Annotated in this window: 32 protein-coding genes and 1 tRNA gene (1 of these 33 cut by a window edge); 11 read left to right on the top strand and 22 right to left on the bottom strand. The window is 54.4% G+C overall.

Translation table 11 applies throughout. The features are described 5' to 3' along the window. Nucleotides 1-541: 541 nt before the first annotated feature. From LQZ21_RS05595 to uvrA, 7 genes are all read right to left on the bottom strand, one after another. The gene (locus tag LQZ21_RS05595) at nt 542-925 is read right to left on the bottom strand and encodes a hypothetical protein (protein WP_411043253.1); all 384 of its coding nucleotides are present in this window, start codon (nt 923-925) and stop codon (nt 542-544) included. A gap of 43 nt (nt 926-968) precedes the next feature. After that, a complete protein-coding gene (locus LQZ21_RS05590; RefSeq protein WP_411043252.1) occupies nt 969-5,600 on the bottom strand; it encodes a SpoIIE family protein phosphatase in 4,632 nt (1,543 codons plus the stop codon). A gap of 17 nt (nt 5,601-5,617) precedes the next feature. Then, a complete protein-coding gene (locus LQZ21_RS05585) occupies nt 5,618-6,928 on the bottom strand; it encodes a tetratricopeptide repeat protein (protein WP_411043251.1) in 1,311 nt (436 codons plus the stop codon). 160 nt (nt 6,929-7,088) lie between these two features. Then, the gene (locus LQZ21_RS05580; RefSeq protein WP_411043250.1) at nt 7,089-8,672 is read right to left on the bottom strand and encodes a glycoside hydrolase family 57 protein; all 1,584 of its coding nucleotides are present in this window, start codon (nt 8,670-8,672) and stop codon (nt 7,089-7,091) included. Nucleotides 8,673-8,707: 35 nt separating this feature from the next. After that, nucleotides 8,708-9,382 (bottom strand): DUF4912 domain-containing protein, encoded by a 675-nt coding sequence (locus LQZ21_RS05575; RefSeq protein WP_411043249.1) that lies wholly within the window; start codon nt 9,380-9,382, stop codon nt 8,708-8,710. 45 nt (nt 9,383-9,427) lie between these two features. Further along, on the bottom strand, nt 9,428-12,802 hold the full coding sequence (locus LQZ21_RS05570; RefSeq protein ID WP_411043248.1) for an LPS-assembly protein LptD: 3,375 nt from the start codon (nt 12,800-12,802) through the stop codon (nt 9,428-9,430). A gap of 20 nt (nt 12,803-12,822) precedes the next feature. Beyond that, nucleotides 12,823-15,744 (bottom strand): excinuclease ABC subunit UvrA, encoded by a 2,922-nt coding sequence (gene uvrA / locus LQZ21_RS05565; protein WP_411043247.1) that lies wholly within the window; start codon nt 15,742-15,744, stop codon nt 12,823-12,825. Nucleotides 15,745-16,008: 264 nt separating this feature from the next. Here uvrA and LQZ21_RS05560 point away from each other — a divergent pair, with 264 nt between their 5' ends. Both LQZ21_RS05560 and LQZ21_RS05555 read left to right on the top strand, forming a co-directional pair. Continuing rightward, a complete protein-coding gene (locus tag LQZ21_RS05560) occupies nt 16,009-16,830 on the top strand; it encodes a sugar phosphate isomerase/epimerase family protein (protein WP_411043246.1) in 822 nt (273 codons plus the stop codon). A gap of 56 nt (nt 16,831-16,886) precedes the next feature. Next, nucleotides 16,887-16,960 (top strand) — tRNA-Val (locus LQZ21_RS05555). Between the two features lie 81 nt (nt 16,961-17,041). Here the strand turns inward: LQZ21_RS05555 and LQZ21_RS05550 are convergent. From LQZ21_RS05550 to mfd, 4 genes are all read right to left on the bottom strand, one after another. After that, complete coding sequence (locus LQZ21_RS05550; RefSeq protein ID WP_411043245.1) at nt 17,042-17,419, bottom strand: FMN-binding protein; 378 nt, start codon at nt 17,417-17,419, stop codon at nt 17,042-17,044. Between the two features lie 70 nt (nt 17,420-17,489). After that, entirely contained in the window at nt 17,490-18,233 is a 744-nt protein-coding gene (locus tag LQZ21_RS05545) for a lysophospholipid acyltransferase family protein (protein WP_411043244.1), read from the bottom strand. 39 nt (nt 18,234-18,272) lie between these two features. Continuing rightward, nucleotides 18,273-18,887: an HAD family hydrolase gene (locus tag LQZ21_RS05540; protein ID WP_411043243.1), complete on the bottom strand. Its 615-nt coding sequence runs from the start codon at nt 18,885-18,887 to the stop codon at nt 18,273-18,275. 35 nt (nt 18,888-18,922) lie between these two features. Then, on the bottom strand, nt 18,923-22,363 hold the full coding sequence (gene mfd, locus LQZ21_RS05535; RefSeq protein WP_411043242.1) for a transcription-repair coupling factor: 3,441 nt from the start codon (nt 22,361-22,363) through the stop codon (nt 18,923-18,925). Between the two features lie 63 nt (nt 22,364-22,426). Here mfd and LQZ21_RS05530 point away from each other — a divergent pair, with 63 nt between their 5' ends. Beyond that, nucleotides 22,427-23,398 (top strand): hypothetical protein, encoded by a 972-nt coding sequence (locus LQZ21_RS05530; RefSeq protein WP_411043241.1) that lies wholly within the window; start codon nt 22,427-22,429, stop codon nt 23,396-23,398. Continuing rightward, nucleotides 23,395-24,135, top strand: a complete 741-nt coding sequence (locus tag LQZ21_RS05525; protein WP_411043240.1) for a PilZ domain-containing protein — start codon at nt 23,395-23,397, stop codon at nt 24,133-24,135. Before LQZ21_RS05530 ends, LQZ21_RS05525 begins: the two co-directional genes overlap by 4 nt. A gap of 227 nt (nt 24,136-24,362) precedes the next feature. On the opposite strand, the gene LQZ21_RS05520 is transcribed toward LQZ21_RS05525, so the two are convergent. Together LQZ21_RS05520 and LQZ21_RS05515 are read right to left on the bottom strand one after the other, a co-directional pair. Continuing rightward, nucleotides 24,363-26,453 carry a [Fe-Fe] hydrogenase large subunit C-terminal domain-containing protein gene (locus LQZ21_RS05520; RefSeq protein ID WP_411043239.1) on the bottom strand — a complete coding sequence of 697 codons (2,091 nt, stop codon included), beginning with the start codon at nt 26,451-26,453 and terminating at the stop codon, nt 24,363-24,365. Nucleotides 26,454-26,656: 203 nt separating this feature from the next. After that, nucleotides 26,657-27,592, bottom strand: a complete 936-nt coding sequence (locus tag LQZ21_RS05515; RefSeq protein ID WP_411043238.1) for a TatD family hydrolase — start codon at nt 27,590-27,592, stop codon at nt 26,657-26,659. 181 nt (nt 27,593-27,773) lie between these two features. Between LQZ21_RS05515 and LQZ21_RS05510 the strand changes: the two genes are divergently transcribed. The 6 genes from LQZ21_RS05510 (at nt 27,774) to xylB (ending at nt 33,111) form a co-directional block, all read left to right on the top strand. Further along, nucleotides 27,774-28,325 carry a tetratricopeptide repeat protein gene (locus tag LQZ21_RS05510; protein ID WP_411043237.1) on the top strand — a complete coding sequence of 184 codons (552 nt, stop codon included), beginning with the start codon at nt 27,774-27,776 and terminating at the stop codon, nt 28,323-28,325. A gap of 12 nt (nt 28,326-28,337) precedes the next feature. Beyond that, entirely contained in the window at nt 28,338-29,195 is an 858-nt protein-coding gene (locus LQZ21_RS05505; RefSeq protein WP_411043236.1) for a TIGR00282 family metallophosphoesterase, read from the top strand. Then, on the top strand, nt 29,188-29,655 hold the full coding sequence (locus tag LQZ21_RS05500; protein ID WP_411043235.1) for a SoxR reducing system RseC family protein: 468 nt from the start codon (nt 29,188-29,190) through the stop codon (nt 29,653-29,655). Before LQZ21_RS05505 ends, LQZ21_RS05500 begins: the two co-directional genes overlap by 8 nt. A 113-nt stretch (nt 29,656-29,768) precedes the next feature. Beyond that, nucleotides 29,769-30,320 carry an Hsp20/alpha crystallin family protein gene (locus LQZ21_RS05495; RefSeq protein ID WP_411043234.1) on the top strand — a complete coding sequence of 184 codons (552 nt, stop codon included), beginning with the start codon at nt 29,769-29,771 and terminating at the stop codon, nt 30,318-30,320. A gap of 145 nt (nt 30,321-30,465) precedes the next feature. After that, nucleotides 30,466-31,503, top strand: coding sequence for an NAD(P)-dependent alcohol dehydrogenase (locus LQZ21_RS05490; RefSeq protein ID WP_411043233.1), 1,038 nt, complete (start codon nt 30,466-30,468; stop codon nt 31,501-31,503). A 129-nt stretch (nt 31,504-31,632) separates the two neighbouring features. Then, nucleotides 31,633-33,111, top strand: a complete 1,479-nt coding sequence (gene xylB / locus LQZ21_RS05485; RefSeq protein WP_411043232.1) for a xylulokinase — start codon at nt 31,633-31,635, stop codon at nt 33,109-33,111. A gap of 54 nt (nt 33,112-33,165) precedes the next feature. Here xylB and LQZ21_RS05480 read toward each other — a convergent pair whose 3' ends face one another. Beyond that, complete coding sequence (locus LQZ21_RS05480) at nt 33,166-34,257, bottom strand: Gfo/Idh/MocA family protein (RefSeq protein ID WP_411043231.1); 1,092 nt, start codon at nt 34,255-34,257, stop codon at nt 33,166-33,168. Continuing rightward, nucleotides 34,258-34,986 carry a ThuA domain-containing protein gene (locus tag LQZ21_RS05475; RefSeq protein ID WP_411043230.1) on the bottom strand — a complete coding sequence of 243 codons (729 nt, stop codon included), beginning with the start codon at nt 34,984-34,986 and terminating at the stop codon, nt 34,258-34,260. A gap of 235 nt (nt 34,987-35,221) precedes the next feature. Here LQZ21_RS05475 and LQZ21_RS05470 point away from each other — a divergent pair, with 235 nt between their 5' ends. After that, nucleotides 35,222-36,571, top strand: a complete 1,350-nt coding sequence (locus LQZ21_RS05470; protein ID WP_411043229.1) for an MATE family efflux transporter — start codon at nt 35,222-35,224, stop codon at nt 36,569-36,571. A gap of 344 nt (nt 36,572-36,915) precedes the next feature. Here the strand turns inward: LQZ21_RS05470 and LQZ21_RS05465 are convergent, their stop codons facing one another. The 7 genes from LQZ21_RS05465 to LQZ21_RS05435 all read right to left on the bottom strand — a co-directional run. Further along, nucleotides 36,916-37,629 (bottom strand): hypothetical protein, encoded by a 714-nt coding sequence (locus LQZ21_RS05465; protein WP_411043228.1) that lies wholly within the window; start codon nt 37,627-37,629, stop codon nt 36,916-36,918. Between the two features lie 150 nt (nt 37,630-37,779). After that, nucleotides 37,780-39,906 (bottom strand): methyl-accepting chemotaxis protein, encoded by a 2,127-nt coding sequence (locus LQZ21_RS05460; protein ID WP_411043227.1) that lies wholly within the window; start codon nt 39,904-39,906, stop codon nt 37,780-37,782. Nucleotides 39,907-40,535: 629 nt separating this feature from the next. Next, nucleotides 40,536-41,453 carry a CsgG/HfaB family protein gene (locus LQZ21_RS05455; protein WP_411043226.1) on the bottom strand — a complete coding sequence of 306 codons (918 nt, stop codon included), beginning with the start codon at nt 41,451-41,453 and terminating at the stop codon, nt 40,536-40,538. A gap of 52 nt (nt 41,454-41,505) precedes the next feature. Further along, complete coding sequence (locus tag LQZ21_RS05450; RefSeq protein WP_411043225.1) at nt 41,506-42,030, bottom strand: hypothetical protein; 525 nt, start codon at nt 42,028-42,030, stop codon at nt 41,506-41,508. Continuing rightward, entirely contained in the window at nt 42,027-42,974 is a 948-nt protein-coding gene (locus LQZ21_RS05445) for a hypothetical protein (RefSeq protein WP_411043224.1), read from the bottom strand. Before LQZ21_RS05445 ends, LQZ21_RS05450 begins: the two co-directional genes overlap by 4 nt. Nucleotides 42,975-43,124: 150 nt before the next feature. After that, nucleotides 43,125-44,663, bottom strand: coding sequence for a hypothetical protein (locus LQZ21_RS05440; protein ID WP_411043223.1), 1,539 nt, complete (start codon nt 44,661-44,663; stop codon nt 43,125-43,127). A 33-nt stretch (nt 44,664-44,696) separates the two neighbouring features. Further along, a protein-coding gene (locus LQZ21_RS05435; protein WP_411043222.1) for a hypothetical protein crosses the window boundary here: on the bottom strand, nt 44,697-45,165 show its 3' portion. The gene runs 197 nt beyond the window's last position; only the last 469 of its 666 coding nucleotides appear in the window; its start codon lies beyond the right edge, outside the window — the gene reads right to left on this strand; its stop codon occupies nt 44,697-44,699.

The following is a 45,165-nucleotide window of genomic DNA, read 5'->3' as shown; positions in this document are numbered from 1 at the left end:
CTTACAACGCCCCTTTCAGGTCCGCTGCTCCTCGCCGGCCGGGCTCTTCCCTCCCCTTCCCTATATTGCCAAATATCACCGCAGCCCCCTTCCGGAACGCCGCTTTCCTACCCCGTTTTTGACGGGTTTGCAGAGTATACTATACCTTCCTCAAAATTGTCAAGAACCTGAACTGCTTTTTTGACCATTATTTTGAGCCTTTTTCAAAATTTAATTGATTTTGAAAAAGCGGTTATGTCTGAAATTACGCCCCTCCGCCTTTCTTTTACATCCAAGGCCCTTTGACCGGCAAATTTTGCCGTTCAAAATCATAGCCCTTCCGGACCAGGGGATTTTGGAAAAGCCCCAATTCAAAAAACCCGCGATTTTTTCGGCGGTAAGAAAGACCATACTACACTTTAAAAATAATTACAAGCCCTTTTTCGGTTTTTTTTTTATTTTTTCCCCGGCTTCGATCTCCGACCGGATCCCGAAACCGGCTTATGGACCTCCCGCCGGAAGGTAGGTTCTTGAGTATGGAACCGCCAAAAAAGTAGGGTTTTTACCCTTTCCTGCCCTGCAGTTCCTGTTCCCGCTTTTCAATGCCCTCCTTTACCGAGGCAATTTCGGCAAGGATCACCTTTATGGCGGGAGTATCGGGAGTAATACCGGGACTTTCATGTTCCACCAGGGCGCTGTAGACCTCGGTCCCCAAACGGCCGATGAGTTTTTGAGCCTGGCCCTCAAGCTGTTTTATTTCCAGCTTTAAAATCGTGGTTTCCCCCAGATCTTGGGCCTTGGTCCCGGCCTTTTGCAGGATATCCTTGGATGCCTTGTATCCCTTTTCACCCAAATCCTGGGCTTTAGCCCCTGCTTTGGCCACAAATTCCTTTGAAACCTGGGCGCCGGTCTCGAAAAATTCCTTCATTCTGTCACTAAATGGCATAGTTCCTCCTTAAGCCGTCTTAAAAGTCCAGGTAAGGGCGGCTTTATTTACGCATGATTCCAAGGATGGCTAGATCGTCGAACTGATCGTCTTCCTTAAGATGAGTATAGCACATATAGGTATCATTGCCAGGGCCCTCCCGGGTATTAAAACAATATTCCCGGTATTGCAGGAAATGATCCTGTAAAAAACGGTCTACTGTTTTGTCTACCAATACCCGGGAATCCTCCCGGGCCTGGGGATCCCGGTAACAGCGGAACATTTTTTCCACCGAAACCAGGGCCAGGATGGCTTCTTCCACGGTACCTTTACAGGTGGTAAAATCAAAAAGCAGTTTCTTCTCCCCCTCGGGATCATGATATTTATACAGGGAATAGATCTTTTTATTCATCACCCCGTTGATGATATCCGTGACCCGGTCATAACCCAGGGTTTCATCCCCCTGGCCTGCCCGGTGGTTCCCGTGGGGGGTATCCGGGGGGCCATCGGTACAGAGGATCTCCTTAAAGTTTTGGTTCCGGAATTTTCGCTTGGAATCCTCAATGCCGTCGGTATAGAGGAACAGAATATCCCCCTGGTTAAAGGTAAGGGTTTCTACCGTATATCCTCCCATGGATTCCACCTCGGCGTTAGACAATACCCCGATAGCCGGGGTCGCCCGCAGGGTGGTGGCGTTCATTTTATGGTTCGATGCGTCATACCAATGCACGATATTGTCCCCGGCATTACAGAACCGGGCCAGCCCGGTTTGGGAATCAAAGAGGCAGAGGGTAAAGGCGGCGAACCGATCCCTAAAGGCTTGGCTTTCGATAAAGTCGTTGATCTGATACGCCAGCTCCTCTATATGCAGCCCCTTTTCGGTGGGCTCCCAGTTTTTAAAATAGGTGAGAAATATAGTAGCCACCTGGATCATGATCAGGGCCGCAGGGATCCCCTTGCCGGCCACATCACATATTATAACGGCAAAGTACCGGCCGTCCAGATCCAAATAATCAAAATAATCCCCCGAAACCCCCTTGGCCCCCTCATAATACCCAAAAAAACTGAGGTCCTTCGTATCCTTGCGGCCAAAGGTCAGCTTGTCCCCTGCATGGTTGGTCTCCAGGGGGATGAACTTTTTCTGTACCTCCTTACCGATGGAAAGATCATGGGATGCCAGGGCGGCCTGTACCAGGCCCTGGGTCATATCGTTGATGGTCTTTCCCAAAAGGGCGATCTCATCCCCGGAGCTAATCTGAATGTCCACCCCCGCGAGCCGGGTCTTATCCTCCGTATCCCGGATAAGGGCCACGTGATCCATCAGCTTCCTGAGGGGGCGGATAAGCAGGGCCGAGAGGATCGACGCCCCCAGGATACCTATGAGGAGGGCGGTGAGCGCCACCGCCAGGATGATCTCCAGCAGGGTCCGCTGCTCCCGGGATAGCAGTTCTATGATGGAATCAATGGAAATTTCCAATCGTATGAGGCCCCGGAAATAGGTATCCTCCACGCCTTGGCGGTACATGACGGGCTTAAAGAGGATAAACCTACGGTTCCCCGCTTCCGTAAAATATTCGGCGGGATACTCCGGCTCAGAACCGATCTCCCGGCTTATTTCGGCCAGCTTTTCGGTTAACCGGTCGTCCAGGGAACGGGTGGTGACCTGGATGTCCTCCATCCGCTGCCGGCTGGCCGTATCGGTGTTGAGGGTTAGGGAGATCCCTTCCTGGGTAAGGGCGGCGATACTGGCGGTAAGATCCCCCACTTCCTCCCGGGCCCGCTGGTCCAGTTCCCGGACGATCCCCTCCAAGCGGGGGGAAAGGGTATCCTGGAGCCGGGAGATACCGGGTTTAAATTCCAGGGTGTCTATCTTGGAAAGGATAGCCGGATCATTGGTGGCCCAGACATAGTCGTCAAATATGGTGGAGTCAGCACCAAACCCGGTGATGGTTACATACCCCGCCTCCGGGATGGACGAGGATTGGTCCGGGAGGAAGCCCAGTTCCAGCAGGTCCTCCGCGGGGAGGAAGAGCCGGGCGCCGGAGGCAAGGCCCTCTAAAAGTACGACCGATCGGTTCCAAAGTCCCTGGAGTAGGGTGGTCTCCTGGATCCTGATCATCATATAGTAAAGGGGGGCTGAAACGATCAGTACCACCAGGAGTACCAGGGTTATGGTATATGAAGCGAGTTTTAAACGCAGCCCCATCCCCCGGCGTCTGATTATTTTTATCTGTTTTTTCTTTTCCATAGGCATAAGATCTCCTGTCATGAGGGCGGCCGCCTCCACCTGTATGGCGGCGTTATCCGCCATAACCGTTCCAATACCCCGGACCGAAGTGACGGATCCTATACCGCAGAATGCCGTGATCACCATGATGAGGGGCAGGATCATATTGAACACCCACCGGCGTTCCCTCGAAATCCTCCAGGAGGGCTGCCAAATCCGGGAATAATCCCCATATTTGACGGTCCCGATCTCATCCACCGAGACCAGGGGATCGGTCAGATAAAGCCCCCGGAGGGGATGTTCCACGCCGATGCGATAACGGCCTTCCAAAATATCATCAATCCCTTCCAGGGTAATTTCCCGGTCCGACCGAATTTGAAAATCCCCCCGGGCCAACTGGAATTCCCGGTCATAGGGAGAAAACCCGTCCAGGTCCAGAAATATCCGCCTTACGGCGCCGTTTTCGGTAAATCCCCGTCCGAGGATCCTGAGGGAAAGCACCCCCTGATCATCCTGGTGGGCATCCACGTAACTGATATACGTATGGGGGACGTATTTATTGGTTCTCAAGAAGACCCGGGAGGGCTCGCCGATATTCCCCGCCGCGTCCACGGCGGCCAGGGTAAAGCTCCATATCCCGTTATCCTGATTGGTATAGGAAACCGAGAGGGCCCTTCCCATGATCCGCGGAGAGGGCCGGGAGACCGGGGGAAACTGTTTTTCGGCGGCGGATAAAAAATCTTCCCGTCCCAGGGCACTCAAGGGGCCCACCGGACCGAGGTACTCCAGTTTCCAGGTATACCCCGCGATATCCGGTACCGCGGACCATCCCAGGGAAAAGGTATTGGAGAGGAGGTACCCCTGGTCATCCGTGGGGGGGTCGATAAGGTTCACCGCCGGGGGCGGGGTAATATCCCGGAGGTATTCCAGCCGGACCGGGGGAGACCAGTTTCCCGCGTAATCCTGGGCAATCAGGGTAAAATACCAGGCTCCCTCCCCATCGGCGTTTTCCTCCACCGACCGCTCCGCATCGGCGGAGACCCGGATCTGTTTTGGGGGCTCGGCTTCGGGAGAGCGGCTCCAGACATAGGAAAAACCCCGAATCCCCGAAGGATCATAGGGAATATTCCAGGAGATCCGCACCCGGTTTCCCCGGCTGGGCCTGCCGGGGGTAAAATTCTCAGCCCTAAGCCGGGGCGGGGTAACGGACCGGTCGGGAAACCGGGCATATATCCGGTCCATCCCCCGGGATGTCCCCTGCCAAAACAGGGAGAGACCGTCCCTATCCACCACCGGACGGACAAAAATCGCGGCCCGGCCGGCGGCACCGGAAAGCTCGTAATTTTGCCAGGCGGCTCCCGATTTTTGGGCCAGGAACACCTGATTGTTCCCCCGACGATTATCAAACCAGACGAGGGTGATTTCCCCTTCGTACCAGAAGGCTATGGGATTATTCCCATAGCCTTCGTCGGTGTTGATCCGCTCGACTATTCCTTCGACATTTCCGTTTTCCCGGATAAAGGCGCCGTAGATCTGGGGGGGGCCGGCGGCATACCGGCGTTCCCAGACCAGGTAGAGCCGGTTGTTCTGGGCCAGCAGAAAGGGCCGCTGGTTGTCAAACCGATCCGCCGAGGCGGCGGTATTGGGGGAAGGGGTTTGGAATTGGGTGATCCGCCGGGGAGGAGTCCAGGTTAGCCCGCCGTTGGAGCTGGCGGTGATAAACAACTGAAAGGCGGGGTTCTCTTCCCCCTTCACCAGGGACTGAAAAACCACATAATCGGTGCCGTTTACGGAACTCAGGGTGGGAAGAAAATTGAGGGTTAGGGAACCATCCCGGACCAGGGGCGTAAAGGAGGACCAGGAAAATCCGTCGAGGGACCGGGCATAATACAGGTCCAGGGACTGCCCTACCCCGCGGCTGATAAAGAGGTAGTACCCCCCCCCTGAGCGGGAAAAGATCCGGGGGGCTAGGGAAGTTTCGGAGCCAAAGTTAAGGCGGACCTTACGAAAGGTTTCGCCCCGGTCATCGGAAATAAGCAGTTCCGTTTCGGTGGAAGAAACCGCCGCCGCGATAAGGATCCGGCCGCCTGGGTCCATGGCGGCGCTTAAAATAGCCGGTTCGGCCCCCCCATAGACATAGGGCCCCCCCACGGCAGGGTGAAAGCGCCAGGTCCCGTCGGCGGCCTTAAGCGCCAGGGAGACGGTGATAAGCCCGTCCCCGGCTGTATTGGAACCGGCGGCGGGAATGTCCCGGCTCTCCTGCCAGGCCACCATGGACATATCACCGTTGGAAGCCGCCACGGGAAAGCTGCCCGCTCCGGGGGAAAAGACCTCCGGATTCTCCCAATAAAAGTCCGAGAGGGCATAGAGCGTCCGGGACAAAAAAAGGAGGAACGCCAGGGAGAAAAGCCGCCTTCCCAAACCATGCTTCCGATGCCTGCCGGTATCTTCGTTTGAGGGGAGATCCATTATACCGGCCCTTTCCATCATAATACCGACTCGATCCGGCGCTGTAACGCGATGATCTTGGTTGAATTACGGTATCGGGGGTTTCGTAAAAGCTGCCGGATGATGGACAGGGCGGTAATGGGATTACCCTCCTGTAATTCCTGGACCGCCCGTTGGTAATCCGCTTCGGCATCATCGTCCAGAACAATGGCTTCCGTTTCCCCCATGCCGGTTTGAACATAGTCCCTGAGGGCCAGGGCCTGGCGGTTATGGGGGTTTAAGCGCAGGGCCTGGTTCAACAGTTCCAGGGCAAAGGGGTACTGACTGCGGTCCTGGGGATCGATCATGTTTTCCGCCGCAACGGTAAGCTCATTGGATTGGGCCAGGTCCTGGGGATTCGGCGGAGGCAAACGATAACCCATATCCAGTTCCGCCTGGTCCAGGATATCCCCCAGGCCCGGATACTGGGGGTTGATCAGGGCCAGGGTTTGGAGGTCATCAAAGGCATCGCGGGATCGACGCTTGATACCGGCCACCGCTTCGTCCAGGCGGCGGCGGAAGGAACGGTTAAAGGCGGAAGGGTTCGTAATCTGATCGATCCGTAGTTCCAAAAAATCCGCTTCATCGTTAACCGGAAATAACAGCCGTATCTGCTGGGTTTTTTGCCGGGCTTCGGTTAATTTGGTAAGCCCCGCGCTCCGCCGGTCCGTATTGATAAAGAGGAGCCCCTCGGCGTAGGATTTTTTCGCGTCGCTCAAAAGCTGGCTCATCTCCGCATAAAGGGGGGCCGTGACGGGAATAACCCTGCCGGATCTGAGGGAACGGGCTCCCCGGATCAGGGTTAACCAATAGGTAATTTCGGAATTTTCCACGCCGGCGCTGATCCGGTACCGGATCAGCATTTCTTCGGCCTCGTCAAAATTACCGGCAAAATAGATTTCCCGGACTTTATTTATCAGGTCCCGGACTTCCCGGAGGAGGTCTTCATCCTCCGGCCCGATTTGGGCGATTTCCTGATGCGGGGTAAAGGCAGGCGTCAATTCCCCGGTATCAGGAACCGGGGTTTCGGCGGCACGGGGCTGCTCAAACGCAGGGTCCGGGGGCGGTTTTACTTTATCAGGCTCCGAAGGGGCATACTGAGCGATACGGGGAAGGGCGGGCCCCGGATCGCCACCGGCGGTAAAACCCGCCGAATGGCCGGATCGGTTTCCTGGGTCCCAAACTTCGGTTTGGGACGGATCTGTATCCCCCTGTCCCTGGGCATGGACATCAAGAATGGCCGCTTTTAGGGATAAAACAACCATTAAAAGCAAAAAAAAAGGCTTTTTCCGCCGATGGAGGCCGATCATTTTTTAGTATACCCTTGAGGCGTTTCCAAAACCCGGTGGGATTTGAAAATGCCTCCTTTTAGTATCGGCACAAAGGGGTAATATCTAAATTACGAACCCGGGTTTGCGGGCGGGAATGGGAAGATTTGTTCAAAAACCAACCGGGAGTTCCGGGGTTTCCCTAATGTTTGCGCCGAAAAACCCGGTAATTAATGGTGGGAAAAATATTATGCTGCCGTTCCAGGTTAGTCAGCCATTCGGTACTGATATAGTTGCTTCCCAGGGATTCATAGATGGTGGTAAAATTCCGCAGGGCCCCTTCAATTTGGCTCCGGGCATATTCGGGGGACTCCCCCTTATAGAGCATCTTCGCCCAGTCGGAAGCCTGGGCCAGGAGGATCTCCCGGGCGGCCTGATTCAGGGCCCGCTCCTTGAGCCCCGTATCATCGACAAAACGTTCGGCCAGTTCTATCATCCGTTCCAGGGAACGGATCACGTGACGGTATATCCAATCGTTGGTGGCATCCAGCCACATTTCGGCGTATCCGTTAACCCCCCAGGAAGAAAATTCCGGAACCACCGTGACATAGGAACCGGGGGGCTGTTTATACAGGTACTCCGCGGGATTCATAAATTGAATCTCCTCTCTTTGGGCCCCCTCCCGAAACAGGGCCTCAATAAACCGCGACCCCTCATACCAGCAGCGCCCAAAGGTATCCGCGTCATAGGCGCAAAGACTTATGGCGGTCTCATCCATATATTCCTCGGCCTTTTTAAACCGGGCGATACGGTTTTCCAGGAATATCCGGGCATGCTCCCGGGCCTTTTCCACGGCCGATTCGGGATCGTAGAGGGGCTTGGGGGCCACCGCCGGAGAGCGGCCGTCCCCCTGACTCCGGTACTTAAACCCTGTCCGGGCACGAACACCGCCGGGACCCAGAAAGGGCTTGATCAGCTCCGCGGGAAGCTCATAGCCCACGTCATCCCGGCAATCCTGATACCGTGGATCAAAGGAAAAACCCGTCTCCGGTTCCGCCAGATCCCGGGCGGCGTAATGATCCCGGGACAAGAGCAAAATTCCCGCGGGGGTTTTTGCCGGATAAAAAGTTCCCCGGACCGGCGGAGGGGTCCCCAAAAAAAACGCATGGGAATCAACGACGGTATAGCTGAATCCATAGGATCGGATCTGTTTATCCAGTTCATCGTTCCAGCCGAGTTCCGGAAGCCAGAACCCCTGGGGATTGATATCAAAAAAACGGCGATGGGAGGCAATCGCCACCTCAAACTGGGCCTGAACCGCTTCGGTGTAATTGGCATAAAAGGGCAGGAACGCATAGGTGGCGGCGGTGGCTAACAGCTCCACCTTTCCTTTTTTTTGATAATAGTCAAATATTTTAAGAATATTCCCCTCATACCGCTCGGTAAAAAGAATCCGTCTATCCACCGCCTGGTCGTAAAAAAACCGGCAGAGTCTCTGCATCGCCGGATCTCCCTCGGTCCGCTTGATTTCCTGAAAGCCGAATTCTATTTGCCGGTCGGTAAATTCCAAATATCTTCGGATCAGCGACTCATCGCTTAACATGTGGCACAGTGGAGGAGAGAGGGAAAGGGCCAGCCGGAAGGGAACATGATCCGCGTCCAGGCGATCCAGGGTTTCCAGCAAGGGAAGATAGGTTTCGGAGAGGGCTTCAAAAAACAGGCGTTCTTCTATTAACCAGGGAGGGTCGGCAGGGTGGACAAAGGGCACATGCATATTCAATACCATAGAAATAATATGGCGTTTATTCATAATCCGTACCTTCAGAAATTACCACCGCGATGCATACGGGGCAAACGATCGGTGTTACGGAGGATCCGAAGCTCATCAATTCCGGATAACCGCGTCAGCGGTTCCGGAGCGCTTTGCCATTCCGGAAGATTGAGCAGTCCCGGCAGCTTAAAGGGCCGGGACACGGCTAAAACTATTTCCTCCCCCCCCCGGCCGGCATCAATCTCCACCCGAAACCGCCCCCCCGAAGGGGGAAACCCAATATACCAGGCGGTATCCCCGATTCCCACGGGGATAATAAAAGAATCATCCGGGTTGAAGGCCGCTTGTTTTTTATCGGCCTGGGAAACTATTTTCAAATGATACCCCTCAAAATCATCGGCCCGTTCGTGGAGGTCCTTATCATACTTTTTGATTTCCCAAAAAGTATAAACCCACAGGGGATCCCGAAGCAGCACGTCAATATAGGTAATATTGTACTGTTTGGGGACCGGCGCCGGCTCCAACAGATCCATCTCCCGGAGGGGAATTTCGCTTTCCCGCCCGGAACCATCCGGCTCCCCGCCCTCCGGATCCAATAATTCTTCTATTATAAAAACCCGTTCCGTACCCGGGGGAATATCCACCCCGTAACTATCCGCCAGCTTTGCCAGCTCAGCGGTAGTCAAACTTTCCAAATAAGACCGTGTAAGCCGATAATCATCCATATTTTGTTGATAATGAGAAAAAGAGAGACCATTGTCAAGGAGGTCTTACCGGAAGACAAATTTATCCTTGTCACGAAAAATTTCGGTTTTTATTTCCGTTACCGGCACCCACTGGACCAGGAAAGAGATTTCCGGGTTTAGTTTGTATACTGGACGGCTCGGGTCGGTACTATCCAGATAGGGGGTCATGGTTAGTCCCAGTTTGGCGTTCCAGTCCCCCAAATGGTGAAGGGCGGTGAGTTTTATCGATCTTAATTTAAATCCCGAAGATTTCCTGAGGTCTTCCCGGTCAAACCTGAAGGAATTCAACAGATCCTTAAACAAATTTCTCTCTCCCGGCAGGTCGGCGGTAAATTTGAGAAAGGGAAGGTCCTGAAAATACCGGAAGATAACGGCGTTTTCCGAGGTCGCCTCAAAGGCCAGATCAAGAAAATTGGTGACCCCCAGGGTAAATCCCATGGAAAAGGTAAAATTAGAATTGGTATACCGCTGTAAATCAAAGGCAAGGGCGGAATTTATCCGTAAGCCCAGGGAGAGCCGATCTTGCCAAAGGGAAGCCCGTTTAAATTCTCCCACAAACCCAAGTTTAAACTCCTTCATGTTTAGTTTTTCCGGCTCATTGGTCAGCCGCCAGCCTTCTTCGCCTTTTTTGGTTATTAATTCATAGGTCTTGGAACGGATGGCGACAAAGGATGCCGAAAGTCCCTTCCACACCAAGGAGGTGGTGAGATTGGTAAATTCCTCCACCTCGGGGCTGTACACCATGCTCTGCTGCAAATAGGTGTTCGGAGTGAAACGCAGGGTTTCGGTAACATACAGGGGATCCCAGGTCCGGTCACTCTCAAAGGGATCATTGATTTTGTTGCGGATATTGGTTTCGGTCAACCAAATCCTCAGGTAGGCGTCTTCGGATATGGCCGAATCCTTGGGGGGCAAGTCCGTGGTAAGGGAGAGGGTTTGGTTTTTTTCCCGTACCGACGCGGCAATATTGGCGGCGAACCGGTGGATCTCTATATTCGTATTATCCCATTTACCGTATAATATGTCCCAGTCCGGGTCCTGACCGGTTCCGACAAAAGAAGATTTAGCGATAAGCCCCCTTAGGGTATACTGTATATTGGAATTCCCCCATACGGCATTTTGGTACAAGGGTTTTATCGTGGTAATAAATTCCGAAGAGGTACTAAAGGACGTAGCGCCATACGTCCGTGCCCGGGCGCTGTTCACCGCGCTAGGCGTAGAAAATTCCCTGGCATCTTCATTTAAAAAAACATAATCCTGCCATGAAGCGGAACCGAAAAAACGTAAGGACGTGGTGTATAAGGAGCTTACCGGTTCCTTGAAGGTAAAGGTGAAGCTTCCGTCGGTCCTGAAACTGCTCAATATCGAAGACACATCGCTCCAGTCAACCTGATCCACGGCAGGCCACTGGGAATGATCAAATTGAAGCTCGGTGACACCCGCGGGATTAAAAAAGTAGTCAAAGGTAAATTGGCCCCCGCCGCTGGTGGTGACCAGATCGAATTGCTGGCTCAAAACCGGCGGCTGTAGGGGATCCGAAGCATCCCCGCTGCCGATTTCATCGGTGCCCTCTCCCCAGGGGGATCGGGGGGTACCGAGGGTGGCCAGGGGATCATCCTGGACAGTCGCCTCCTCGGAAGCCGGGGGCGGGGTTACGGTGGCAGGCGCGTTATATCCCAGGGTCAGGGGGGTCCCTGAAATGGAAGTACTAATGGAAAAGATGGTAAATTTATTCGGATAGAAAAAAGTCCGGGTCGGAGAAATGTCGTTAGAGACATTGGAGGACTTGGTTTCAAAAGAAATGGCGCTGGTCAGGCTGGAAATAGACAGATTCGAAAGATAGGGGGCCAATCCGGGTAAGGAGGGGGTAGCGGACCCGGAGAGCCTCCATTCATAGGAACCGAGGGGGGTTTTTTCCGTAGTAGTGGTAGTAGTGGTAGTATCGGTATCATCCTCCCCCCGGATCATTTTCATCCAATCCAATTTTTCGGAACGGTTTAAAAAATCCAGATCCACAAAGGGATCGGAATAAAAGGGAAAAGTCCAATTCATGGTTCCCAATTTTCCCGATAAAGCGCCCTTGGTATTCAACCGGTACCGCATATACGGCAGGGTAGACGAAAACAACTGGGAGGAATTCCACTCGCTTTTCCCTTCCGCATTTTGAAAAGGAGAATAGCCCCCACTGTGTTGATATATATTCCGGGTGAACCCTAATCCAAAGGAAAGTTCCGACGGACCCAAAATACCCTTGGAGGGTAACTCCAGTTCTGTCCCAATATAAAACCCCAGGTTTGCGTAAGCATCCAGGATAAGGGATAACCTGGTGTCATTGGGATCCGTTGCTTTGCGGCCCGTACTCCGCAGAAAAATCCCCTCCCGGATCCGCTCCATATCGGACCCTCCTCCCATAATACTGGTCAGGGAACTTTCCGCTGAGGAAGCCGCTTTGGGACGGCCTAAAATATAGGTGGTAGTCTGGAAAAAAGTTCCTTCCCGGGTACGGTACCCTACAACGGGGTGGAAAACCAACTCATCCGAGGGATACAAAAAAAAAGGAAAATAAAAAACAGGGATTTCCCCTACCTTGAGGACGGCATTAAGAACCGCCCAATCGGAGCCGGGTAGGAGCCACAACCGGGAAGCATGGAGCGACCAAAAAGCTTCGGCATTGGAGGCGTTGGATATATCGGCGTTGGTTAGAATGGTCACTTCCTGATCATTGCGGGAAATAACTTCCCCGGCAAAACGAAAGACCGTATCATCCTCCGCCATGGAGCGTTCCGTCATACCGTTTAAAAAAACACTGTCCCAATCATCAAGATTGACGGTGATGGATTCGCCCCGGAAGGTCTCCCGGGTATCCCCCTCTTCTTTTACATACTCCACCCCCCCGGTGGCGGTGATGATATTCCGGGTGCGGTTAAAGAGGATCTCCCAGGCTTTGATCCGGTGGACCGCGTCCCCCTCGTGGAGCCGCAGGACCACATCCCCCCGGAGGCGGGCATAATCTTCATCCACACTTTCCAGGGTAAAATATTCACTACTTCGGGCGGATTCAACAATAATGGTCCGTTTACCGGCCTCTTCCGGATCGGAAACCGGCGGAGACAGCTGGTAATAATCCCGCAGCCGGTTGGCCAGTTCCTCCCGGCTTCCCCCATCGCTTAATCCAAGGCTCCGGCACCAAGCCGCCAGTTCCGTAAGGGAAGAGGTTTTTATATCCAACTCCAGGATCTTTTCTTCCTGGGGCACTTCTTCAACTTCAGCTTCAGCCGCTTCTTCCCCCCCGGCCGCTTCCGCTTCCGTAAGGCCGGTTTCAGGGTCATCAGTGGGCTGATCCTGGGCCTCGGCCGGCATCCATAGACCTAAGCCGATGATAAGGAAAAATAACTTCAAAAACCAAGGGAAGTTTTTTTTCATATCCGCCGTTCCAACCCTTTATGACCGGATTTACCGCCTGCCCTTGGGGCAGTACCGGTTTCTTTCCGCTTCAGTAATTCTTTAAGATAGATCCCCGTATAGGAATGGGGACAGGCGGCCACCGCTTCCGGGGTTCCGGTCACCACGACCTCCCCGCCCCGATCCCCCCCCTCGGGACCCAAATCGACGAGATAATCCGCCTGGAGGAGTACGTCCAGGTTATGTTCTATCATAACCACCGTATTCCCCTGTTCCACCAAGCGCTGGATCACCTCCATGAGCTGCTTTACATCGGCAAAATGGAGCCCGGTGGTAGGCTCGTCCAGGATGTAGAGGGTCTTACCGGTGGAACGTTTGGACAGTTCCAGGGCAAGTTTGACCCGCTGGGCCTCCCCGCCGGAAAGGGTCAGGGCGGACTGGCCGAGCTTAACATAACCCAGCCCCACCGAGAGGAGGGTATCCATTTTCCGGGCAATGTGGGGAATATAGGAAAAAAATTCCGCCGCTTCCTCAATGGTCATATCCAACACATCGGCGATATTTTTCCCCTTATAGCGGATCTCCAGGGTTTCCCTGTTGAACCGCTGACCATGGCACACATCACAGGTGATATACACATCGGGGAGAAAATTCATCTCGATCTTGATGGTCCCGTCCCCCTGGCAATTTTCACAACGCCCCCCCCGGACATTAAAGGAGAACCGTCCCGGCTTGTATCCCCGCATCTTAGCATCGGGAAGGCTGGCAAAAAGATCCCGGATACCGGAAAAAACCCCCACATAGGTGGCGGGATTGGATCGGGGGGTCCTGCCTATAGGGCTTTGGTCGATATCGATCACCTTGTCGATAAACTCCACCCCTTCTATGGACTTATAGGCCCCCTCGCTGTGGCTGGTCCGGTATATCCGGTTGAGTAAGGCCGGATAGAGGACATCCGAGAGCAGGGTTGATTTACCGGACCCGGAGACCCCGGTAATGCAGGTGAAAACCCCGAGGGGGATATCCACATCAATACCCTTGAGGTTGTGTTCCGACACTCCCCGAAGGCGAATCACCTGGCCGTTACCCTTCCGCCGTTCCCGGGGAATCTCCATAAAAAGGGTTCCCGCCAAATACCGGCCGGTAAGGCTTTCGGAAATCCCCATCACCTCCTGAGGATCGCCCTGGGCCACCACTTTCCCCCCGTGGACCCCCGCGCCGGGGCCTAAGTCTACGATATGATCCGCGGTACGGAGGGTTTGTTCGTCGTGTTCCACCACGATCAGGGTGTTTCCCAGGTTGCGGAGGTAGAGCAGGGTATCAATGAGCCGCTGGTTATCCCGCTGGTGGAGACCGATGGAGGGCTCGTCCAGGATATAGAGTACCCCCACCAGACTTGAACCTATCTGGGTGGCCAGGCGTATCCGCTGGGCCTCCCCGCCGGAAAGGGTCGCGGCCTTCCGTTCCAGGGTAAGGTAATCCAAGCCCACGTTTTTCATAAACCCCAGCCGGGCATTGATCTCCTTTAATATCTGATGGGCTATTTTTTTTTCACTTTTAGTCAATTTGATATGTTCAAAAAATTTAAGGGAGTCCGTTACCGAAAGGCTGGTGAGTTCCCAGATATTTTTCCCCCCCACGGTGACCCCCAGGACTTCCGGTTTAAGCCGCTTGCCTCCGCAGTCCTCGCAGGGCTTCTGGCTCATAAACTTTTCCAGCCATTCCTTGATCCCCGAAGACTGGGTTTCCAGGTAACGCCGCTTGAGGTCCTCCAGTACCCCGGGGAAACGGGTGTTGTAATCGAAATAACCGGTTTTATCCTTGCTTTCATAATGTACATCGATGCTCTCCCCGCTGCCGTAGAGGATCGCGTTCATGGCCCGCTTGGGAAGGTCCTTAAAGGGGGTATCTAAGCTGAATTTGAAGTGCCGAGCGAGGCTTTCAAACCGGCTCCGGTGCCAGGCGCTGTCCGGGTTATAGGGGACGCAGCCCCCTTCGTTAAAAGAGAGGGACGGATTGGGGATCACCAGATTGGGATCAAACTCAAGTTTTGCCCCCAGGCCGGAACAGCTGGGACAGGCCCCAAAGGGATTGTTAAACGAAAAAAGCCGGGGCTGTAATTCGGGGATCGAGATTCCGCAGTCGGGGCAGGCGTTTTTCTGGGAGAAAAAGTATTCGGTGGTCCCGCCCTTGGCGGAATCCCCCCCCTCAGTCGAGCCGCCGCCTTTCTGAACCACCGCCAGCATGATCCCATCGGCGGTTTGAAGGCAGGTTTCTACCGATTCGGCAAGACGGGAACGGATATCCGGCCCAATCACCAGCCGGTCCACGATGATCTCTATGGTATGTTTTTTTTGCTTGTCCAGTTTTATATCTTCGTCCAGGCTCACCGGAACTCCGTCTATCCGGGCCCGGACAAACCCCGCTTTTCGGGCATCCTCCAGGATCTTTTGATGTTCCCCCTTCTTTCCCCGGATCACCGGGGCGAGGAGTTGTACCCGGTCCCCGGTTCCCTTTTCCAATATGGTATCGATAATCGAATCCACCGGCTGTTCCCGGATCTCCCTGCCGCAAACCGGACAGTGGGGGATGCCGATCCGGGCGTAGAGGAGGCGGTAATAATCGTAAATTTCCGTGACCGTCCCCACGATGGACCGGGGGTTCCGGTGGGTGGTTTTTTGTTCTATGGATATAGCCGGGGAAAGTCCTTCAATATAATCCAGATCCGGCTTATCCATCCTTCCCAGAAACTGCCGGGCATAGGCGGAAAGACTCTCCACATAGCGCCGCTGTCCCTCGGCAAAAATCGTGTCAAAGGCCAGGGAACTTTTTCCCGACCCTGAAATGCCGGATATGACGATTAATTTATCCCGGGGAAGTTCCAGATCGATATTTTTTAAATTATGCTCCCGAGCACCCTTGATGATTAACTTATCCATAGGGGTTAAGTGTAACCCGGAGGGCGGGTGATAGGCAAGCACGTCTTAAATAACCGCAGCAAGTTACGGCCCCGCCGCGGCTTATTCGGCAAAAACCGCTTTGAGGTCTATCTCGCAGCCCGGCAGGATGCTTACCGGGGCGGTCTGGGATTCGTAATAGACACCCCTATGAACACAAATAAAAAATCGGTTATAATAGAGACTGTTTCAAAATCCTGTTATCCGGCGGGACCATCGTTTCCGGATAAGTTCGAGGAGGAAAAAATGTTGCCGATTATGTTACAGTTGTATAACCTGCGGGATGAGTTGGCCGTTGACTTTGAGGGAACCCTGCAGAAAATAGCCGCTCTGGGGTATCGGTATGTGGAATTGGCCGGTTTGTACGGTAAATCCCCCAAGGAGTTCAAGGCCGGGCTTCTTACGGCCGGTTTAACCGCCGTATCCGCCCATGTGCCCTACCGGGATATGCTGGCGGACCCGGAAAATGTAATGGACCGCTATATCGAAATCGGCTGCAAGTATATAGTCATCCCTTATCTGATCGAAGCGGATCGTTGTACCAGCCCAAATTACGAAGGGGTTAAAAAGGAAATAGCCAAACTCGGGGAGCTTGCAAAAAAACAGGGGGCGATTTTGTTGTACCACAACCACGAATTTGAATTTCAGTCCTACCATGGAAAATACGCCCTGGACGATCTTTACGATTCCATCCCCGCCGATCTTTTACAGACCGAAATCGACACCTGCTGGGCCAATATCGGGGGGGTAGACCCCGGCGAATATATCCTCAAGTACCGGGGCCGTTCCCCGGTGGTTCACCTCAAGGACTTTTATCTGCCCGAGGGGCTCTCCCCGGAAAACATGTACGAACTTATCGGCCAGGCCAAACAGGCGGGACCCAACGCCAAAGGGGGCTTTGAATTCCGTGCCGTTGGGTACGGCAGACAGGATATTCCCGCCATCCTCAAGGCTGCCGAGGAAGCGGGCGCTTCCTGGGTGGTGGTTGAACAGGACCTCCCCACCCCGGGTAAGACCCCGTTGGAGTGCGCCAAGGACAGTATCGATTATCTTAAGGGTCTGCAATAAGCCCCGGAATGCGCCCCGTTGACAGGGATCGCCGATTTCTGGTAGTTTAGGGGAAAGGGTGCATAACTCAGTTGGTTAGAGTGCCTGCTTTACACGCAGGATGTCCCTGGTTCGAATCCGGGTGCGCCCATTACCCCGGCCTTTCCCCGCTTACTGCGGGGAGGATGACCGCGAAACCTACCGGCCCGAAACAGGGGGGAAGCCATCCCTCCTACTTCAGTGCGGCCTCCACCGCCTTTAATATCGCCTTACTGCTTCCGGTTGCCCCGGAAATCGCGTCGACTTGCAGACTCTGTTTTTCAATGATCCGATCCGTTATCTTTTCCGCTTTTTTCCCTATGGGCGAACAAAAGTGTCTGACAATTTCTATACCGGTAATTTGGGCGTTTTCCAGACGCACCTCCAGGGTAACCTTTACCGGCGCTTTGGGCAGATCGTATTCACCCCGGTAGGTTCCGTCGGCCTTGCTGCGCAAGTCGGGCATTTCCGCCTGGATTGCGGCAAAATTGATGGCACAGGAGATAACCAGGAACAAGGAAAGTACCCCTATTACCAAAAAACGCGTTAATTGCGGCCGTAATTTCAACACACCGGAAACGTTACCATTTTCCCCCATGAATTTCAGGAAACCCGTCCGGGGGTTTCGGAAATTCCCATACTTAGTTTTCTTGCGCAAGGGCAGCCTCCATAATCTCCCGGATCTGATCGGCAAGGTTTTTCCGGAGATCCTCCGGGGGAAGATCCGCGGTGATGATGGGCTTTTCAAAGGCCACCCGGACCGGAGCCTTCCGGACCACGCCGTCTCTTTCAAAAACATCGTAACTGCCGGTAATGGTCATGGGTATGATCGGCGCCTTTGCCTGGGTGGCCAATTTAAGCGATCCCGGTCGAAAGGGAAGCAGTCCCTGCCCCCTGCTTCTGGTTCCTTCGGGAAAGATGATCATGGCTCCCCCGGACTGGATCCGCCGGATCCCCGCGTTAATGGTGCTGATGGCCCGTTTGATGCTTTTCCGGTCGGTCTTCCGGTCAATAAAGAACCCCCCGATAAGCAAAATCCAGACATTTAAAAGGGGAATCCACGCCAATTCTTTTTTGGCGATAAAGCCGACAGGTCGGCCTGTCAGCGCCAGGACCAGAACGATATCGAAGATACTTCCGTGGTTACTGACAAAACAGACCCCCCCTTTTTTTATGATATGTTCCCGGCCCGTCACGGTGAGTTTACACCCCACCAATTTAATGAGCAGCCACCCCCATCCATGGGCGATTTGGTATATCCCCCAGGAGGTGAATTGCCGAAAACCCGCCAGGTTCAGGATAAGGGCGAGGATTCCAAAGGGGATCAACACGATGGTGGAAAGCCCCACCAGGGCAAAGAGGAGGATCGTTTTTATCATCACCATAGGAATAGCTCCTTGTTCTGTTTGGGGAAACCGCCCTGTTTATACCAACACCTGTAAACGGTTCAGCTCCACCCGGGCGGTCTCCGGGTCCTTCCATAAAAACGCCCGGATCCCCAGGGAACGGGCCTTATCAATATTGATCTGCATATCATCAAAAAAAACAAGCTCCGCCGGCTCACAGTCCAGGGCGGAGAGGAGGCGCCGGTAGATTACCTCCTCGGGCTTAATAGCGCCCACCTCGCAGGAAAAGATCCCCACATCGGGAAGGTCGAATACCGGGATAGTCCCCCGGGCCAGGGCCAAAAATTCGTGGGGCATATTGGAGAGGATCCCCAGCTTGAGGGTGGGGGCCGCCTTGACGGCTTCCATTAACGCTACCGTACCGGGGTTTATACGGGTCCAACTCTTTAAATCAATATCCACCATTTTTTCCAGGGCCCCTTCCTCCAGGTAAATTCCCCCGTGGGCCAACAGTATCCGGTAGTATTCCTTTCCCGTAAGGGTTCCCCGGTCATACTCGTCCCGGTGGGGCCACAACAGGGCGTCCAGGGCCGGGGGATCTATCCCCGCGACCGAGGCTAATTCATCCAGCACCGCATTTTCCGGCGGAAAGGATATCACCTTCCCATAATCAAAAGCCACCGCCTTAACCATGCCCTACGCCTCCTTATGTTTTCCGATATATGCCTTTAAACCAGGGCCGCCAGCTTTTCCCGGATAAATTCACTCTTTTCCCGGAGGCCGATACTGCCCACGGTTAAGATCAGAATATTGGGCGCCTTGGGATCGAGCTTTGCCTTTCCACTGGACTCCTTTATGAGCCGGACCAAACGCTCCACCTTTATTTTGGAAACCTTTCCAAATTCAACCCTAACAATTCCGCCCCGTTCTTTCAAGGAAGAAACCGAAATTTCCCGGCAAATAATACGGATTTCCGCCAGGGAAAGCAGGGAGGCGGCTTCGTCGGGGAGGGGACCGAAGCGGTCCAGCAGTTCTCCGTGGATGCTTTCCAATTCGTCCTTGCTTCTGATGGAGGCGATCTTTTTGTATACCTCCATTTTTTCCTGGGCCGAATCAATATACCCGTCGGGAATAAAGGCGGAATATTCCAGTTCCATAAAGGTCTCGGTCTCCGCCTCGTACTGGGAATCTTGAAGCCGCCGTACCGCCTCATCCAGCAGGTGCAGGTAGAGATCGAAGCCCACGGAGTAGATATCCCCGGATTGTTCCCTGCCCAGCAGGTTCCCCGCCCCCCGGATCTCCATATCCTTCATGGCGATCTTAAACCCCGATCCCAGTTCGGTAAAGTCCGAGATAACCTGGAGCCGTTTCATGGCCACCTCCGAAAGGGCCCGGTCCTGGGGATAAAAAAGGTAGGCGTAGGCTACCCGGTCGGATCGCCCCACCCTGCCCCGGAGCTGGTAGAGCTGGGACACCCCATAGATATCCGCCCGGTCAATGATGATGGTATTGACATTGGGAATATCTATGCCGTTTTCGATGATGGTGGTAGAAACCAGGACCTGAAATCCCCCGTGGATAAACCGGTGCATCACATCCTCCAGTTCCTGGGGATCCATCCGTCCGTGGGCAGTCTCCACCAGCATCTCCGGGACCAGGCGTTCGATCCTGATCCGGGTGTCATCCAAGGTGTCCACCCGGTTATGGAGGAAGAAGATCTGCCCCCCCCGCTCAACCTCCCGACGGATAGCCGCCGCCAGCCGATCCTCGTTGTACTCCTCAATCACCGTTTCTATGGGATGCCGGTTTTGGGGCGGAGTCGCGAGGAGGCTCATGTCCCGAATTTTCGTGAGGCTCATGTGGAGGGTCCGGGGTATGGGGGTGGCGCTGAGGGTAAGGCAGTCCACGTTGGTTTTCAGCTCCTTAAGCCGGTCCTTGTCCTTGACCCCAAACCGCTGTTCCTCATCGATCACCAGAAGCCCTAGGTCCTTAAAACCCACGTCATTCTGGATGATCCGGTGGGTCCCCACCAGTAAATCGATCTCCCCCTTTTTTATCTCTTCCAGGATCTTTTTTACCCTGCTCCGTTCCACAAAACGGGATAACATGGCGATCCGTACCGGAAACTGGGAAAACCGTTCCTGGAAATTCTCAAAATGCTGTTCCACGAGGATCGTGGTGGGGGCTAGGAAGGCCACCTGCTTTCCCCCCATGATGGCCTTAAAACAGGCCCGTACCGCGACTTCGGTCTTACCGTAGCCCACATCCCCGCAGATCAGGCGGTCCATGGGGTGGGGGCTTTCCATATCCGTCTTGATCTCCTCCACGCACCGGAGTTGATCCTCGGTTTCCTCAAAGGGAAAGGCCGCCTCAAAAACGGTCTGCCATTCGGTATCCTGCGGAAAGGCATAACCCGGGGCGGCCTTACGTTTGGAATAGAGGGCAATAAGATGCTCCGCGATATCCTCCACGGATTTTTTAACCCGGCCCTTACGGTTTTCCCAGCTCTTTGACCCCAGTTTGTCCAACCGGGGGGGGGCTCCCTCACTCCCGATATACCGCTGGACCAGGTTAACCTGTTCAATGGGGACAAAAACCACCTCATCCCCCAGGTATTCCAGCTTAATATAATCCCGTTCATGTCCCAGGGTTTTGATCCGTTCGATTCCCTTAAAAAGGCCGATACCGTAATTCACATGGACCACATAATCCCCGGGGTTGAGTTCCACAAAGGTGTCGATGACGGCGCTCCGTACCTGTTTGAGAGACCGGAGGGGCCGCTTTCTCCGGCCGAAGATCTCATTTTCCTGGATCACCATAAATTTGATGTCCGGAAGGGCGAAGCCCGCCGAAAGGGATACGTTAGAAATAACCAGGGGGCCGGGAACATTTTTGGGGCCCCCACTCCCCGCCAACTCCTCGGTATTTTTAAGCAGTTCCCCGATCCGTCCCGCCTGACCTTCCGACTCGGCAGCCACCAAAAAGGTCCACCCCTGTTTGGCAAGGATCGTTAATTCCTCTTTTAAATAATTGATATTGCCGAAAAAACTCCGGGGGGGATCGCAGGAAATTTGCAGCCGGGTTGCGTCCGCTTCCCCGCCGCCTTTGATGGTCATAAAGGAGACCCGCCGGGGGTTCCGGGCAAGGAGATCCTTAAAATCAAGGAGGATCCGTTCCGGGGCCGGAACCTCCCGATCCCGGCGGGCCTTGGCGTAAAGGCTCCCGTACTCCTTGTTCAGGGCCCCCTGGGCGTTTTCAAGCCGTTCCCGGTCAACATAAAACACCGTCCCCCGAGGGCCCAGGTAATCGGTTAAAACCGCGGGCTGCTCAAAGGCCAGGGGAAAAAGCAGTTCCTCCCCGGGGGTCTCCCGCCGGGCGATGAGATCCTCCACCAGGGACCGGCCGGACCGGGTGAATTCCTCACAAGCTTCCAATCGGGCCGCGAGGCCGTCGATCCGCTCGTCGGACCATATCACCTCTTTCAGGGGCCGGATTATCAGTTCATCAACCTTATCTAAGCCGGTTTGATCCAGGGGGGAAAACCGTTTTATCGATTCCACCACATCAAAATCAAAGAGAATCCGGTAGGCTTCCTCGTCCCCCCCCATGAGAATATCCAGAACCTCCCCCCGAAGGGCGAATTCCCCGTGGATCTGTACCCGGGAAACCCGGGTATAACCGTAACCCGCCAGGGTTTTCGCCAGGCCAATGGTATCTATGGTCCCGCCGGGCTTAAGGGAAATAAGGAGTTTTTTGAAGTATTCCGGCGGCGGCAGGGGGGTTAAAAAGGCCCGTTCCGGGACCACCACCATAACCGGCCCCCCCCCGGCCAGGGCCCCCAAAACCTTGGCCCGTTCCCCAAAAACCGCCGAAAGGGGGGCCATGTCCCGGTAAGGCATGGTTCCCCACCAGGGGAGGGAGAGGACCGGCGCCCCCAGGCTCTCCAGGTCCAGGATCAGATCCGCGGCTTCCCGTTCCGTAGGGACCACCGCCAAAAAAACACCGGGCTGGGCCTGAAACAGAGCACTGAGCATCAGCGCCGTCAGGGCCCCTTCGGAACCGTCTATTTCCAGGGGGAATTTTCCCTTCCCATAGGCATCCAGAAAGGTCCTTATTTCCGGGGAAGCGGCTATCTTGTTGAGGATTAAAGGAAAAGATAAGGTATTCATACAGGTCTACCGATTACTATATATAGTATTGGGTCTTTTTTAAACCCTTTTCCAGGGAGTTTTATGGTGAAACCATACAAGAAAATTATCATAGCCTTAGGTTTTATCTTAGGGGTCCTGGCCCTTCCGGGGGCTTCGGAAGTAGACCTCTCCATCCGGTTTTATGACAAGCGGATCTACTATATTTCCAACGCTTCCGCGGAGCCCATCCTCGTACAGGTGACCATAGCCAATAACGGGCCCGCCCCTTACCATTTTAAGCTGGCGGATGACCGGATCTTTTCCGTTGATTTGGAAGTAAAAACCCTGACAAACCGGCCGGTGGAAGCCGCGGACCTTTTGGTCAGAAAAAGAACCCAAAACGCCCAGGTTTTTTTCCGGGATGTCTCGGTGGAAAGCGGGGAATCCTTTTCTTTTGTCGAGGATATCCGGAATTATGCGGTCCTGGGGGAGGCGGGTTCCTTTGTGGTACAGGTCAAACTGTACCCCGATCTTATCCGTAATATCGCGGGTGGGGCCCTTCCCCTGGAATCCAACCGTTTAAGCCTGCACCTGCGGCCCCCCTCCCTGCCCGGTCCCGGCGGAGTCCCCCTGGCGCTGGATGTGGAAACTAACGCCATTTTAGTCCGGGAAAAGCTCCCCCCGGATCAGGTGGTGGAGTATACCCTCCGGGCCCGGCAAAAAAACCAGTGGGAAAAATTTTTCCTCTACCTCGATCTGGAGGCCATGTTACGGCGGGACCCCCGGCGGCAGCGACAATGGCTGGGGGCCTCGGAAGAAGTCCGCCTGCGTATGATCGACCAGTACCGGACCGAGCTTGAAAACGCGGTGGTGGACGGGGATATCGCCACCATACCCCTGGAATTCAGGATCGAACGGACCACCTATAACGCCGAAGAAGGTACCGTTATTGTATTGGAAACATTCCGTTTTAGAGATATAATTGAAAAAAAGCGGTACACCTACGATCTTCGCCTGAGGGATGATGTCTGGACCATTGTGGGGTATACGGTACAAAACTTGGGGACGGAATGAAGCTATTGTTGATCCTGGGCTCGGATGAAACCTTTAACCTGGTTTCCCATTATATTAAACCCCTGGGATTTGACCTGATCCGGTACAACCATGTTCAAAAGGCCATGGATAATATTGACGAGGTCGATCCCGCCGGTCTTATTATCAGCGCCAATGATTTTCCCCGGCACTGGAAGATCCTGGTCCATTTTGTACGGGTTGACCGGGACAAGGACCGGTGTCCCATTGTCCTCTTAACCGGCGAAAAATTTCCCCTGGAGGAGGCATCCAAGGCCTTTTTTATCGGCGTAAGCGGCATAGTTCCCGAAACCCTGGGGGAACCATCCCTGGTCGTCAAACTCCAAAATATCCTGAGCCGTTATATGCCGGTGGAAGAAAAACGGCGGGCCCCGCGTTTTTTGGTTGAGCCCTGGCAGCGCTGCGCTTTGATCTTCGCCAACCCCCTCAATAAGGTCATCGTTACCGGGGAGGTAAAAACCATTGCCCGCATCGGGCTTTCTTTTCACCCCGACTACCCTTCCCTATTGGAGAATCTATACCCGGGAACCCTGATCCCCGAATGTTCCTTCCGGCTGGATAATACCATCCTTTCCCCGGAATGCCGCCTGACCCGGGTCGGCCGGATCATCGCCCTGGAATTTATCAACATCCTCCCCGGTGAACAGGCCGTCCTGGACGCCTATCTGGAAAATCTGCCCCTCCAGGAATTACGGTACCATACCCCCGGCTTGCCATAAACATATACCCATACGAAATCTAAGAAATTCACCACGAAGGCGCAGAAGGCGAGGAAGTAACTCATGTTATGCAGGAAGAATGGAAGTCAGCCTGTCAATAGTTTTGCGTAAATAAAAATCAGCACAGACTTTTTTCAGGTCCCGGTACGATGCAAACCGGCACCCGGGTTTCCGGAAATACCCGCTCGGACCGTCTCGGGGAACCGCGGCAGGGCGGGGTAACGCCCCTACTGGCGTTCCATTTGGGTGATCATCTGCATGGACTCTTCAAGGGTCCGGGTCTTATCCATCATCGTATGATACCCGTCTTTGATTGCCTCCGCATGCTCCCGCAGGAGGACCAGGGCGGTGGTGATCTCCTTGCTGCCTATGGACAATTCACCCAAGCTGTTGATAAGTTCCGTCATGGTATTGGCAAACCCGTTGACCTCTTCCGCCATGGTGGTGATCAGGGTATCGGTGGTGGAGGAACGGGCGGTGGTTACCTTGATGCCGTCGATGATGCCGGTTAAAGTATTGGCGATATTCCGGGAATTTTCCCGGGTGGTTTCGGAAAGGCGGCGGATTTCACCGGATACCACCGCAAAGCCCCGGCCCGCATCCCCGGCATGGGCCGCCTCAATGGCGGCATTCATGGACAGAAGATTGGTATTGGCGGCAATGGCGCTGATCACCTTAATGGTGGAACCGACCCCTTCCACCCCTTTGGTAATGGTGCCTACGGCTTCAATAGTTTCGCGCATGGAAGCCCTGCCCTGTTCCACATTGCTCACCAGCATCTGAATGGCCGACTGCTTTTTTTGGGCCATGGAGGCGGTGTTGTTGATGGTGGCCATCATCTGCTCAATGGCTGCGGAGGATTCTTCTATGGCGGAAGCCTGCCGCACGATCTGGTCGTTGAGGTTATTAATGAGGTCATTGATGCCCTTCATAAAACTCAGGGATTTTTCAACCTGGATGCCGAGGTTCTCGTTCAAGCGTTCTATGGTTCCCCTATCCTCATCAATGAGGCTAAGATTGTAGTGGTGGCAATTTTCCGGCCGGTTAAGACCGTTAAAAATCGCGATGGCCATACCGCGGCAGCTTCCATACCCGCAGGTATTACAGTCATAGATATCCTGTTCACCGAATTTCCGCAGGCTTTTATACACCCCGGCGAGTTCCTGGTTGTTCGGTATTTTGATGGTATAGTTTTTAGAGAGGTCCCGGTAGGAACGGTGATAAAGGCCTTTTTTCCAATAGTTGGAAAGAATCTTAAACATCTTTTTTTGATTTTTTTCCACTGATTTTGAGCCGCCGTATTTTGCCTCCACTTCGGCCCGGCGCTTCCAGATAGGGGCTTCCAGTTGGTCCATGGGGGTTTCGCCGTTGCGGGTACCGGTCCCGCCGTTGCAGCCCTTTTCGCAGTTAAGGCAATCCACCAGGACGGGCAGTTCCCCGTTTTTACCACCCCCGGAGTTTATGGTTTTCGCCACATTCTCCAGATAGGGATAAATCGTATGGACCCCTTCGATCTTCCGGGTTACCCTGCCGATACCGGGGCGATGCCGTTCCGCGGTGATGAGGAGCCCCCCGGGCATGGAAAAGGTTACCGCCCGTTCCGCCGGCGGATTTTCATAGTCCTCCGCCGCAAAGGACGCTAAATTTACCCGGTTCTGTTCCAGGTATTCATACAGGGCAAGGAAGGTAACATTATAATCCCCAAGCCCGGTTTCATCAAATTCCCGCCGCTTGGCAATACAGGGGGAGAGGACGGCAATCCGATGGTTTTTGTATTGGGGATAATATTCCCGGATCATTTTGATGATATGCAGCATAGGGCTATCCGCCGGGGCGAGATAGGGGAGTAACTCGGGATGGTAAATTTCAATATAGGTTACGATGGCGGGACAGGGCTGGGCGATACAAAAGGGGGGAGCGGCTGCTTGTATATGTTTTATATAGGAAAAAACGGTGAGTTCCGCACCGAAGCTTACGTCAAAAATCGCCTCCACCCCCCGCGACTTGAGATAACCGTTTAGATTGAGATAGCGGCCAGGAAAATTGGAAGCCACCGCCGGGGCTACAATGGCGATTATCTTTTCTTTTTTGTCCAGGGCGCTGAAAAATTCCGCCGAATCATCCACAATGACCCGTGCCTGGTGGGTACAGGCATGGATACAGTTTCCGCAGCCGATACAGATCGCGTGATTTACGGTTACCTTTTCCCCCGCGCCGTTATTACAATATTTAACCGGACAGGCCGCAATACAGGCATGGCAGTTTACACATTTTTCTTCATCAACCCTAATGACCGCCGCTAACTCATCTTTCTTCATAAGCCGCTCCTAAAAAATATGTCTGCTGATTGAGCCGCTTTCAAATCCGGCCGGATTTAAAATTTCCAAAATCGGAGGCGTTGAAAAAGCGTTAATGGTCGTTCTTATTTACCTCGGGACTTGATCCAAAATACTATAATCGAGTCTTCGGGGGGGTGTCAAGCGCTGTTTTGCCTCAAGGCGGCTTTTGAAACCGGAGGAAGTTATCCGGCGCCATAAACCCGGAAAAAATTGTCCCCGGTCAGGGCCTCCACCTCTTCGGGGGTCCCGCAGGGACTCCCCGCCTCCTGCCGCAGGGCCGCCGCGCCCCGGAGTATGCGGGGGAGGTCCCCCCATTGGGAAAAGGCCCTGCCCCTGAGGGGCTGATAGGGGGCGTCCGTCTCCAGGAGGAGCCGTTCCGGGGGAAGGAGGGCGCAGGCCTCCATGGCGGTCTTGTGGTTGAGCAGTATGGGGGCGCCAAAAGAAAAATAGGCTTCCACCCCCCGTTTTAAAAGGGCCAACCCTTCCCGAAGGGTCCCCGAATAGGAGTGTAAAACCACGGCGGGGAGCTTTTTCAGGGTCCGGGCATGGAAAAAAACCTTATCCATGGCCCGGCGTATATGAAGCACCAGGGGCAGCCGCTTTTTCACCGCCAATTCCAGATGCAGGGCAAATAACTCCTCCTGCCGGGCCGCGGTTGCCCGGTATGTTTGGTTGTACCGGTCAAAACCGGTCTCCCCAATCGCCTCCAGACGGCCTTCCTCCGCCAGGGTTTCCAGCAGGGCCAGGGATTCCCCGACGGAAAAGCGGGGAGGCCCCCCCTCGGACCGAAGCCTTTCCTCGACCTCCGCCGCGGGCAGTTGGGGATGTACCCCAAAACAGCAAACGACCCGGGGAGAGGCCCCCTGCCGGGCCAATGCTTCGTGGCAGATAAAGTCCTCCCGGTTCCAGGCGCTGGCGGCGCAGGCAATGCCGAGCCGCCGCCGTTCCTCCCCCGCTTCAGGGAAACGGAGGAGGAGATCCCAGGGGTGGCAATGGGCATCGGTAAGCATATCGCTTAGTACCCGGCTGCGGATTCGTGGTAATGGCCTGTTTTTTTCATACGGTCGACCCCAAAACCGTTCCAAAACCCGGTTGATTTTGGAATGGTACCTCATCATATTATATAGAAAAAAACAAGTACAGGTCTTTTTTTTGGTATCCGGGTATATTATACTTTGAATAAAGAAGGTAATTTCAAAAAAGGGTAAATTTTCGAGCCGCCGGCACAGGGTCAATTATTTTTTTTGAGCTGGTTCATATAGTAAAAATGGGTTATAGTTATGGTCAGGGAGGGTAAAAATGGAAACTGCATCTTTTCTAAATGATTCTGGAATAGCGTTAACCGAGGCAAACCGTCCTAATGAGGCGATTTCCCTATTTCGAAAGGCGCTGATCATGGAGCCGGAAAATCCTCTCCTTTGGCTGAATATGGGTATAGCCCAGCAGCGGACCGGTGATTATGAGGAAGCTTTGACCAGTTTTCAACGGGCCCTCTGTATTGATGACAATCTTGCCGAAGCATGGGTTTCCATGGGCCTGATCCATTACGAGCTTGAACAGTTTGATTCGGCGGAAGAATGTTACCAGGCCGCCCTGCAGCGGGATGAGTATGTCCCCAAAACCTGGAATAATCTGGGGGTGCTCTATTTTGTCGAGGGCAGTTACGAAGAAGCCCGGCATTGCTTTGAAAAAGCCGTAAGCATGGCGCCCCTCTATCAGGAGGCCCTGTACAACCTGCGGGATACCTGCCGGGAACTGCAGGATTTCCGGGCGGCGGCGGAATTTGAACGGATCCTTTCGGGATTATCCGACCGCTTGGGACCCAACTTCTGTCAAGACCGTACTGAATAAAGAACCCAACCTATGACGATCCTTTATGTTGCGGAAATAGTCGGTAAAGTTGGGGTTTATGCCTTTAAAACAGGACTGGCGGAGCTTAAAAAGCGCCATACCATTGATTTTGTCATCGCCTGCGGTGACGGGGCCACCGGGGGGAACGGTCTTGGCAGAAATCACGCCGCTTATTTACACAAACTGGGGGCGGATGTACTTACCACGGGGGAATGTTGTTTTTACAAAAAGGATCTGGTAGAAAATATCGCCCATATCCCCTATGTGCTGCGGCCTTTCAACCTGTCCCCCGGAGCCCCCGGTATCGGTTCCCGGATTTTTAAGTCCCCCCTGGGGAAAATAGGGGTAGCGGTACTTTTAGGTCAAAGCGGATACGGAAAACTCCATGGGGATAATCCCTTTTATGCGCTTCCGGCACTGCTGGAACGGCTCCGTCAGGAAACCCCCCTGGTGGTTATTGATTTTCACGCCGGGGCAACCGCGGAAAAACATACCCTGTTCACCATGGCCGCGGGGAACTGTTCCGCGGTGATCGGGTCCCACTGCCGGGTCCAGACCGCCGATGAGGGGATCCTCCCCGGGGGGACGGCGGTGATTACCGATGCGGGCCGGACCGGCAGCATCGATTCCGTGGGGGGAACCGATAAAACCGAACGGATCACCGAGTATCTGACGGGCATCCCCGACCGGACCCGGGACGCCTGGGATCGGCCCGAGCTGCAGGGGGTGCTTTTTGAACTGGACCCGGCGGGAAAGGCCCTTTCCATACAACGGATCCGCCATCCCCTGCCGGCGCTCAAAAACCCGGATCTCAATTCCCCGGAAAAACCGCCGGAGGAAGAATTGCCCCCCGGGGAAAACCATGACTGAAACCGGCCTGGTTCGGGAGATATCCGGGGATCTGGTCGTTTTAAGCCTGGATCAGCCCGGGTCCTGTGCGGGTTGTGGCCATGGGAGGTCCCGGGATATGACCTGTGGTTTTTCCGGCGCCGGCTCAAAGCAAGGATGCCCGCCGAATCAGCGCCTGGTAATCGCCCTGAACCGGAAAAAACTCCCCCTGGTTCCGGGCCAGCGGGTGGCGGTGGAGTTCCCCTCGGGTTCCACCCTGGTACAAGCCCTAACCGCCCTGCTCCCCCCTTTTTTGGGCTTTGTCGCGGGGTATGCCCTGGGGGGTCTGGTCCTTTCCCCGGAAAATCAGGCCCTGCGGGCGGCTACAGGGGGCGGGGGACTCTTTTTTTTTGCCGGAATAGTCTATTTTATCCGTAAATATCTTCCCCCGGGGAAGCCAACCGTGGTATATTATAAAGAAGGGAGCCGGTTCCAAAACTGAAGTTTTGAAACCCAGGATACTATATCCTACCTAAGGGATCGCTCTGCGGAGGGTCCATCTAATCCGGCCGGGCCGTAAGGCCGGCAGCATCTGCGGATGCAAAGGAGCCTGTTATGAAAGGCAATAAAGGGTACATGGATTTGGGCGCCATATTTGACGAGATCTTCGAGGCCGCTCAAAATTTCAGCGATGAATTTCACCGGAATTTCGAATTCAGCGGCGGGGCGAACGGATTCGGCCGACGGGGGCCCTTCGATGAAAACATCGACTATTACCCCAACTATTCCTATCCCCCCATGAACGTGTACATGACCGGGAACCGGAGCATGATCTTTGAGTTTGCCCTGGCGGGATTTGATGAAAAGGACATCAGCTTGTCCTTTCAGGGGGATTATATGGTATTCTCCGCCAAAATAAACGACGGCGCCTCCCCGGGGGATGCCGAGGCAAACCGTTCCGTGGATGAAAACATCCGCTATTTTAAGCGCCGGCTCAAACTCAAAGACATTGAAAAACAGAAATACTATGTCCCCCTGGATAAATACGCCCAGGAGCAGGTCAAGGCGGTGTTCAAAAACGGTATCCTCAAGGTCACCGTCCCCCCAAAAGACGAGCCGGATCAGAACGACGGCATTAAAATAGAAATAATTAAAGAAGAAAACTAAGGCGCGGGACTCTTTTACCTGAGCCGGTTTCATGGAACCCTAGATCCCCGCGGATCCCGGTTTTGAAACCGGCTCGGCTCTCATTAATTTTTTCGTTGACAAAAGCCGAATTTCCCGTTTATAAATATGGTAAGGGAGAACCGCTATGAAAGCATTGGTACTGGAATCGAAGAGAAACTTGAGCCTGAGGGATTTTCCAATCACCGAGACCGTCGGTCCCTATGATGTCAAAATACAGATACGGGCCTGCGGTATCTGCGGCAGCGACATCCACTACTATGTGGAGGGGGCCATCGGCGATTTTATCGTCAAAGAACCCATGATCCTGGGGCATGAGGCTGCGGGGATCATCATCGAGAAGGGCGAAAAGGTTACCAATCTGAGTATCGGCGATCTGGTCTGCATGGAGCCGGGAATCCCCAACCGGCGCTCCCGGGAGGTGATGGAGGGGATATACAATATCGATCCCGACGTGGTTTTCTGGGCAACTCCCCCGGTACACGGCTGCCTGCGGGAAACCGTGGTCCATCCCGCGCAGTTTTGCTTCAAACTTCCCCCGGGGCTGAGCGCGGCGGAGGGAGCCATGATGGAACCCCTGGCCATCGGCATTGAGGCGGCAAAAAAGGCCGCCATCAAACCCGGGGATACGGCCCTGGTGGTGGGCTGCGGGACCATCGGCGTTATGTGCGCCATATCCGCCCTGGCCGGCGGGTGCGGCAAGGTATTTATCTCCGATGTAAAACAGGAAAAATTGGACCTGGCCGGGGCCTACGATAAAAATATCACCCCGGTCAATACCGCCAAAAGGGATCTGCGGGAATTTATCATGAAGGAAACCAACGGCAAGGGGTGTAACGTGGTGTTTGAAGCCTCCGGGAGCCCGAAGGTGTATCCTGATTTTTTCAGATGCGCCAGAAGGGGGGGAAAGGTGGTGTTGGTGGGAATGATGAACGGCACGGTCCCCCTCGACGTGTCCTTCCTGCAGGGCCAGGGCCTCAGTATCGAAACCATATTCCGGTACATCAACTGCTTTGACCGGGCCATCGCCCTGGTAAATGCGGGAAAGATCGATATCAAACGGTTCATCAGTAAAACCTTCAGGTTTGAGGATGCCATTGCCGCCTATGAATACGCCGCCGCCGGTCATCCGGATGTGGTAAAGGTCATGATAGAGCTTTCCTGACCCCGGCTTTCTCCATGTTCCCGGTTTTATCCGCGGTATTACGCGTTGATCCGGGCAGCATCCCATATTGACGGGGGCGCTTTGAACGGGATAACCTGAAACCAGCCTTTGCGAGGCGGGGAGGATTTTATGGCGTATTATATCGGTATCGACTGCGGAACCCAGGGAACCAAGGTCGTGGTGTACGATCCCGCGACAAAACGTTTTCTGGGGGACGGTTATGGGGGACATGAAATTTTTTCCAACGAAAAGGGCGGCCGGGAGCAGGAACCGGTGTGGTGGATAAACGCCCTGGACCTCGCCCTGAAGGAGGCCCTGAAAAACCTCTCCCCGGAAGAACGCAAGAAAATTGCCGGTATTGGCGTTTCCGGGCAGCAGCATGGCTTGGTGGTCCTGGATAAGGATAAAAAGGTACTGCGCCGGGCAAAGCTCTGGAACGATACCGAAACCGCCGGGGCGAACCAGAAGTATATCGATCTGGCCGGGGGGCCCGCGGGGGTTATCGCCGCCATCGGAACCTCCCTTCCCGTAGGGTATACGGTTTCAAAACTGATATGGCTTAAAGAGACGGAGCCGGAAATCTTTGAAAAAATCGCCTTTGTGATCAATCCTAAGGATTATATCAATTTTTATCTCTCCGGCATCATCGCCACCGATGCGGGAAGCGCCTCCGGGACCGGCTATTACGATGTGATCCACAAGGTCTGGAGTGATAAAATGGTTTCCCTGATCGCGCCGGACTTTAAAAAGACCCTGCCCCCGGTCATTGACGATCTGGATGCGGTGGGAACGGTAAAGCCGGAGATCGCCGAAAAATACGGCCTCGCCGATTCCTGTATTGTCGCCCCGGGAAGCGGGGACAATATGATGGCCGCGGTGGGGACCGGCAATGTGGAACCGGGCATCGCCACCATGAACCTGGGGACTTCCGGGGTGTTCAGTATCTTTACCGACCAGCGGCCCGAAGGTTATCCGGAAATAATTCAGATTCAAAACTCCATCCCCAACGGCTGGATTCCCACGATATGTATCATGAACGCCACCTCCACCACCACCGCGGTACAGGAACTTTTCGGCCTTGAACTTGCCGCCTTTGATGCGGACATGGCCGCTTCCCCTATCGGCGCCGAGGGGGTGATCATGCTGCCCTTCTTTAACGGCGAGCGTATGCCCGGACTGCCTGCGGCCCGGGGATGTATAGGGGGGTTAACCATAAAAAATTTCACCCGGCCTAACTGTATCCGCTCCGGCGCAGAGGCGGTGGCCTTTGGCATCCGCTGGGGCTGTGATCTGCTGCGGGAAAAGGGACTTTCCTTTCATCAACTGCGCCTGGTGGGAGGGGGCAGTAACAGCGCCCCCTGGCGGCAGATCATCGCCGACGTGTTTGACGCGGAAATTATCGGGATCCAGGGCAAGGAAGCGGGGGCCTTCGGCGGGATTATCCAGGCCATGAGTGTCTGCAAGGAAGGTTCGGTACCGGAAATATGCAAAAAGCATATTATCTTAAACGAGCAAAAGCGCGCCCTGCCGAACCGGGAACAGGTTAAGCAATACGACGGGGTCTATCAGGCGTATTTAAATTTACGGAAAGAGATATATCACCAATAGGGAGGGGCCTTCCGTAAAAAACGATCCGGGGGTCAACCCGGCCCGGATCGTCCCTTACCATTCCTCTTTTCCCAAAACTTCCGGCCGGGAGCAGCGGGTCTTAACCTCGTAGTACACCCCGGAACGGGAGGCGTCGTGGATACCGTGCATCAGATCCAGGACATGATTTGCCAGTTCCCCACAAGCGCGGTGGGGCCGCCCTTCGGCAATGGCGCAGGCCATATCGGTAATTCCCAAGCCCCGGCTGTTTTCGGCATAGGCCCCCAAAAGGGGTATCTCCGACCAGGTCTCCTCCCGGAAGCGGCTTACCCATAGGGGGCCGCCGAAGGTATTGGGATCGGGAACCCGGAGGGTGCCTTCGCTGCCGTAGATCTCGATGAAAGGCAAGGTGTGGGAATAGACATCAAAACTCGTGATCAGGGTTCCCACCGCGCCGGAGGCAAAGTCCAGGGTCGCGGCGATATGGGTGGGAACGTCCACGGTGATGGTCTTGCCCTGTTGGGGCTCGCTGGTAATGGTCCGGGTCTTGAAGCCCTGTTGGGCGGAACCGGAAACCCGGGCAACGGGGCCCAGGAGGTTTACCAGGGCGGTAAGGTAATAGGGTCCCATGTCAAACAGGGGGCCGCCCCCGGTTTTATAATAGAATTCCGGATCCGGGTGCCAATGCTCGTGGCCGTGGTTCATCATAAAGGCCGTGGCGGCGATGGGAGTTCCGATCCAGCCGTCGTCGATGAGCTTGCGGCAGGTCTGGATCCCCGCGCCCAGGAAGGTATCCGGGGCGCATCCCACCCGTACCTTATGGGCCCGGGCGATATCCAGGAGTTCCGTTGCCTCTTCCCGGGTAACGCAGAGGGGTTTTTCGTTATACACATGCTTCCCCGCCTCCACCGTCTTTTTGGCAACGTCATAATGATTTTGCGGCTGGGTGATATTCAGCACCATATCCACGTCGGAACGGTGGATAAGGGTTTCAATATCCGGCACAAAGGGGATATGATATTCCGCCTGAACCGCCTCTCCCCGCTCCCGGATAAGATCCGTCACCGCGGTAACCCGGACCCGGCGGCGAAAGACGCCGGTCAAATTCTGCAAATAGATACCGCTGATCTTTCCCAATCCGACGATACCGATCCGTTGTGGGTCCATCTAATACATCCCCCTATCACTTTTGAATTCCTCCGCGGACAGCCCCTTTTCCACGGCGATCCGTTTGCCTTCCGCGGCCCAAAGGAGCCCCCGCTTCATCAACTCCCAGGCCTCGGGAATATCAAACACATCGTTGTGATGTCCCAAGGCGTTATAATAGACCCTGCCGTGACCCCAATGTTTGGTCCATATCTGGGGCACGTCAACTTCCCCATTGGTGGAGTGGTACCACTTAACTGTGGGAAACCGGGTGGTAGCCAGCACCTCAATAGCCGGATCCACCTGGAGGTAATATTGCTCGGACACCACGTCAAAGTCCTCAATACCTTCGGTCAAGGGATGAGACCGGGAACGGATATTGATCCGGTAGGGGACGCCGTCTGAACCGGGATGACTCACCCAGTTGGCGCCGGTCATAAATTGATAGGCCACCGCGGTTCTGAAAGCGTCGCACATCCCCCCGTGGCATCCGGCAAGCCCCACCCCGGAACCGACCGCTTCCAGCAGGGGTTCAAAGGTTTCCCGGGGCAAGTCCGCCCCCATGGTCCATATCGGAATAAAAAGATCCAGGCCCATAAGCCGGTCCTTATCGGTTAATACCTCCAAAGACCCGGCAACGGACACCCCGAAACCCTCCGATTCAAGAAAGGCCTTGAATCGTTCGGCGATAAGTTTTGGCTCGTGGCCGTCCCAACCGCCGCATAAAATTAATACTTCCTTTTTCATCATGCTCCCTCAGGTTAGTACCCGCGCAAGAATAAAATGCAGAGCATTTTATTCTAATTGCTTACGCAATAAAGAAACAATATGACCATTCGGTCATGTTGTTTCTGCGCGGGTCCTGAGGATCTGCGCAAGAAGTATACACACATAACCTGCCTCGCCCTTCAGGGCGAGGTAGGTTGATGTGCAGGTCCTTAGCAGTACCGGTTTTCAGTTTCAAATAAAATTTACAGGGGCCTCCATGGTAACGGACAAAAAGTTTTATACAACTCTGGTGCAAATTGCCCTTCCCCTGGCAATGCAAAACCTCATCACCTACGGAATAGGGCTGGCGGACAATTTTATGGTGGGCTCCCTGGGAGATCTTTCCCTTTCCGGGGTGTTCCTTTCCAATCAGGTACAATGGCTGCTTTTTATGTTCTGCACCGGTTTGGGGGCGGCCATGGTGGTTTTAGCGGCCCAGTATCTGGGGAAAAAGGACGTTAAAAACGCCAAGGTCGTTATCGCCATTACCCTTAAATTTGCCCTGGGCCTTGGAGCCGCCGCCACCCTCCTGGTATTTTTGTTTCCCGCCAGGATTTTAAATTTATTCACCCAGGATGAAAAGGTCATTGCCGAGGGGATGCGGTATATCAGGATCGTATGCTTTTCCTATATTTTTTTTAGTGTCAACAGCGTGCTCCTCGCCTCCATGCGTTGTGTGCAAAACACCAAAATCGGGTTTTTGAGTTCCCTTACCGGTTTTTTTGTCAATGTCTTTCTCAACTGGGTACTGATTTTCGGCAATCTGGGAATGCCCGCCCTGGGCGTTTCCGGGGCGGCCATAGCCACCCTGATCGCCCGGATCGCCGAATTGGGCGTTACCTTCCGCTATGTCCGGTTTATCGATAAAAACCTCTGTCTGCGGATAAAGGACCTGGCCCTGCGGAACCGGGAAATATTAAGTGACTTTTTTAGATACGGTCTACCGGTTCTTTTGGGGGACATCATCTGGGGTATCGCGGGAAGCACCCAGGTGGCCATCCTGGGCCGTTTGGGGACCGAAGTCCTGGCGGCCAACACCATTGCCGCCAATTTGTTCCAGTTTTTCAGCGTGCTGGTCTACGGCATTGCCAACGCCTCGGGGGTCATCATCGGCAGAACCGTCGGTTCCGGGGATTATCAACGGGTCAAAATGTATTCCAAGACCTTACAGCTTATCTTTCTGGGCTTCGGCCTCCTGACCGGGCTGCTGATCTTTTTCACCAAAGGCCTTATTCTGGCAGTCGGGTTCCCGAGCATCTCCGACGAAGCCCATGTCTATGCCCAGCAATTCCTCACCGTATTTTCAATTACCATCGTAGGCACCTCCTATCAGATGTCGGTCCTTACCGGCATAGTCCGGGCCGGTGGCGCCACCAGCTTTGTCCTGATAAACGACCTCATCCATGTCTGGCTCATCGTCATCCCCTCGGCCCTGTTATCGGCCTTTGTCTTCCACTTTCCCCCGGTGGTGGTTTTCGCCTGCCTCAAATGCGATCAGGTCCTCAAGTGCATCGTGGCAATAATAAAACTCAACCGCTGGAACTGGATGCGGAAGCTGACGCGGTAAGCCGTATTTGGTTTTAATCCCCGCACCTAAGAAATTCAACCACGAAGACGAAATTTAACCACGAACCACACGAAAAACACGAACAGGAAAAAGAGAATTCACCACAAAGACGCCATCCAGCACCTGGTACTATAGACATTAAAGAGAATTCACCACAAAGGCGCAGAAGGCGAATAAGGAAGAAGAATTAAGAAGGAAAAATAAATAATGAAAAGTGAGCCGTTATTCCTTACTCTTTCACTCTTCACTCTCCTAACTCCTCTCTCCTAACTCTTCTCCCTCCTTCTTCGCCTTCTGCGCCTTCGTGGTAAATTTCTTAAAATTCTCTTAAATTCTGTAGCATATCACCGCTTAACCGGCCGCAGGACCCCCTGTATGGTCAGAATCGGGGCCTCAAATTTCACCTCCAGGGTGCCGTCCCAGTTGAACATGGCCATCATGTCGCCGTAGTCGTTCTGAATGGGGCCGGTCTTGGCGTCGTTACCGGCGGCCACGATCTGCCCCGAGGGGACGCCGGGGTCCCACACCTTCTTCCAGTCTATGGTGGCGGCGGTCATGTCCCGGGCAAAGTCCCGGGAGATCACCTGAGGCCCCTCGCCCTGGATATAACCGACGGTACGCATCACATAGCTTCCCCGGGGAAAGCCGATGTTGCCGCTGCGGTCGGTTTGAATACGGTAGGCCACGCCCCGGTGGACGTATTCCATGGTGATGACCGGCCCCTCCCGGTATATGTGCAGGTTATCGTCGGTACGTATCGTGTCCGGCGCCAGGGGAAAAAGCAGCAGCCCCCGAAAACCCGAGGAGATGGTCGCCCGTCCCATGATGTCCGTCTGAATCGGGGCAAAAAGGGAGGTGGACTTCTGTTTGGACGCCCCGGACACCGCGTCAAAGGCGTCTTTATCCGCCGCGATATACCGTATGGCCGAGCGGTAGGACAAATAATTCCCGTCTTTAACGCCGGAAACATTGTACCGGTAATCAATAGTCAGATCCTGGGCAAAGACCAGCCCGCCCCAAAACGCGGTCAAAAGGGCAGCCAACCCCAACTTACGCATAACCAACCCCCTTTGCACTAGCAAATGAGGGGGGAAGCCTCCCCCCTACGCCGCATTTCATTGCGGCGTACCCCCCTCTGCGGGGGCACGGCCGTCTGCTTTCCGCCCCCGCAACGCCCCCGAAAACCCATCGGAGTTTCCGGGGATTCCCTATACCTTAAAGGCGCCGATGGTTCCTTCCATAATTTGAATGTTCCGGTGGGTATCCTTGGCAAGATCCAGCACCGCTTCGGCGGCCTTGTTGACCTCCTGGGCGCTGTCCCCCATACCGATGATCCCCTGCTGAATGGCCTGGACAATGGCGGTAAGTTCATCCATCTCCTTTTTGACATCCCCCATGTGGCCGGTCATATCCGTCGAGGTGGCCCCGACCCGGGAAGAGGCGGCGTTGATCCGCTCCAGGGCCTTCTGTATTTCCCCGGAAGCCCCCAGCTGGGCTTCCATGGCCGTATCAATATGCTGGATAAAGGAATCGGTGGCGCTGATCTGCTCCGAGACCAGCCGGAATGCCTCCTGGGAAGCGGCGGAGATGTGTACCGTATCCTCAACCGCCTTGGCAATACCGGTCAGTTCCTGTTTTATGGCCTGGGACTGGGACTGGGAGTTTTCGGCCAGGCCCCGGATCTCCTCGGCCACCACGGCAAAGCCTACCCCGGCAGAGCCCGCATGGGCCGCCTCAATCGCGGCGTTCATGGACAGCAGGTTGGTCCTGCTGGCTATCTGGGCGATAACCCGGTTAGCCCCCACCAGGGACTGGGACTGGGCGAGGATGGCCTGGATCTGCTTGTCCACCGCCTCAAGCTGCCCCTTCCCCGAGTCGGCCACCGTAACCAGGGACTGGAACTGGTTCTTCAGCTCCTGTATCGCGATCTGTACCGCGTTGATCGTGTTCGCCATTTCTTCCACCGACGTGGAAGAGGCGGCCACCGCCTGGTTCTGATCCGCTATCAGGGCATTGAGCCCTTCCAGGGCTCCGACGGTGTCCCGCAGCACCTCGTTGGTCCGTTCCAGGGAGCGGGTCTGGCCTTCGGTCTGTCCCTTGATGGCCAGGGCTGCGTCCATGATCCGGGCATTCGCCTGGACCGATTCCTCGGACCGGTCACTTAAGTTTTCCCCAATTTCCTGCAGGGAATTCTGGGCATGCTTGAGCTGGCTCATCAGGCTCCGCAGGGAAGCGATAAAACCGTTGATGCTTCGGGTAATGACCCCGATCTCGTCCCGGCGTTTCACCGGTATCTGATAGGTAAAATCCGCTTCTTTGGAACTTAAATTTTCAGACACCGATGCGGTAACGGAAGCGGTGGATCTGAGGGGGGTAATGACGATAAAGCGGAGCAGCAGGAAGAAAACCACCAGGAGGATCGCGATGCCCCCGAACATCAGGGGACCCACCACCCGGTTGATAAGGCCCACCGTCTCCTCGACGCTGGTCATGGGGAGGCTCATGGAAACGATCCCCACCCGGGAATCGGAAAAATCCTTTAGGGGGAAGTGAATCCCATAGTATTCGACCCCTGCCGCGGTATAATTTCCCCGGTAGGTCTCCCCCAGGCCCAGGACCGTATCGATCATCATGTCGTGATCCGATGAGAGGCTGCCGGTAAAGGGGGTGATCCATTCCTGTCTGCCCACTGAAACCGAAGACATCCCCGTGGAACTGCTGCGGTGCAGGGGCCCCTGGTAGATGTCTACCTCGCACTGGGTCAGCTGCTGCAGCTCGTCCGCAAATTTTTGGGACTGGATGCTGTGTTCGATAAAGCCGTAGCCGCTCAGGCTGCCGTTTTCCATTACCGGGATCGCGGAGATAAGCTCCAGGCTGTTGTCCAGGGAGTACATCCGGGTAACGCACTCCTGGTCATCGGTATAGGAAACAATGGTCCTGACATAGCGGGCGCCTTCGGAACCGCCGCTGTTGATGAGGAGATACCCGTCCCGGTCCGCCAGGGCAATGCCGTCCACATCCAGGGCCCCGGTGAGCGCGTCAAACCGGGCCTGAAACCGTGCGGGGTCCGCGCCGGCGTCAAGCGCCGTGATGATCCCCTCGTCCCCGGCAAAGACGGCAAACCACCGGGCTTTCTTTTCCAGCAGCGCCGTTTCTTCTTCGATAAGGCGGTAGACCAGATCATCCTTCTGGTCAATACCCTCCTTAAAGGAATCGGCGGACGTAGAGGTGGTAAGGATATTGATCGTAAACATGAGAACGATTCCGAAAAGAACCAAACAGATAAAAATCGGCGCCAGCAGTTTGATGCCGATGGAATACATCCTCGCTTTCATCCCACGCCCCAGATAATAATTTACCATAAAACAAACAAAGTTAACAAGTACGAACAGGCTCCGGCAATGCTCGGTTTCAACAAAGCACAGAAAAAATAACCACGGACCACACAAACCTCACGAACACGGAAAAAGAGAATTTGACCACAAAGGACAAAAAAGATAACCACGAACCACACAAACCTCACGAACAAGGAAAAAGAGATTTTGACCACAAAGGCGCCATCCAGTACCTGGTCCCATGGACCTTAAAAAGAATTTGACCACAAAGGCGCCATCCAGTACCTGGTCCCATGGACCTTAAAAAGAATTTGACCACAAAGGCGCCATCCAGCACCTGGTACCATGGACCTTAAAGAGAATTTGACCACAAAGGCGAAGAAGGCGAATAAGGAAAGAATTAAGAAGGAAGAATAAATAATGAAAGTGAGCCGTTATTCCTCATTCTCCTCACTCCTCACTCCTCTCCTTCTGCGCCTTCTGCGCCTTTGTGGTGAATTTCTTAATTCTGTATATGCATGGCCGTTTAATGTTTACAAGGTACTACTTTGCGGTTAATTTTTCCCCCGTTCGTGGTGTTCGAGTGGTTCGTGGTTAAAAATTCCTATGCGTTTATCCTGATGCTCCGGTTACAGCTGCTCCCGGGCGTTGGCGATGATTTCACCGGTTTTGACGTCCAGGGCTTTCATGGTCAGGCGGCGGGTATCGCCGGAACCGCTCACTTCACCGGTGATGACGATATTCGCCCCCAGGAAATTGCCGATGGAAACCGCTGATTCGTCGCTCACCGCGCCGGACATTTGGAAATTCTGTTCGGCCCGGATCAGTTCCAGGGAGCTCCGGTCAACGACCCTGAATTTACCTGACTCAACCAGCTGGAATTGCAGCTCATCCGTGATGAGCAGGGCGCTGTCTTTCTCTTGGGCATAAACGTTCAGCACCGCGATGATCCCATTTTCAGGGAGGACCCCGATAAATTTTTCGCTGATCCGGCGGATCGCCTCTTCCATGCGTGAAGCGGCCTGGACCTGGCGGCCCTGCATCTGACGCCGCAAATCGCCCTGGGTTCGGTTAATCACGACGTTTAAGTGGGGTTTCGGCCCGGTATAACTCGCTTTATACCGGACCCCTTCATACGCCACAAATTCAAGCTCCTGTTGGTCCACCGTAGTCATCAGGCTGAACTGGCCCTGCTGGTCCCGGGCAAAGGGGAGGACCGCGCTGCCCTCCTCAAACGCCACGAAGAGGAACTGGTCCCGCCGGTTATAGTTGAGGATCCGCCCCTCCAGAGAGGCCGGCAAGACTATCGTCAGCCGGGTATCCCGGACCAGGGCCATCCCGTCCCGGCTGAAACTGACGGACGCCGCTCCGGCATCATCGGACAGTTTCGTCAGGGTAAGCTGGGTCGAAAGGTAACACTGAAACAGATCCGTCCGGTCCCATCCGATTTCATCCAGATCGGCAATCAACAGCGGCTTGCCGGTGGCGCAGCCCATAAGACTCACGACAATAACCACAAAAAAAACGTTCCGGAAAATACCCTTCAAACTGCTTCCTCCTTAGCAACAATGAGAAACAATCGAGTTTCTCCGATTGGGATTAACTGCTTGGCGCCCCTTCTGGGAGGGAGAGAGAGGGAGAGACAGGCTCAGGAGCACGTATAGAAACAAATCCACTAAAACTAGCCGCTGCCCTTCCCTTGTCAAAGGTGAGCGCCGCCCAGTAACCTACTATAGGGGGGGGCTCAGTACTCGGAATATTCGGATTATTCAGGACGTACGAAATCGCAAGAAAGACACCATAAGATCCCGTACCATCCCATACGGAGTTCCCCGTATATGTAGACAAAGTAACCGTAGGCTTTGAGTTAGAAATGCCATATGCGATCGCTATCGGGGACTGGTATCTATTCAGAGCATCCAAATCTGCCGGACGTCCTGTTTCTTTGTACACCTTAACACTCGTAATAATAACCCCGGAATTTATATTGCTAATCGTCAGTTCTCCCCGTGGTTTACTGAACGCACTGTCCCCCTCATCAGAGGGATCCAGCTCAGCATCACAGCCCGAAAAGCCCAGGGCTAGAACCACACCTAATAACCCGGCAATAATCATTTTTTTCATGTTTTCCTCCATACAAAAAACTGATATCCAAGGTTTAACACAAAAGCCGAGCGGCGCCATGCGGTCATGGGGTCGTTTCCCACCGCCGTTTTACCCAGGTCCGTCGCATAACGGAGGTCCAGGAAGATGAGGTTCCTTCCAAAACGTATGCCTACATCCCCCCCAACCATCAAGCCCATGAGGGGATTCGCATAGGGTTCCTTTCCACCATAGGTGCCGCTCAATTCCAGATCCCCCAGGGCAAAATTGAAGTAGAGCCCTGCCAAAGGCTGCAGGACCACCGGCCCCAGATGAAAATCCCCTTTAACAATAAGCGGAAGCAGGAAGGAAAGACCCGTGCCCTCATCAAAACCCGGTACATTTTCTATAGTGCCCTTATCAGCCCTGAATAGGGCTTCGGCCTGGGCAACCACCATGCCAAAGTCCATGCCGAAGAACAGGCCCCCGCCAAAGGTTGGGTTTCCCTCTATATCCAGACCTTCCCAGTCGGTGTCGTCGGTATCATAGGAAAGGGAGTTCATGCCGACCAGGGCCCCAAAAAACAGGCCCCGATCCGGTGGACTCCGGGGAGGAGGGGTCTCCGAAACAGCGGAAGCTCTGTTCGAGGCAGCAGGGGCCGCCGCCGGTGCTTCCCGGGGGGATCTGCTGGTGGTCCCGGCCGGGGCTTCTTCTTGCCGCCGGCCGGGCTCGGCCGCCCGCCGGGATGACCGGGAAGGCTCTGAGGATGTCCCCTGCTCCGGGCCGGGGATGATCAAAGTTTCCCGATCCGGTACAGAGAGGGTCGAAGCGTCCCGATCCGGTGCGGGGAGGGCCGAAGTTTCCTGGTCGATAATCGAGCTTTCCCGGTCAGGCGCCGGTAAGGTTTCTGCCGGTACCGGGAAGCTTTGTCCGGCAAAAAACAACAGGACCCCCAGGGCTCCGGCACCAAACGATTTTGATTTCATTTTTTTCTCCTCAGCATAAAACCGCTCACATCTCCGAATACGGCTGCGCGGAGTCAAAGGCGCATACAAACCCATGGGTGATTACAAATCACCCATGGGACAATGGGCTGGTTTCAAAACCCGGTTGGTTTTGAAACCAGCCGCTCATGACTATCTTTTTGAATTCGCCTGGGACTCCGCCTGGAGCTTTGCAAGCTCCGGATCCGGATATGCGGGGACGTATATCTCGCCGCTCGGCGGATAGGCAGGCGCATACTGAATAGCCAGGGCCGTACCAGTCCAGGTTCGGTTGGTCACCGAAATCTTCTCAACATAGATCTTTCCCCCATTGGGATCATCTTCCTCGGTGATAAGGCCTTTTTCAAGCTTGCTCCTTTCCAGGGGCGAGGGTTCATGACCATCGGCAATATGGCGCCGTTCAATGATCTCATTAACCTGGTCATTGTAATCCAGGACCACATCGATAATCGCATGGGCATTGAGTTTCTTGGCCTCGGCCATCAGTTCCCCGTAGGTAATGTAATCGCCGGTCCAGTGATACTCCCCATCCGCTCCCATTTGGTAAACCGATTCAGACTGAAGCTGGATGATTCCAAGCGGGGTAAAATCTTTGGACTTAAAGACTTCGGGACCGACAAGCCCCCAGCCTTCCTGGACGCCCCGCCAGTTTGACCCGGTTCGCAGCTCAATGTCTTCCGCGGCGACGGACGAATAGGAGCCGATGTCGTACCGGGCTTTATCCGACGGGCGAATTACCATGGCTATATTGGCGGTGGTGATATCCGCAGGAATACTGATCCGTATCCGTTCTTTTAACTGAACCGTCGGGGTTCCGCTGATAGTTACCTGCAGGAATTGTTGGTTAGGCGTGTCCGGGTCTTGGTCACCGGTGGAGTCAACGCTCAGGTCCACATATTGGTATTGGGTTTCGTTTTGGGCTGCGTCTTCATCTTCGGAAATCGGTACGGTATCTTCCGATACAACAGCCTTTAAACCCCGGGGAAGGTTGGTAAACCAATGGGAAATATCGGTCCCCTGATCAATGCCCTTCGCCAGCTTAGTACCGCCAAATCCGATCCTGAAGGTCTTGGCATCAATCGGCCGGTTGACCGCGCCCCCGACAATAACAGAACCCACATCCACCCCGTAGACCTCAAAGCGGCGGTCCCGGTCCATCGGAATATCAAAATCCCATGAACGGTTGGTTACTTCCCAGGGCACCCGGATCTTGATAGGCTGATTGATCGGTTGCAGCGGAATGCCCTCAATGGTGGCGATAACCGTGGTGGCCCCCTTCTCGGCCGCGTATTTTGCTTTGGGATCCAGGGCATGGGCCGTGGCTTTTAAGCCCCGGGGAATATTGAGAAACCAACTCGTTATATCGGCTTTGTTCCGTATCGGAACCTGAATAGCTGTCTCAATAAGGGTAATCGTGATGTCCTTGGGAACGATTTTTATGCCCAGGGAACCCCCGATGATTTTGGTATTCGTACTTCGGTTCCATTGGACCTCTTCCTTTGCGGCAAACTGGGACTCGTCGGCAATCTCAACTTCCGCATCCACGATGTCGATCAGGGGAAAGCCCACCGGTCCGGCTGCCGGGGGAGGGGCAACCGTACTACATCCCGAAAAGCTAAACACGATAAACCCTGCTACTATCAACGTATACGCTATAAAATGCTTTTTCATTTCTGTTTTCTCCCTTCCTGATTTTTTTACCGGTTAGTTGTTATCCGCGGCGGTTTGACCTTCTTGCCAAGACTGGAAGGATGCCTCTTCTGTCGGTGAAACAAAGGCCCGGGAATTCCCGCGGGTAAGGTAGGTTCCGGGGATATTCACCCGGATCAGCTCCCGCATCGTTACGGTTGGGATACCGGAAATATAGATTTTGATGGAGTTTGCACCCTTCTTTACCTTGTGGGCCGTTGCTTCAAGCCCGTCGGGAAGGTTTTCAATCCAATCACTGACATCTTCCCCTTCTAATATGCCCTGAGAGAAGGTCTCGCCTTCGGGCAATTCAACCACGATGTCAACGACTTCCCAGGTCACTGCATAGGTATTTCTTCCGATTTCCCGTAATTCCTTTACTTCCCGTATTTCCTGGCCCCTGACCCCGGAAATCGCATATACCGGCGGGGGAATGCGTTCCGCCTCGGGAGCCAAGGCATCAGCCGGAAGGGCATAGACCGGA

This window comes from Treponema sp. TIM-1 (genome assembly GCF_046533115.1).
Lineage (GTDB): Bacteria > Spirochaetota > Spirochaetia > Treponematales > Breznakiellaceae > JAIRMO01.
This window is presented reverse-complemented; position numbering and strand designations above follow the sequence as displayed.

Bases quoted from the DNA above. Each gene is read 5' to 3' on its own strand.
- LQZ21_RS05495 (WP_411043234.1), top strand. From the start codon at position 29,769: ATGAAAGGCAATAAAGGGTACATGGATTTGGGCGCCATATTTGACGAG.
- LQZ21_RS05580 (WP_411043250.1), bottom strand. From the start codon at position 8,672: ATGGTATTGAATATGCATGTGCCCTTTGTCCACCCTGCCGACCCTCCC.
- LQZ21_RS05480 (WP_411043231.1), bottom strand. From the start codon at position 34,257: ATGGACCCACAACGGATCGGTATCGTCGGATTGGGAAAGATCAGCGGT.
- LQZ21_RS05560 (WP_411043246.1), top strand. From the start codon at position 16,009: ATGTTGCCGATTATGTTACAGTTGTATAACCTGCGGGATGAGTTGGCC.
- LQZ21_RS05460 (WP_411043227.1), bottom strand. From the start codon at position 39,906: ATGAAAGCGAGGATGTATTCCATCGGCATCAAACTGCTGGCGCCGATT.
- LQZ21_RS05525 (WP_411043240.1), top strand. From the start codon at position 23,395: ATGAAGCTATTGTTGATCCTGGGCTCGGATGAAACCTTTAACCTGGTT.
- LQZ21_RS05530 (WP_411043241.1), top strand. From the start codon at position 22,427: ATGGTGAAACCATACAAGAAAATTATCATAGCCTTAGGTTTTATCTTA.
- LQZ21_RS05575 (WP_411043249.1), bottom strand. From the start codon at position 9,382: ATGGATGATTATCGGCTTACACGGTCTTATTTGGAAAGTTTGACTACC.
- LQZ21_RS05545 (WP_411043244.1), bottom strand. From the start codon at position 18,233: ATGGTGATGATAAAAACGATCCTCCTCTTTGCCCTGGTGGGGCTTTCC.
- mfd (WP_411043242.1), bottom strand. From the start codon at position 22,363: ATGAATACCTTATCTTTTCCTTTAATCCTCAACAAGATAGCCGCTTCC.
- LQZ21_RS05470 (WP_411043229.1), top strand. From the start codon at position 35,222: ATGGTAACGGACAAAAAGTTTTATACAACTCTGGTGCAAATTGCCCTT.
- LQZ21_RS05585 (WP_411043251.1), bottom strand. From the start codon at position 6,928: ATGATCGGCCTCCATCGGCGGAAAAAGCCTTTTTTTTTGCTTTTAATG.
- LQZ21_RS05520 (WP_411043239.1), bottom strand. From the start codon at position 26,453: ATGAAGAAAGATGAGTTAGCGGCGGTCATTAGGGTTGATGAAGAAAAA.
- LQZ21_RS05475 (WP_411043230.1), bottom strand. From the start codon at position 34,986: ATGATGAAAAAGGAAGTATTAATTTTATGCGGCGGTTGGGACGGCCAC.
- LQZ21_RS05515 (WP_411043238.1), bottom strand. From the start codon at position 27,592: ATGATGAGGTACCATTCCAAAATCAACCGGGTTTTGGAACGGTTTTGG.
- LQZ21_RS05500 (WP_411043235.1), top strand. From the start codon at position 29,188: ATGACTGAAACCGGCCTGGTTCGGGAGATATCCGGGGATCTGGTCGTT.
- LQZ21_RS05440 (WP_411043223.1), bottom strand. From the start codon at position 44,663: ATGAAAAAGCATTTTATAGCGTATACGTTGATAGTAGCAGGGTTTATC.
- LQZ21_RS05590 (WP_411043252.1), bottom strand. From the start codon at position 5,600: ATGGATCTCCCCTCAAACGAAGATACCGGCAGGCATCGGAAGCATGGT.
- LQZ21_RS05510 (WP_411043237.1), top strand. From the start codon at position 27,774: ATGGAAACTGCATCTTTTCTAAATGATTCTGGAATAGCGTTAACCGAG.
- LQZ21_RS05445 (WP_411043224.1), bottom strand. From the start codon at position 42,974: ATGAAATCAAAATCGTTTGGTGCCGGAGCCCTGGGGGTCCTGTTGTTT.
- LQZ21_RS05595 (WP_411043253.1), bottom strand. From the start codon at position 925: ATGCCATTTAGTGACAGAATGAAGGAATTTTTCGAGACCGGCGCCCAG.
- LQZ21_RS05465 (WP_411043228.1), bottom strand. From the start codon at position 37,629: ATGCGTAAGTTGGGGTTGGCTGCCCTTTTGACCGCGTTTTGGGGCGGG.
- LQZ21_RS05540 (WP_411043243.1), bottom strand. From the start codon at position 18,887: ATGGTTAAGGCGGTGGCTTTTGATTATGGGAAGGTGATATCCTTTCCG.
- xylB (WP_411043232.1), top strand. From the start codon at position 31,633: ATGGCGTATTATATCGGTATCGACTGCGGAACCCAGGGAACCAAGGTC.
- LQZ21_RS05450 (WP_411043225.1), bottom strand. From the start codon at position 42,030: ATGAAAAAAATGATTATTGCCGGGTTATTAGGTGTGGTTCTAGCCCTG.
- LQZ21_RS05490 (WP_411043233.1), top strand. From the start codon at position 30,466: ATGAAAGCATTGGTACTGGAATCGAAGAGAAACTTGAGCCTGAGGGAT.
- uvrA (WP_411043247.1), bottom strand. From the start codon at position 15,744: ATGGATAAGTTAATCATCAAGGGTGCTCGGGAGCATAATTTAAAAAAT.
- LQZ21_RS05505 (WP_411043236.1), top strand. From the start codon at position 28,338: ATGACGATCCTTTATGTTGCGGAAATAGTCGGTAAAGTTGGGGTTTAT.